This window comes from Chryseobacterium salviniae (genome assembly GCF_035819015.1).
Lineage (GTDB): Bacteria > Bacteroidota > Bacteroidia > Flavobacteriales > Weeksellaceae > Chryseobacterium > Chryseobacterium salviniae.
Genome location: NZ_JAYLAA010000057.1, coordinates 1 through 57,671, shown reverse-complemented (window position 1 = coordinate 57,671; position 57,671 = coordinate 1). Strand labels below are relative to the sequence as shown.

The following is a 57,671-nucleotide window of genomic DNA, read 5'->3' as shown; positions in this document are numbered from 1 at the left end:
AACCATTTCGGCTTTTTTCACGGCAGCTTTTAATTCGGTCACCAATTTCTTTTTGTCTGCAGAAACTTCGTAATCCGGGCTGAAGGTTGTCAAATCGATTCCCATCCCTTTTTTAGGAAGATCACGGATATGCCCAAAGCTGGATTTCACTTCAAAATCCTTCCCCAAATACTTCTGAATCGTTTTTGCTTTTGCCGGTGATTCGACGATTACTAAATTTTTCGACATTCTAAAAATTTTTGCAAAAGTAAAGTTTTTTTATTAGATAGGTTTTGTCCAGGGTTTTATTTTAACAATATAAGCTATTAAGACTTTCAATAGTCGTTAAGGGCATAATTATAATATCCAGTATATCATCATTTCTAATTTGTAGATTATTTCACTTCAGCTATGGCAATAAAAAGTTTTTATATAATTGTAAAGTAAATCTTCCTGCTGTAATATTGTTAAAAGTTGAGAAGAGAACAAAGTTGAATAGGACAAGAAAGATGATAAAGGCGTATATTAATCTTTTAGTATTCTGTGAAACTACATACATCGCATTAGGAATAATTATATAAGAAAAGCCAATAAATGCTCCTGCCATTCTGGATGAAAATATAGGATTATCCCTAAAGATAAAATACATGCAGATGCCGAAGACAGCAAAGACTTTATGATATTCATAATAGGGATATTTTTCTTCCATTGGTTTGTCAAACGTAAATAAGAAAAATGTAAGAATGGCCATTATTGCTTCCGGCACGCCAAGACCTCCGTTAAGTCTCTGTACCGATTCATCTACGTAACCATTAAAACCTTCAACAAGTGTGCTGTCGGAGGCCAGATTCTCCAAAAAGCTTCCAAAAACTCTGTAAATTTCAAAGGGAGACGCGAAAATTGATCCAATAATAAGACTCAACATTACAAACCGGTTTAAAGGAAGCTTTACCAGCCAGTACATGGGAAGGAAAAGGTAACAGACATTATGTATTCCTGTTGCTATAAAAACCCATAAAAGATATTTCCAGAGATTCCGTTCTTTTATATACCTTATGGCAAAGTAAATAACAAATGTTCCGAGATTTTGTCTAATTTGTCCGCTTTCCCCAATAAAAAAATTGGGAATAAACATGAAAAGTGTATAGGTAAAAGGATAGAATGTGTTATCTTCCGTGTATTCAATTTTAAAAAAGATAGCGAAAGTTGCAATTACCAGTGTTACCAGGTAAAACGGAGCATTAAATACATTCAGCAATATTTTATTGATAAGAGCATATAACCATTCAATTTCAACAACTTCCGCCCCTTCTATGTGTAATGCTTTCAGGATAATACTGGTGTAATCTTTTGTATCGGAATAGATATAAATGCCTTTATAACTTCCATAATCCGGCCCTACATTCTCCCGAAGTCCCGCTATGATGATGAGGTAAACACCCAAAAACCAAAACCATTTTTTATCAACTTTTTTTACAAAAACCTCCTGAATGCTGAAATAAAGCATATAGATTAATGCAATTAAATAATAAGGATGCAATAAACTCATGATTTATATTTTAGAGTTTTAAACTGGTAAAATGCTATAATTAAGAAAGTAAGAATTATCGGTAAGAAAAGCCTGATTTCCCAGAACAATCCCACGATGGTAATCATGAACAAATATGGTAGTGAGAAAAAAAGATATTTTTTTATTAATTCCTTATTTACATCCTCTGTACAAAATTTATAGATAAAATAAATAACAATACAAACAAACACCAACCCTGCCAGATTAAAAGGACTGGTAAAGTTCCTGTTGATATAAAATCCTTCCACAAATGTAACTTCAGAATTTACAACTATCTGTCTTAATCCCAAGTACGGAACAATAAAAGCAATAATCAAAGGAATTACGGCAAATATTGATCTAAACTGAAGCTGTTTTAATTTATTCCAATTGAAAAATAAAGCTGTAAAGAAAGCAATATTCAGACAGGCCGTCTCTCTTACAAACGTAGATACAGCAATAAGAATCACCAAATATAAATAGAATCTCATTTTCTGAGTGAGATAATATCTCAATGTAAGGTAAACCCCAGACAAATAACAGAATAAAGCAATAGTATCGCAATTTGTGGGAGCATATTGTGTGATTACGATAAAGAATACCGAAAGAAGATGAACTATTCGTCTTACCTTAATATCAATAATAAATTCTGATGGATTAAGTGTGAAAATCTTATTTAATATCAAAGAACATAAAATGAAAAAAAAGCTGTTTACTAAAAAAAGACCATGATAAAAAGGGGTCCCGTTTTTAGAAAGAAAATTTTTGAGAAAAGGGATTTTATATTGGATAAAATATTCCATAAAACCGGTCATTTTCACACTGATATAATTGGGAATTACCCGGTACGCATAGACGGAATTAAATAAAAATTCGGGAGGTCTTTCTGAAGTTTTCAGTCTCGTGTAAGAAGATTCAAATCCATAGTAGGACATGAAGTACAGCAGGAACGGCAGAATTATTACGAATAACAGTCCGTTTATTTTTTCATCATTTGTTGTAAACATAATAAATTCTAAGCAATGCTTAGTTTTTTTTATATTATTAATAGGAACTTCTGCAAATGTATATTTTTTTTCGTTACGATTAAATATTTTATTGATTTTCAGATAAACTTATTGTAAAACACTTTGAACTAATCCTGAAAAAATTAAATTTGCAAACTTGATTCTATCATGTGATGCATCGTTTTTTCATATTCTTATATTATTTTATTTCTAAAAACAAGCTTCTCTCTGTATTTTTTGCAGTCGGAATTGCTTTACTATGCGGCTTCTTTGCCTCAAAAATTAATTTTGAAGAAGACATCAGCCAGATCATCCCAAAAAATGAAAAATCAGACCTTACGGCAAAAGTGCTGCAGCAGCTTAATTTTTCAGATAAAATCATTGTTATCATTGAAAACCGCTCCAAAGAAGACAATTTCCAGCTGTCCGAAACGGCAGACGATTTCTTACAAAAGATTGAGCCTTTGCAAAAATACATTGGTTCCATTCAGGGAAAAGTAAACGACAATGAAATCTCAGAAACCTTTGAATTTGTCAACCAGAATCTTCCTTTATTTTTAGATGAAAACGATTACACTGAAATCGACAGAAAACTGAATAAAGACAGCATTGCAAAACAAGTAGAAAATAACTACATCTCGCTGGTTTCCCCTACAAGTCTGGTTACCAAAGAATTTATCAAAAAAGACCCGCTCGGAATTACTTTTTTAGGAATAAAAAAACTTAATGCCTTAAATATCAGTAAGGATTTCAAACTTGAAAACAGCTACATCGTCACCAAAGACGGGAAAAACCTTTTGTTGTTTATCGATCCCAAAAATAAAAGCAGCGACACCAAAAACAACGAATCATTCATCAATGATTTAAATCAAATAAAAGACAATCTGAATAAGCAGTTTAAAGGAAAAACAGAGATCAGCTATTTTGGTTCTCCCGTTATTGCGGTTGCCAATGCGCAGCAGATCAAAAAGGATATTCAAAATACGGTGATGATTTCAATGACCGTTCTTTTGATTTTACTCATCTATTATTTCCGGAATTTTTTTACGCCATTCATTGTATTCCTTCCAACGGTTTTTTCGGTTTTGCTCGCTTTACTGATCCTGTATTTCATTAAAGATAAAGTTTCCGCCATTTCATTAAGTGTAGGTGCTATTCTCATCGGGATCACAATAGATTATGCACTCCACATTCTTACCCACTACAAGCATAACAATAATATTGAAGAACTTTACAGGGAAATCACGCAGCCCATCATACTAAGCAGCGCCACGACAGCAATTTCCTTTCTCTGTCTTGTATTGGTGCGTTCCGAAGCATTAAAGGACCTTGGACTTTTTGCAGCCATTACGGTTATGCTATCCTCCGTTATGGCACTGATTATTATACCGCAATTATACCATCCTAAAAAACAAAAAAAAGCCAACAGCAACTTTATTGATGCAATAGGTTCTTATCCTTACGAAAAAAACAAACCTCTGATTATCGGCTGTTCGGTGATTATTATTGCCTGCCTTTTCGGGTTTCGGCATGTAGGGTTTAACGAAAATATCGGAGATTTAAATTACATCCCCAAAGATTTAAAAATAACGGAAGCAAAACTTGAAAAGCTTTCCGACATCACTTCAAAATCTATTTATACGATTTCTTACGGAAATTCGGCAGAAGAAGTGCTCACTAAAAATTCAGAACTGAATCGGTTTCTGGAAAAAGAAAAGCAGGAAGGAAAAATATTAAGCTACAATTCTCTGGGAAAAGTGGTTCTTTCTGAAAAAGACCAGCAGAAAAAAATTGAAAACTGGCATAAATTCTGGACATCGGATAAAAAATCACGCACCATTTCCGAGCTTATTCAAAACGGAAATCAATATGGTTTTAATGACGCTGCATTCAATCAGTTTAATGATAATTTAAATAAAAATTATACGCTGGTAAGCCTTAAAGACTACGAAAAAGTAAAAGCATTGCAGGTTTCCGAATTCCTGAGTGAGGAAAAAGGATTTTATACCGTATCGAATGTAGTAAAGGTTGATGAAAATAAAAGAGATGCATTCATCAAAGATGTTGAAAAAAAGCATGATGCTCTCGCCATCGACCGGCAGCAGATGAATGAAAACTTCCTCGGATTGCTGAAAAGAGATTTTAATACGCTGATTAACTATTCTCTTTTAGCTATTATTTTAACAATCATTCTATTTTTCAGGAATTTTGAGCTTACCCTTCTTACGATGTTCCCGATTGTCCTTACCGGAGTTGTCACAGCAGGAATGTTATATTTCCTCGGATTAGAGTTAAACATCTTCAGCACAGTCGTTTGCACACTGGTTTTCGGAGTTGGAGACGATTTCAGCATCTTCCTTACACAAGCTATGCAAAAAGAGCACACAACCGGAAAAAACGAACTTCCTACATACAGAACGTCAATTATTCTGGCGGTTTTTACGACTGTGCTGTCTATCGGTTCGCTTATCTTTGCCAAACATCCTGCGCTTCACTCTTTAGCATTGGTTGCTTTAATAGGAATGTTTTCGGTAATTGTAATTACCTCAACCTTATATCCATTCTGGTTTAGGCTGCTCATCACCAACAGGGCAAAAAAAGGGCTTTCTCCTATTACGTTAAGGCTTTTCATTCACTCCGTGCTGTCTTTCCTGTATTACGGCTTGGGAGGATTGTTTTTCTCATTGTTTATCAGCCCGTTTACAAAAAATTCCAAAGGCAAAACTTTAAACTTTTTTAAATTAATTTCTGCTAAATTTTTAACTTCCGTGCTATTTACCAATCCATGGGTAAGAAAAAAGATCATTAACATTTCGGGAGAAGATTTCAGCAAACCAGCTATTATTATTGCGAACCATACTTCATTCCTTGATACACTGGCAGTAGCAATGACTACCCACAAGTTTGTTTTCCTTGTTAATGACTGGGTATATCAATCTCCGGTTTTTGGGAAAATGGTGAGAGCATTAGGCTGCTATCCTGTTTCACAGGGTATAGAAAATGGAGTCAGTAAGCTGAAAGAAAAAGTTGAACAGGGGTATTCTCTTGTTGTTTTCCCCGAAGCAGAGCGTTCTTATACAAACAATATTAAAAGATTTCATAAAGGGGCATTTTATCTTGTGGAGCAATTCGGGCTGGATATTGTACCGGTTTATATTCACGGGAATTCCGAAGTGCTGCCGAAAGGAGATTTTATCATTTATGACGGAGCCATTACCGTAAAAGTGGGTGAAAGGATAAAAAATGAAGATGAAAGTTTCGGGGAAAATTATTCGGAACGTAGCAAAAAAATCAATGCCTATTTCAGGAAAGAATTTGCTGCGCTCAAAAATGAACTCGAAGACGAAAATTATTTTAAGGAAAAACTGTTTTTAAGCTTTTTATACAAAGATTCCGACATGGTAAATGAAGTTAAAAAAGATTTTGACAATAATAAATCAGTCTATTTTGAACTGGGTAAGCATATTCCTAAAGATGCCAATATCCTTCATATTGCAGACGATTTCGGACAGAAAGACATTTTGCTTACCCTGCAGCAGGCGGGAAGAAAAATATTCAGTTATATCAAAGATGATGAAAAAAGACAGATTGCCAAACAGAACTACCTGGTAAAAAGAAGGAAGATTAACTACATAAACGACTTTCAAGAAATCAATAAAAACATTGATATCCTCCTGATTTCGGATGAAAAATTCAACATCGGTTCCTTGGAAAAACTTCCCGGAACCATTATCTTTTGTGATATAGAAAATAATATATTAGATAATGCTGATTATTCATTAAAATTCAGTTATGGATCATTAAAAATATTTACTTCAAAATAATAAATATGAAAAGCATATTTTTGTAAACGGATAAAAAGAATTAATGAAAAAGAATATACTTGTTATATATTATACCCAATCCGGCCAGCTTGAAGATATTGTAAAAAATATCGCACGCCCGTTTGAAGATAAAAGCCAGGAGTATGATGTAACCTACTACAACATAAAGCTGAAGAAAGACTTTCCTTTTCCGTGGTCAGGAGATGTATTCTTCAACACTTTTCCCGAATCTTATCTGCAGATTCCCTGCGAAATTCTGACGCCCCCCGAAGAAGTGCTGAATAAAAAATTTGATCTGGTTATTTTCGGGTATCAGGTTTGGTATTTAACACCGTCTATTCCCACTATTTCTTTTCTGAAAAGCGGCTTTGCCGAAAATATTCTTAAAGACACTCCGGTCGTTACCGTTTCAGGCACAAGAAATATGTGGATGTTTTCACAGGAAAAACTTAAAGTTTATCTAAAACAAATGCAGGCGAAGCTTGTAGGAAACATTGCTTTGGTAGACCGACACGACAATTATACCAGCGTACTGACCATCCTTCGCTGGATGACCACCGGAAAAAAAGAAAAATCAGGGATGCTTCCCGCAGCAGGAGTTTCAGATGAAGAAATTAGCGGAGCCGGAAAATACGGAAGAATTATTGAAAAACATTTCTCCGCCAATACGATGGAAACGCTTCAGCCGGATCTCGTAAAAAACGGAGCCGTAGAAATCCGTGCCTTCTTGGTGAGAGTAGAAAAAGTAGGAAATAAAATTTTCAAAGTGTGGTCTAACCTCATCATCAGGAAAAAAGAAAAGCGACCATTGCTGATCAAATTCTTTAAGGTATATTTGATGGCTGCAATATGGATTGTATCACCAATAGTTCTGGTATTACATTTGCTCACAACACCTATCTTTTGGTTTAAAAGAAAAAAACAAAGAGAATATTTACAAGGAATTAATATAAAATAGAATGAACGACGTATTTATCACAAAAGCTTCAACATACCTGCCGAATGACCCGGTTTCTAATGATGAAATGGAAACGTATCTTGGCTATATCAATGAAAAACCGTCAAAAGCAAAAGCTTTAATTCTGAGGAACAACAAAATTACCACAAGGTACTACGCTTTAGACCAGGAAGGAAAACCTACCCATACCAATGCCCAGATCACCGCAAAAGCCGTTGAGGGCCTTTTCGATGAAAATTTTGGCAAAGAAGATATCGAGCTGCTTTCATGCGGAACTACTTCTGCAGACCAGATCCAGCCTTCTCATGCTTCTATGGTTCATGGAGAGCTTAATTTGAATAAATCAATCGAAATCAATACCTCAACGGGGCTTTGTAATTCCGGGATGAATGCCTTCAATTACGGATTTCTTTCCGTAAAAGCAGGGGTTAAGGAAAATGCAGTGTGTGTAGGCTCAGAAAGATTTTCAGCATGGATGACTGCCGATAAATTCAATCACGAAGCAGAAAATTTAAAACTGCTTGAAGAAAGACCGATTATTGCCTTTAAAAGAGAATTTTTAAGATGGATGCTTTCAGACGGTGCCGGTGCATTACTTTTGGAAAATAAGCCAAGGCCAAATAGCACTTCCCTGAAAGTGGAGTTCATCGATTTCTATTCTTATGCCCACGAAATTGAAGCCTGCATGTACGCAGGATGTGAAAAACAGGAAGACGGCAGCCTGAAATCATGGGCAGATTATCCTTCAGACGAATGGCTGAAACAATCTATTTTTGCTCTGAAGCAGGATACAAAAATTTTAGATCAGTATATTTTGGTAAAAGGTGCAGAAAGTTTAAGATCATCTTTCGACAAGCACAATCTTGATCCAAATACAATAGACCATGTATTGGCGCACATTTCGTCAGGATATTTTAAAGAAGGTTTAAAAGAAGAATTTGCCAATGTAGGATTGGATTTCCCTTGGGAAAAATGGTTCTACAACCTTTCGGAAGTAGGAAACATCGGTGCAGGTTCTATTTTCATTGCTCTTGAAGAATTAATGAATTCAGGAAAACTGAAAAAGGGAGAAAAAGTACTGCTTTGTGTACCGGAAAGCGGAAGATTCGCATATTCTTGTGCATTATTAACAGTGGTATAAATGGAAAACCGATTGCCCACATCCGATCAGGATTTTGTGGAAAGCTTAATTCCACAGCGGTTTCCTTTTGTGATGGTAAACAGCATTGCAGAATATTCAGAAAATCATCTGATTGCAGGATTTACGCCGTCGGAAGAAAATATTTTTATGCAGGACGGAACTTTCCAGGCATCAGGATTACTGGAGCATCAGGCACAGAGCGTAGCTTTGCACACTGGTTACAAATATTATTTATTAGGAAAAGAAGCGCCTACAGGATATATTGGTGCCGTTAAATCATTTGAAGTAAATAACCTTCCGGAAAAGGGAGATCAGCTAGTATCCGAAGTTTCCATTATTAATGAAATGATGGGGGTGACTTTGGTAAATGTCATTACGAAGGTTAATGATGAGGTTGTGGCGAAATCTCAGATGAAAACGGTTGTTATGTAATATTTGAATTAAAAATTTTGCGATCTTGCTTAAGTCAAACGGCTTTACGTTTAAAATATATATCATTTAATGGAAATAAAGGAAGAAAACATCATCAATATCCATAATTTTCTCCCGCATCGCGATCCGATGCTAATGGCAGACTATATCTTGGAGCTGACCAAAGAGAATGTGGTGACTTCCTTTGAGATCAGGCAAAACAACATTTTTGTACACGATAACGAATTTGCAGAAGCAGGTCTTATCGAAAATCTGGCCCAAACCTGTTCTTCGATATTCGGACAAAGCTTCTTCGAAAATCCGGATGCAGATACCAAAGTGATCGGTTTTATTACCTCCATCAAAAAAATAGAGATTTTTACCTTGCCGAAAGTTGGTGACAAAATTATTTCCAAAGCCTCACTTCTTTCGCAGTTCGGGAATATATGCAATATATTTTGTGAAACCTTTCATAATGATCAGCTTTTAATCAGAGCTGAAATCAATTTGTTTATTCAAGAAGTAAAAAACTGAAACGATGAAAAAGCAAGACCTTCCACAGGACGAAAGCAACCTTAAATCAGCAAACATGACTGAAGTGTTGTATGTGACGGATGAAAATGACAATTACACCACCGCCAACAGCATTGGCTGGGATGCCAAAAAAGCAGCGCTGGAAGAATCCATGGATCTTATACACGAAAGAATTGAAGAAGCAAAACAGAATGTTGCCAATAATGTGGTAAGTCCTATTGTTTATTTCATGGAACTGAATAAAATGGATCTGCAGGTTCTTGCAGCCTACGTCGGAATGTGGCAATGGCGCGTAAAAAGACACGGAAAACCAAAAATATTTAAAACACTCAGCGAGTCTACCCTTAAAAAATATGCAGATACATTCGGCATCACAGTAGACGAACTGAAAAACTTCAACGGAAAGTAAATTATCGTTGAAAAGTAATAAACCAAGCTAAGAATGAAAATTAATTTTGAACACCATCAGACTGCACATTGCGAGAACGGTGTTGCTTCCAATTTATTATTGAACAAAGGGCTGAAAATCAGCGAACCCATGATCTTCGGAATCGGTTCCGGGTTATTTTTTGTTTACCTCCCTTTTTTAAAAGTAAATTTTGCGCCTGGCTTCAGCTATCGCCCGATGCCCGGAGCTATTTTCAGCAAAGCCGCAAAAAGACTGGGAATTAAAATTAAAAGGCTTAAATTTTCCAATCCTCAGGAAGCTCAGAAAGCACTTGAAAAAAACCTCGAAAATAATATTCCTACCGGCCTTCAGGTAGGTGTTTTCAACCTTACCTATTTTCCGGAAGAATATAAATTCCATTTCAATGCGCACAATCTTGTAGTGTATGGAAAAGAAGACGGAAAATTCCTGATCAGTGATCCAGTAATGGATTATGTAACCACCCTCAGTGAAGCCGAGCTGGAAAAGGTAAGATACGCCAAAGGAGCACTTCCTCCGAAAGGCCACATGTACTACCCTACTTATATCCCGGAAAATATTCATCTGGAAGAAGCCATCAAAAAAGGAATTAAAGATACCTGCAAAAACATGCTTGCTCCTGTACCGATCATTGGGGTAAAAGCCATGAGATGGGTTGCCAAAAGCATCCCGAAATGGGCAGCTAAAAAAGGAACAAAAACAACCAATCATTATTTGGGACAGCTGATCCGTATGCAGGAAGAAATAGGAACGGGAGGAGGTGGGTTCAGGTTTATTTACGGCGCTTTCTTACAGGAAGCGGCTGTTATTCTTAAAAATGATGAATTAAAAGAACTGTCGAAAGAAATCACCATGATCGGTGATCTCTGGAGAGATTTTGCAGTGGATATTGCCCGGGTTTACAAAAACAGGAACTCTAAAAGCGATATCTATAACAACCTTTCAAAATCAATGCTTCACATTGCAGATCTGGAAGAAGCCTTCTATAAAAAACTGAGAAAAGCGATATAACGTGGAACATTTTATTGAAATAAAAAACCTCTACAAAAAATACAAAAATGCAGAAGACTTTTCTGTAAATGATATTTCGTTGAACATTGCCAAAAACGAAATTTACGGAATCCTTGGACCCAACGGAGCCGGGAAAACCACGCTTATATCCATACTTTCCGGATTGATTAAACCTACGTCGGGACAGTTTACCATCGACGGGCTTTCGCCCCAGAAACACGGCTTTAAACTAAGACAGATTATTGGCATTGTTCCCCAGGAATACGCATTGTATCCTACTTTAACCGCAAGAGAAAATTTAATGTTCTTCGGAAGCCTTTACGGTTTAAGCCACAAAAAACTAAAAACCGGAATTGATGAATCTCTGGAAATCATGGGACTTTCGAAATTCGCCGATAAAATGGTAGAACAATTTTCCGGAGGGATGAAGCGCCGCTGCAATCTCATTGCAGGAACTCTTCATAACCCGAAAGTTTTATTTCTGGACGAGCCCACTGTTGGTGTTGACGTACAATCTAAAAAAGCAATTATTAATCATCTTTTAGAACTGAATAAAAAAGGAACCTGTATTATTTATACCTCACATCACCTTTCGGAAGCGGAAGAATTCTGTACCAAAATTGCCATAATTGATCATGGAAAAATTCACGCCGTTGGAACCCCGGAAGAGCTGGTAAGCAAGGTATGCAGCGCGGAAAATTTAGAAGATGTCTTTATTTCATTAACCGGAAAAGAATTACGAGATGTTGTTGTATAAACTGTGGCGAAGCTTTATTAAAGAAATCCTTCTCCTGAAAAGAGATATCGGAGGAATCGTCATCATTTTCGTGATGCCCTTGCTTTTGATTGTTACCATTACTTTAATTCAGGATTCTACCTTTAAAAATATGGAAGGTTCAAAAATCCCGATTATTTTTATTGACAACGACCGATCTGAAATTTCAGAAAGCATAAAGAAACAGCTTGAAAATAGCAAAACATTTGAGCTGCTGACTGATTTCAATGAAAAATCTGCCGAGAAAGCTGTATTCGGAGGAGATTACCAGATGGCGATTGTTATCCCAAAAAATTTAACGAAAGATATCAACTCAAATATTGATTCTAAAGTTCAGTCCATTGTAAGCTCATTCGGATTGGAAACAGATTCTTCTGCAATAAAACAGAATACTTCAAAAGCAAAAGACATCCGGCTCTACTTTGATCCCGCAACCAATATCAGCTTCAAAAACAATGTCATGAATGCGGTGAACAAAATGGTTTTTGAGATTGAAAACAAAAAGATTTACAAAGCATTTCAGGATCAGTTGGGAACCACGGAAGATCTTAAAAACAGCAGCCTGATTGCCTTTAAAGAAATCACTCCCCAAAAAGAAAATATAGACGTGCTGCCAAATTCCGTTCAGCATAATGTTCCGGCCTGGGCTTTATTTGCGATATTTTTCATCGTTGTTCCGCTCTCAATCAATTTAGTTAAAGAAAAAAGCCAGGGAACAAGTGTAAGGGCAAGAATAAGCCCTACTCCGTATTTCATTCATATTTTAGGAAAAACATGTACCTATCTTATTATCTGCGTCATTCAGTTTTTGCTGATGGTTGCGGTGGGAATTTATCTTTTCCCTTATATGGATCTTCCACAATTTGACGTGACCGGAAAAATGCTTCCGTTAATCATTGTTACTATTTTTGCCGGATTAGCTGCAATAGGTTTTGGGGTTTTGCTGGGAACTGTTGCAGATACTCAGGAACAGTCGGCACCATTCGGAGCGACTTCAGTAGTCGTTTTAGCAGCCATTGGCGGAATATGGGTTCCTGTTTTCCTGATGCCGGAATTTATGCAGGTCATCGCCAAATTTTCCCCGATGAACTGGGGTCTAAATGCATATTATGATATCATTTTAAGAAACAGCGGGATCGGCGGCATTGCAGAAGAAATCATTTTCTTATTTTTATTCTATATAGCCATGGTTGCTGTTGCACTATTTTATGAAAGAAAACAAAATGCAGTGTAACTTTAACCACAAAGGTCACTAAGATTTTTCACAAAGAGCACAAATAAATGAACTATTTGAAAATTTAGAGATAATTTTTGTGTTCTTCGTGAAATACTTTGTGTTTCTTGTGGTAAAAACGGAAATCTAAAAAACACAAATAATATGAATGAAAATGAAGTTTCGAAAGTTATATTTGATGCAGGATTAAAAATTCATCGCCAACTCGGAGCTGGACTTTTAGAAAGCGCATACGAAGAATGTTTATACTATGAGTTACAGAAATCCGGTTTGCAAATAGAAAAACAGAAACCAATGCCATTAATTTATGATGATATAAAACTTGATATTGGCTATAGAATTGATTTATTGGTTGAGAGAAAAGTTGTTGTTGAAATAAAATCCGTAGAATCATTAAATGAAATCCATATTGCTCAAGTTTTAACGTATTTAAAATTAAGCAATTGCAAATTGGGTTTATTGATTAATTTTAACTCAGTTTTATTTAAAAATGGTGTTAAAAGATTAATTAACGGAACGATATAAATTTAGAATATTCATTGTGGATTGTGTATAACTTGTGAACTTAGAGATTTATTAACCACGAAGAACACAGGTGTTTAACACAAACAGAAAATGTGAAAATTTATTTTGTGAACCTTGTGAAAACCTTTGTGCCTTTGTGGTAAAGAAAAGAAAACAAAATGCAGTCTAAAGAAAATTTAACCTGTACGGAAGAAGTCCGTGTACGATTCAACGAAACAGATCCTCTGGGAATCGTTTGGCACGGCCATTACATTGTCTATTTTGAAGACGGAAGAGAAGCTTTCGGCAGACAGCACGGCTTAACCTATCTTGATATTCAGAAAGCAGGATTTGTAACACCAATCGTGAAAAGTACATGTGAACATTTTCTCCCGTTGAAATATGGAGAAACCTTTAAAATCGTAACGACTTTTGTAAATTCTACTTCAGCGAAATTAATTTATCAATACGAGCTTTTTAACGAAAATAATCAATTGGTTTGTTCAGGAGAAACCATTCAGGTTTTTCTTGATTCTGAAAATAACTTGTGCTTGTACAATCCTGAGTTTTTTCAGGCCTGGAAAGATAAAATGGGATTATCATGAAAGAGGTTTTCATCACAGATTACAACTACATTACTCCTTTAGGTTTTGATGTTTCTTCCAACTGGAATGCTCTTCTGGAAGGTAAATCCGGAGTAGCTTTACATAAGATTATCGAAAATCATGATCCTTTTTTCGTTTCCATGATTGATTCTGAAAAACTGGAAGAAGAATTTACCAAACATTTCGAATCCGAACAGAACAAAAGTTTTACAAGGCTGGAAAAAATGTTCTTGCTAAGCTTAAAACCATTGGTCGAAAGTCATCAGGTTACGGAAGAAACAGGTTTTATCTTATCAACCACAAAAGGAAATATCGGTTTATTAAAAAATAAAAATACATTGCCGGAAGGTGTTTATTTATCCAATTTAGCAAAAAAAATTGCTGATTTTTTCGGATTTAAAACCAAGCCAATTGTAGTTTCAAATGCCTGTGTTTCAGGGGTCGTAGGTATTGCTGTTGCAAAAAATATGATTTCGTCCGGAAAATACAAAGATGTTTTTGTTATTGCCGGAGACGAAGTTTCAGAATTTGTGATTTCAGGATTCAATTCTTTTCAGGCCATCGGAAACGGAATCTGTAAACCTTACGATAAAAACCGTGACGGGATCAATCTCGGTGAAGCAGCAGCAGCAGTGTATATCACATCTGAGCCAGTTAAAAACGAAAAATTTAGTTTTAAAATTTTAGGAGACTCGGCAGTCAACGATGCCAATCATATTTCCGGACCTTCACGAACGGGTGACGGTTTATATGCAAGCATCAAAAATGCGCTGACAGAAGCGCAGGTTTCAGCACAACAGATCGACTTTATTTCAGCACACGGAACCGCCACAATCTATAATGATGAGATGGAAGCCATCGCTTTCAACCGGGCAGAACTGCAGAATATTCCTTTGAATAGTTTAAAAGCGTATTATGGACATTGTTTAGGCGCTTCAGGATTACTGGAAACCATTATTTCTATGGAAAGTGCTTTAAATAAAACTTTAATTCCATCGAAAAATTTTGAAGAGATTGGAATTTCCCAATCTTTGAATATTATTAAAGAAACTCAGCCTGCAGAAATCAGATATATTCTGAAAACTGCTTCAGGCTTTGGCGGATGTAATGCGGCGGTTGTTTTGGAAAAGTATAAAGAATAATTTTGTAATTTTGATAGACTTAAAGCTTTTTAAATGGACTCCACTCTAGAAATCAGAAAAAGAATTCACGACTTCATTGATATTGCAGATGAAAGAATTTTAAGAATCATCAACAGCATTATTGATGCTGAAGAAGATTCAGAACTAAAATCTTCAGAATATCCACAAGTTCCGGATCATATTTATGACCGAATTGAAGAAGAACGTGGAAAATATTAAGTGGTGAACTTAAAACTTGTTCGTGGGAATAAGTAAAAGAAAGACTGATGAATAAATTATGATTTATCAAATTATAGAAAATAAAATTATTGTTTTTGCTGTTTTCAACACTCATCAAAATCCAACAAAAAAGCCTTAAAATTCTGAAAGTATTCATGAAGAAAACAGATATTTGCACCATAAACAATTCAAAAATTACTTTCAACAATGAGATTATTTTTGAAGCTAAAACTGAAAATTTCTCAGACTTTGCCAAGGAAGCTTACAAAAGTTTGGAACTTAATTATCCTAAATTTCATAAGATGGATAATCTGAGTAAACTTGCATTTCTCGCCTCTGAAATAATTCTAAAAGATGAAGATCACACGCAAACCGCTATTGTATTGGCTAATAAATCATCCAGTTTAGATACCGATTTTAAATACCAGGAAAGCATCAATTCACAAGAAAATTATTTTCCGAGTCCCGCTGTTTTTGTATACACTTTACCCAACATTTGCGTAGGAGAAATCAGCATCAGACATAAAATGCAGACCGAGAATGCCTTTTTTATACTGGATGAATTTGACGAAGAATTTTTAAACAACTACTCGGAACAGATTTTGCAGTCAGGAAAAGCCGAAAAAGTATTATGCGGCTGGGTGGAGTTATATCAGGAAAGTTATAATGCTTTTGTATATTTGCTCACATTATAAATTTGATGATTTGAAGATGGGCTAATTTGATAATTTAAATATCTAATTACTACATTTTCAAATTGTCTCATTAACATATTTTCAAATTAATTTTATGGAAAACTTAAGAGAAGAATTAAAACACAAAATTATCGAAGTTCTTAATTTAGAAGACGTTGCAGTAGAAGAAATCAAAGATACCGATCCTTTATTCGGCGGAGGCCTTGGTTTGGATTCTATCGACGCGCTGGAGCTGATTGTTCTTTTGGATAAAGAATACGGAATAAAATTAGCCGATCCGAAAAAAGGAAAGGAAATATTTACGTCCATCGATACTATGGCAAAATACATTGAAGAAAACAGAACAAAATAATTTAATCTAACAATGTATCAATTTAGCAATGTATCAATATTGTTATACTGTTAAACCGATACATTGGTACATTATTAAAAGATGGGTCAAAAAATTGCCATAACAGGAATGGGCATTATTTCTTCTATTGGAAACGATGTGGAAGAAAATCTTCAATCCTTACAATCCGGGAAGCACGGAATTTCAGATATTGAACTGTTTGAAACACGTCACAAAGGAATCATCAAAACAGGTGAAATCAAGCTTTCCAACGAAAAGCTGATAGAAAAACTCCAGCTGGAAGATGTAAAAAATGCTACCAGAACAGCCTTGTTAGGAATGATTGCTGCAAAAGAAGCGGTTGCAAATGCCGGAATTAGAGACATCAACGAATGTAAAACAGGCCTCATTTCCTCAACCAGCGTTGGCGGAATGGATATGACCGAAAAGTATTTCTATTCCTATGAAGATTTTCCTGAGCAGCAAAAATATATTGACTCTCACGATGCCGGAAATTCATCCCTGTTAATTGCCGATTACCTCGGACTTAAAGGCATGGTTTCAACCATCAGCACGGCCTGTTCTTCGGCGGCGAATGCGATTATGATGGGTGCAAAACTCATAAAAAACGGAGTTCTGGACCGCGTGATTGTCGGTGGAACAGATGCCCTTTCAAAATTTACCTTAAATGGTTTCAATACATTAATGATTTTAACGGATTCTTATAATACCCCTTTTGATAATGACAGAAAAGGACTGAATCTTGGCGAAGCCGCTGCATTCATCGTTTTAGAATCGGATGAAGTCGTTAAAAAAGAAAATAAAAAAATTATCGGATATCTTTCCGGATATGGAAACGCTAATGATGCGCATCACCAGACTGCTTCTTCTGAAAACGGACAAGGTGCCTATTTAGCGATGGAAAAGGCCCTGGAAATTTCAGGTTTAGATAAAGAACAAATTGATTATATCAACGTTCACGGAACGGCTACACCCAATAATGATCTTTCGGAAGGCATTGCAATGATCCGGATTTTCGGAGAAAATAAAGTTCCGGATTTCAGCTCTACCAAAGCATTTACAGGCCATACTCTTGCAGCGGCTGCCGGAATTGAAGCCGTGTATTCATTATTGGCCATTCAGAACAATATCATTTTCCCCAATCTGAATTTTAAAACAAAAATGGCAGAATTTGATCTGACTCCGGTTACGGAACTTAAAGAAAAAAATATCAACCATGTTCTTTCCAATTCATTTGGATTTGGCGGAAATTGTTCAACCTTAATTTTCTCAAAATCATGAGTGCGGTTTACATTAACAGTGCAGCCTGCATTTCTGTACAAGACACTTTAAATGAAAATTTTCTGCAACATTTAAAACCCGAAATCTCTGCTCAGGTTTTAAAAGCAATTGAACCGGCTTATAAAGAATTTATTCCTCCCGCAATGATCAGGAGAATGTCTAAAACGGTAAAAATGAGCTCCGTAGCCTCACACTATGCCTTGAAAGAAGCAGGTGTTGAAAATCCGGATGCAATCATTGTAGGAACCGGAATCGGCTGTTCGCAGGATTCTGAAAAATTTTTAAAAAATGTGCTGGATAACAATGAAGAGTTTCTTACTCCTACCTACTTCATCCAGTCGACGCACAATACAGTGGCGGGACAGATCGCTTTAGGCCTTCAATGCCACGCATACAACTTCACGTATGTAAATACGTCTTCGTCCCTGGAATTTTCGCTGCTTGATGTAAAACTACAGATTGCCGACGGTGATGCGAAAAATGTTTTGGTAGGTTCAACAGACGAGCAGACCGAACGAACAATGGAATTGTATACATTAAATAAAACCATTAAAAAAGAAGAAGATTTTCCCGTTGATCATCTGAACTCAAAAACCGATGGCGTTGCCTGGGGAGAAGGATCAAGCTTTTTTGTTTTGGGGAAAGAGAAATCTGAAAATTCTTATGCCCGACTGATTGATATTGAAATTATCAATACTTTAGAATTAAACGAAACCCAGCAATTCATTGAGAAATTTTTAGCTAAAAATAATTTTCTGCCGGAAGAAATTGATGCAGTGATTTTAGGTTTCAGCGGAGATGCAAAATCAGACGTTTATTATACAAAAGCGATGGAACTATTTACAGATTCTTCATTGCTGTATTTTAAACACTTAAGTGGCGAATTTAATACTGCGAGCGGATTTTCAACCTTTATGGCTTGTCATATCCTTAAGAATCAGGAAATTCCGGAAGTGATGATGATTAATGATTTGAAAGAAGGAGAAATCAGAAATATTTTGCTTTATAATCATTTGGGTGGAAATGACCACAGTTTGGTTTTGTTGGAAGGTCTTAAAGATTAAACCTAACAGGTTGAAACCTGTTAGGTTTTGGAACATAAAAAAGGATAATAAAAACATAATGTTTAATTTAAATAATAATTTGAGATTCTTCATTCCGCTTTGCTCCATTCAGAATGACACCGTGAATATAAATTATGGATAGTTAAAACCCTAAAATTATAAACAATAAAGATGAAACATTATCCGTTTATCCTGTTTTACATTTTCTGCAATCTTCTAATTTTTGCGCTTCAGGGAACGTTTTGGGTGTATCTCTTTTGTTTTCTGATGTTTTTGGCGGTTATTATCTGGGGATCTTTTGATATAAGGCTGAATTATTTTGTCAACAGCATTACTCATAAAAGAACAAAAATCAGGGAAGTGGCATTGACTTTCGATGACGGGCCGACGGAATTCACCCCGAAATTCCTGGATCTTCTTAAAGAAAACAATGTAAAAGCGACTTTCTTCTGTATCGGTAAACAAATCGAAAAATATCCCGAAACTTTCCAAAGGATTGTTGTAGAAGGCCATACTGTCGGAAATCATACTTTTTCACATGCAAATAATACCGGCTTTTTATCAACTTCAAAAATGGTTGAAGAAATTAAAAAGTGTGATGAAATAATCTTGCAAACCGGTAATGTAAAAACAAATTTATACCGCCCTCCTTTTGGAGTCACTAACCCGAATATTGCCAGAGCCATTAAAAAAACAGGCAAAAAAAGCATTGGCTGGAATGTTCGTTCTTTAGATACCGTCATTCAGGATGAGAAAAAAATTTACCATACCATTACCAAAAAATTAAAAAAAGGAAGCATTATCCTTCTTCATGACACTTCGGAAAAAACGTTTACCGTTTTGGCAGATTTATTGGTATTTTTGAAGGATAAGAAATATTCAACTTTTACAATTGATAAATTTGAAAACCACTAAGTCCACAAGGATTTTTCACCAAGAACACAAGGATTATTAATAATATTCTTTAATAGTGTCCTTTGTGAACCCTTGTCATCCTTGTGGTTAAATTTAAAGACGTTAAACAATGATTAAAAATATAGCTTTAAGCACTCTTTTATTAATTTCGACTTTTGTTTTTGCTCAAAACACAGCGATGTCGACAACAGAAGCCAAAGCATTTGTGGCCAAAGTTTCTTCGGAAACGAAAGCGATAAAAACGTTACAGGCTGATTTTTCCCAAACCAAGAAAATGGATTTCCTGGACAAAAACATTGTTACCTACGGAAAAATGTCTTTAAAAACGCCGAATATGCTGAGCTGGAAGTATACCAAACCGTATCAGTACAGCATTATTTTCAAGGATAATAAAATTTTCATTAATGACCAGGGGAAAAAATCTTCCGTGGATGCGAAAAGCAAAACCTTTGAAAAAATCAACAAACTGATTGTAGGAAGTTCGAACGGACAGATGTTCAGCGATCCTGAGTTTTCGGTAACTTACCTGAAAAACACCAATTTCAACATTGCAAAATTTACCCCGAAATCTGCCCAGCTTTTAAAATACATCAAACAAATCGAATTATATTTCCCTAAAAACCAATCAACGGTTGCTCAGGTAAACATGACGGAAGCTTCGGGAGACACCACCAATATTGTTTTCAAAAACACCAAAATCAATGCGCCGGTTGCAGCTTCGGAATTTAGCTTATAGCCTGATTTTCATTTCGTTTGTCTCCTGTAAAACATACAAGCTTAATGACGTAAAACCGATTTCGAATCATGTAAAAACCGTTGAAAATCTCTATTTTTCATCTAATGAAGATTACGTGTATAAATGCCAGATGGATATTTATAAAAACCACGTAAGCGGAATTCTGATCATAAAAAAAATTAATGCAGCTACACATCGTGTTGTTTTAACATCAGATTTCGGAAATAAATTAATCGACTTTGAAATTTCTGAACAAGATTTTAAGCTGAATTATGTTCTTCCTGATCTTGATAAAAAGATTGTGATTAATTTTCTACGGAATGATTTCCAGGAGCTCTTAAAGCAGAATTTTCCGGTTTTGGAAAGTTTTGAAAATACATCCGAATATATTTACCTTTCTAAATCCGGCAGGAAAGCGTATTATTTATTTTTTAACAAAGAGAATAAATTGCTGAAACAAATGGTTTACACCAAAAACAACAATGAAAAAATAGATTTTACATTCGACGCAAAAAAACCTATCTTCGCAGATAGCCTGAATCTCCGGCATAAAGATTTTAGAATCAATATAAAATTATTTCAAATTACTGAACTGAATAAATAATGCAGACTATTCTCACCGATTTTTACAGCTTGGAATCCTCCGAAAAAACAGAAAGCGGAAGCTTTACCGCCCACATTCTGCTTAACAAAGATCATGATATTTTCAAAGGCCATTTCCCTGGAAATCCTGTAACGCCGGGAGTTTGTATGATGCAGATTGTAAAGGAACTTTCTGAAAAATTTACAGGACAAAATCTTTTTCTGAAATCCGCATCCAATGTTAAATTTATGGCAATTATCAATCCCTTTGAAACACCGGAACTAAATTTGCAGCTGTATATAAACGAGTCTGAAGAAGAAGTTAAAGTAAAAAATACCACTTCTTTTGGCGAGACTATTGCATTAAAAATGTCAGTTACCTATAAAAAATTGAACAAATGAAATTAATTTTTTCGTTCATTACTGCATTTTTCCTTTTTTTTCAATCCGGGATTGAATCTCTTCGGGAAAGCTATGCCAAAGCAAGCGCATCCAATGCAGGCACCGAAGCATTTATCAATACCGCCGAAAAAACTTCAGGATCTGACGCTGCAATTCTGGGTTATAAAGCAGCAGCCAAAATAATGGAAGCTAAAATTGCCAAGAACAACAGAAAAGCACTGGTAAAATCGGGTGCTTCCAGTCTTGAAGCGGTCATAAAAAGCAATCCTAATAATGCCGAATTGAGACTGATCCGAATGAGCATACAGGAAAACATCCCAAAAATCGTGGGATACAGAGGAAGTCTTAAAGATGATAAAGTTTTCCTTATCAACAATTACAGCAAACAAAATTCAGCCTTAAAAAACTATATTAAAAAATTTGCGGCACAATCTAAAACAATGACAGCTGCCGAAAAAGCAAATTTCAAATAAAAACCATGACTCTCGCCGAAGTACAGCATGCAATTTCCGAAAAGAACATCTGTGTTTTAGTTCCTACCTACAACAATGAGAAAACGCTGAGAAGAGTTATCAACGGCGTTTTATGTTTTACCGGTCATATGATCATTGTGAATGACGGTTCTACGGATTCTACACCGGTTATTCTAAAGGATTATCCCGAAATCAGGGTAATTCATCTTCCGGAAAATAAAGGAAAAGGTAACGCTTTAAAAACAGGTTTCAGGGAAGCGGAAAAAATGGGTTATCGTTATGCGATTACTATTGATTCAGACGGGCAGCATTATCCGGATGACATTCCGGTTTTTGTGGAAGCTTTGTTAAAGGAAGGTAAGGATGTTCTTCTGATTGGGAACAGAAACATGGCCCAGGATGGAATACCTAAGAAAAGCAGCTTCGGGAACCGTTTCTCCAACTTTTGGTTTTGGTTTGAAACCGGGATTAAACTGGAAGATACCCAATCTGGCTACAGGTTGTATCCGCTCCAGAAAATCCCCAGAAAATATTTTACTCCTAAATTTGAATTTGAGATAGAAATCATTGTACGGACGGCCTGGAGGCGTGTTCCGGTGAAAAACGTTCCTGTAAAAGTTCTGTATGATCCCTCGGAAAGAGTATCCCATTTCAGGCCTTTTAAAGATTTCACAAGAATCAGTATTCTTAATACGATTTTGGTAGCCATCACTTTGGTTTACATCATTCCGAGAAACTTTATCCATAATTTTAAAAAGAAAAGTTTTAAGAGATTTATAAAAGAAGATGTTCTGGAAAGCGACGGAAGCAACCGAACCAAAGCATTTTCTGTTGCATTAGGTGTCTTTATCGGGTTTTCTCCGTTCTGGGGATTCCACACCCTGCTTACGATATCTTTAGCAGTGCTTTTCAAACTTAATAAAGTACTTGCTTTCGTAGCATCGAATGTAAGCATACCGCCGTTCATTCCGTTTATTATTATGGCCTCTCTGTTTCTGGGTGCCCCATTTGTGGGTGGAAACAGCAACATTTTCAGCCAGGAGCTTAATTTTGATCTCGTTAAAAATAATCTGCTGCAGTATCTTATCGGCAGCGCCATATTATCGGTTTCCATGTCTGCGATTTCCGGAATTGCGGTTTTTCTGTTACTGAATAAGGTAGATCCGGAAAATAATTAAGAGAGAAGCTTATTGTTCCTTAATTTTTTTATTTGTTTTCTTTAAAAAATGTTCAACATTCTTTCTGTCCGGAACAGTCGTTATTTCTTTTGTTAATGCTTTTTTAAACTCTGCCTGAGCTTTAACATATTCTTTTTGTCTGAAATAATATTTTCCCGTCTGATAGTAAACCAGCCAGAAATCCGGATTCAAAGATTGATAATGGGGCAGAAAATCGTCTGTTAACAGTACCTTGCCTTCAATTGCCTTTTCAGCTTCTTCACTCATCATTTTGTACTTTTTATAATTTTTAAATTCCTGAGAATCTATGAAAGGATCTTTTGCAATATTCAGCTCAGATTTGGCGAAGTCTCCACCTCTTAATCTTTCATCGGAAAATATTTCATTAAGATCATAACATACAAATTCTCCCAGCTGATACGGATTTGCCGAAATCCATACCAATTTTTTCTGTGGTGAAAAAATAACAGCATGATGTGCCAGAAGCTGATTGATTGCTTTTTCGTTTCCATACCCTATTTTTTCTCTTTTCAGTCCGGATTTATCCCGTAATATGGCAGCCATTTTTTCAGGATTCAGTTTTTTATTCTTTTCTAAAAGTTCCTGCAGCTTTTCATAGCGGTATTCAGAATGACTTTCTAAAATATGTTTCTGATTTCTTTTATCATTTTTATAAGCCTCCGACTGAAAATGATTGGTGCAAAAAATCCTGCTTGTGTTTTCAACCTTATACACTCCGAAATTATCCGGTGAAACTTCGATGATAATGGCATTTTTATCGTTTGCGCTTCCTACCAGGATTGATTCTGAGACAAAAACCTTTCTTTTTTTGGCAATTGCTATGGCTTCATCGATATTTTTAGCATATTGAAGAATTTCTCTCGTCACCAGAGAAATGGGCGTTTTTGCCGCTAACGGAATCTTAGACTTTCCGGCATTGATGGTTACGGTAATTCCTTCTTTATTCATTCCGGAAACTACCCCGATCATTCCCGGCCAGCTTACGGAAAGATACGGAATACCGTTTTCGGGTTCTACAAATTCAATGACTTTATTTTTAGCGAAATCTTCACTTACATAAAAATCAAAATTTCTCCCGATCAATAAATCACCCTCTTCCGTATTTTCATTCCAGACCGCGAGGGAAGTACATCCCACCATCATAAGATCCTGCATGGCATGGCCGATGTCGTGGGCGCCGTGAAGGTAAAGATTCCGCAAATATTTTGGCGCAATAAAATTGTATTCATCAGAAGAATATTGCGATAAACCGTATAGTTCTGCCTGAAAATCTTCCCTTACATTGAGATACATTTTCCGGTTGTACCATTTCAGAAAGCCTCGTAACACATTTTGTTTGAATTTCGAGGGAAGAAAATCTTCCACTTTTGAAAAGAAAATCTTTTCCTGCTTTTGCATCAAATCTTGTGTAAGAGCCCCATTATTATACCCCAGCTGCAAAGGGTTTCCCTCTATGTACAGCTCCCAAAGCTGCTGTTTGTTCTTGGTTAAATAATTTTTTTTAAAGCTGAAAGTGGAATCGTTAATGCGGTTAACTTTCGGAATTTCAAGAGTATATTGTTTTATATTAGGAATATGTTTGATCGATTTTCTTATCCCGCAAGATGTAAGGCTAAGAATACAGTTGAGGCTGATAAATAATATCATGAAATCCCTGCCATTACAACGCCTTTGAATTCTGTTCTGGAACCTTCTTACTCTGTTCAGAATGGCAAACCACATATTATTTTTCACTTTTATTTTTATTAATAAATTGTGTTAATCTATTATCTATCAGTTCTTTGCCGAGAATTTCAGCACAGGTATTGAATGCTCCAATCGTACAGCCTAAAATTCCGTGCATGTTAACAGACTGGCCTGTAAGGAAAAGGTTATCAATTTTTGTTCTTGGAGAAACCATTGTTTTTAATGGATTTTCGGAGCTTTTGCTGTAGCCGTACATATTTCCGTTAAAGCTTCCGATATAATCGCGGTAAGATAAAGGGGAAGAAGTGTAGACTTTTTTGATGTATTTCCTAAGATCTGGAAACTTTTTTTCCAGTGCATCAATCATTTTTTCAGCTTTTTCGAGCTTAAATTTTTCGTACTGCATTCCTCTCTCGTGTTCATCTGCAACGGTATTGAATGTATTTTCCCATTCTTCCACTTCTTCAAAATTCATATATGAAATTGCTGTAAGACTTTCTGCGAAACCGGGGTAATGTTTTGATTGTGTTGAAGAAAGCATATAGGTTTCAGGCCATGATTCCTTTTTGTAACGGTAGGCATTCCAGATCATTTCTTTATTGGAATAATGATACCTGTTATAATTAAAATTCTTAATTGTACACGGTTTCAACACCAAATATACACTGAAGCATGATGAAACAGGTTTCCAGCTCATGATTCTGTTTAAAAAAGATTTTTTAAGTCTTTCCTCGCCAACTAATTTAATCAAGGAACGGATTTCTATGTTTGAAATGAATTTTTTTGCAAAGTATTCGTTACCAACAGCAGTTTTTACACCGGCTATCTCGTTATTTTCATTAAAAATAAATTCTGCAACTTCAGTATGCTTATGAATTTCAGCACCGTACCCACGAAGCCTGCGGATGAGTAATTTCGAGATCTGGCTTCCCCCGTTTACACATTTGTAAGCGCTTTGAATATAAGAGTTTACCGTAAGCGCATGAACGTAAAACGGAACATTTTCCGAATCCCCTGCGTAGAAAAAATTTGAGCCTAACAGAACAGCCTGTAGCTTTTTATTCGTGGTTAAAGATTCTATAAATCTTTTGGTATTTAAGTGGAGAATTTCCTCATTATATTGATTATTCCCAACAAGATTATATCTCGGAAACTGACTGCAAATCCGCTGAATTTCTTCACAATAGTTCTGCAGATTTTCTTTTTCTGCGGGAAAATATTTTGACAGCTGTTCAACAAAATTTTCATAGCCCTGTGCATGAGGATACTCGGTTTCGTCTTCACCGAAAGTGATTTTATCGTAGCTGTTCTCATCCATTTTATGAAGCTGAAGTTCATCGATGATTTGCAGATACGAAAAATACTGATGAAGGTTCTGTCCTTTGGAAAGTCCGCCTACATAGTGAACTCCGGTATCGAAAATGAGCTTATCCCGGGAAAAGGTCTGCAGGTTTCCTCCATATTGGTTATTTTTCTCCAGGACACAAACTTTCAGGCCTTCTTTCGCCAGAATAAGTGCCGAAACAAGACCGCCCAATCCGCTGCCGATTACAAGTATGTCGAATTCTTTTTTCAAGGAGATTAATTTAATCAGTTTTTGAAAGCCTTGACAAAGCTTTATGCTGAGTTGTTTGCAGCCCGGCTTGAGCGGAAATCCTTTTTTTGCGAAAGCGAAAAAAGATTGGGAGCGGAAGACGGAAAAGCTGCCCTAAAAATATTGAAATTTAATCAATATCATCCCAAAAATCGAAATAATTGAACCATTGGAGCGGATATTTCCTGATCATGGATTCCAGATTTTGGGTATAGGAATTGAGAAGTCCCTGTGCATCGCGTTTTTTGACGTTTTCGGCAACTCTTGCGTACAAATGATAATGAAGGTTTTTTTCTTTCATCACATAAACATATACGACAGGAACGTCCAGCCTTGAAGCAATAAGAAACGGACCTGCGGGAAATTTCGCCATTTTCCCAAGCAATTCGCCTTCCAGGAATTTCGAGCCTTCGAAATAACGGTCGCCGGTAAAGCAAATGAGCTCGTTTTTAGATAATGCTTCATTGATCTCGAAAATATGGGACATATCTTCTTTTACGTAGATGAATTTAACCGTACTTTTTTTAACGGAAACACTTTCAAGGTATTCTTTAATAACGGTAACTTCCTGATCTGTTGTCACTAAATTGATCTGGCAGTCGAAATCGATATCAGCAAAGAAATATTCGGCAATTTCAAAATTTCCGATGTGCGCGCTGATGAGAACACCTCCTTTTTTTTCTGCCAAAAGGTTTCTGAGGTTTTCGATTCCGTCGAACTCGTAAGTAAATTTATTCCGTAATCCGGCTGAAATAGCTGTTTTATCGATAAGAACTTTTCCGAAAGTGAAATAGTTTTTAAATAAAGAAATGTTGGTCTTCCAATAACTGTAATGAAGCCTTTTCCTGAAATAATATCTGTAATACCTGTTGTTGTTTTTTTCGAATAAAAAATAGTAGAATGCAACAAAATAAAGTACAACGTATGAACTTCTGATCCCGATATTTCTAATGCACCAGACGAAAATTTTGTATCCCAGAATTGTGCCTTTAGATTTACCTTTCCATTTGTTCATATTTTTGTTCTTAACACAAAGTTCGCAAGGGCGTTTCACTCAGCAAAGGAGCTCAATCAATAATTATACGTTTTTCTCAGTAATTTTGTTTTCGATGGTAGAATAGAAATCATCAAAAGTTACAATATTTTTGAAATCAGCTTCACCCAATTTCACTCCGAAATTAGATTCTATTACTACCACAAGATCTATATAGTCTAAGCTGTCTAAGCCTAACGTTTTTTTAAAGTTTGCATCATTGCTGATTTCGTCGCCGTCTACTTCAAATTCGTTTATTAAAAAGTCGTTGGCAATCGCAACAATTTTTTCCCTTTCCATGTTTTTAATTAAATTTTTTAACAATTAATGCAGAGTTGGTACCCCCAAACCCGAAAGAATTCGACAAAAATACGTCAATTTTTTGACTTTTTGTCTGAGCGATCAAATTTATCCTTTTTGCCTCATCATCAGGATTTTCCAGGTTGATATTCGGGGCAATGAAATCGTTCTGCATCATCAGAATGGAATAAATAACTTCACTTGCACCTGCCATCCAGCATTCGTGGCCGGTCATGGATTTTGTAGAACTTACAGGAACTTTGTTTCCAAAAATCTCATAAATCGCTTTGGCTTCGTTGGCATCACCAATTGGAGTGGAAGTCGCATGCGCATTAATATAGTCGATATCTTTTGCTGCTAATCCGGATTGCTTCAAAGCCCTGTCCATTGCCAATGCGGGGCCGTCTACATTTGGGGTTGAAATATGTCCTCCGTTGGAAGAAAATCCGTAGCCTACAATTTCGGCAATGATATTGGCTCCTCTTTTTTGGGCAGATTCTAAACTTTCAACAATTAAAGTTGCCGCCCCACCGCTCGGAATTAAACCGTCTCTGTCTTTATCAAAAGGCCTTGATGCTTTTGTAGGTTCATTTTCCCTTACTGAGAAAACGCCCAATCCGTCAAAGCTCGCCATAGAATATTTGTTGGTTTCCTGTCCTCCTCCGCAAACAATCATTTCCTGAAACCCGTTTTTAATCATCATGAAAGCCAATCCCAGAGAATGAGAACCGCTTGCACAGGCAGCACTGATGGTAAGGTTAATTCCCCTCAATTTAAAAATGGTAGAAAGATTCATGGTAACGGTAGAGTTCATGGATTTAAAAATGGCTCCAGAACCCATTAAAGTCGTATCTTTTTTCTCTCTTGCAATGTCTATCGATTCTACCACTGCCTGAGAAACACTGTCGTTGCCATATAAAATTCCGACTTCGTTATTGTCTAAAAAATCCTGATCAATATTTGCCTGTTTCAGGGCATCAAGCGTTGCGACGTATGCATATTCGCTTTCTTCGCCCATACTTACGCGTTGCCGGCGGCTGAGAAGATTTTTGAGATCCGGCTTCGGAACGACGCCTGTTAATCCTGATCTGAACCCGAACTCCTTTCTTTCATTCACTAAAAAAATTCCGGATTTTCCTTGAAATAAAGATTCTTTCACCTCTTCCAAAGAAGTTCCGATGCAGGAATAAATTCCCATTCCGGTAATGACAACTCTATTTTCCATGTTAAAAAATGTAACAATTTCGCTGATAGCACTTTATCGCAAAGTTCGCAAAGATATTTTAAATTTAATTCTGCTTTTCGTTCGCAAAGGCGTTTCACTCAGCAAAGTTTAAAGACTGTAAATTTAGATTAATACTGTAAACTGACTATGAGTAAATTCCGCCGTTGATATTAATGACTTCACCTGTAATGTATGATGCTTTTTTAGACGCCAAAAATGCGACTAAATCTGCCACTTCTTCTGCTTCCCCGAATCGGTTTGCAGGAATCATGGCTTTTAATTCGTCTTCATTGAATTCCTGCGTCATGTCTGTTCTTATGAATCCCGGTGCCACCGCATTTACCGTGATATTTCTTTTTGCCACTTCCTGAGCCAGGGCTTTTGTAGCGCCTACCAAAGCTCCTTTTGCGGCAGAGTAATTGGTTTGTCCGGCCGTTCCTTTCACTCCGGAAACAGAAACCATATTGATGATTCTTCCGTATTTATTGCGCAACAGTTTCTGGATAAAGAAATTCGTTACATTGAAAAACCCATTTAAGCTTGTGTTAATCACGGCATTCCAATCCTCATTTGGCATCCACATGAAGAGGCCGTCTCTTGTAATTCCGGCATTATTTACAATCACTTCCACTACCGCACTGGAGTTGGAATCCTGCCATTCTGTTAAAACGGTCTTTGTTTCCTCTGCATTTCCTACATCGAATTTCAGAATTTCCCCTGTTGCCCCCAATTCTTCAATTTTGGCTAAGGTTTCCCTGGCTGCGGTTTCGTTAGAAGCATAGTTAATCAAAATATGATAATTTTTTTCTTCAGCCAATTTTATACAGATGGCTCTTCCAATTCCTCTGGAGCCTCCAGTGATGATTGCGCATTTCATGTGTTTATTTTTTTTAATGATTCGAGATCTTCCCGCTTATCCCAATTGAACCCTTCGGGTTCTATGTTTTTTAATTTTTGTTATATAGGCTTCGCTTACATCTATTCGTATTGAACCCTTCGGGTTCTTTGCTAATCTGATTATTATTTCTTCAGGTAATCTTTTACTTCTTTAAGATACGGATACATTACCATATCATCGGAAAACGCAGGAATGATCTTTCTTATTTCATCATATAATTCTTTAGTTGCAGAGGAAATTTTATCCTGAAAACCAAGATATTCTATTGCCTGAACAATGGTAATGGCTTCAATTGCCAATACCTCGAAAGCATTTTCAATCACCTTTCTGCAGATGACCGCAGCGTTAGTTCCCATGCTTACAACATCCTGGTTATCATTATTATTAGGGATACTGTGAACATACATCGGGTTGGACAGCATCTGGCTTTCTGCCGTTGTGGAGGTTGCCGTAAACTGAACGCCCTGCATCCCGAAATTGAATCCTAATTTTCCTAAATTTACAAACGGAGGTAAAATTTCATTGATTTTGGAATTGAGCAGATAATTCAGCTGTCTTTCTGCGAGCATCGTTAATTTGGCAACTACAATTTTAAGCTTATCCATCTCAAGGGAAATGTAATCACCATGGAAGTTTCCGCCGTGGTAAACATGCTGATCTTCAACATTAATAATCGGGTTATCGTTGGCGGAATTGATCTCGTTTTCCAATACTTTTTCCGTATATTCCAGCGTATCTAAAACAGGTCCTAAAATCTGCGGAACACATCGTAAAGAGTAATATTCCTGGACTTTTTCCTTAAATACTATTTCTTTTTCTTCAAAATGAGTGTATAAATGATCGGCTCTTTTTCTAATGAGTTTACTATCAGACAAATGTACACGCATTTTTTCTGCAATTTTCTGCTGGCCTGCGTGAAGCTTTGTTCCGTTTAATACTTCCGACAAATGGTCATCGTAAGCCTGAACAATTTCATTAATGGCACAAGACAACTTAAGAGAAATATCAGTTAATTTACTTACTTTATGAGCGTTAACCGCTCCAATTCCCGACATCACGGAAGTTCCGTTCATCAAGGCTAAGCCTTCACGGATTTCAACCTGAATCGGTTTTAAGCCTTCAGATTCAAAAACTTCTTTTGTTGATTTTCTTTCTCCTTTATAGAAAACTTCACCTTCACCGATTAGTACTAAAGCCAGATGTGCCAATTGTACGAGATCGCCGCTTGCCCCTACTCCTCCGTGTTCGAAAATTAATGGTATAACATCCCTGTTTATCAATTCTTTAAGTAAAATTACAACAGATTCATGAACACCGGATTTTCCGAGGGATAATGTATTTAATCTTGCCAGCATGCAGGCTTTTGCTTCCTCGGCAGGAAGCGGATTTCCCATACCGGAAGAATGGCTTCTGATCAGGTTATACTGAAGCTGATGCGTATCTTCATCACTGATCTTAAATTGTGCCATCGGTCCGAAACCCGTATTCACGCCATATATCACTTTATTCTTTGAAAACTCTTTTAAAAACCGAAAACTTTCATTCACTCTGGCAAGAAGCGCTTCATCCAGTTCTATTTCTTGATTTTCAACGATGATTTTCTTAAAGTTGTTCAGTCTTAAAAAGTTATTTATTTTCATTTATTGAAAGTAATAATATGATAATTTTTGTAGTTATTAATTAATTGTCATTAATTTGCGGCAAAGATAGAAGTTATTATTAAAATAAAAAATCAAAGATGAGCAAAGAATCTGTTGACGTTCTTGTAATCGGCGCCGGGCCCTCCGGATGCGTATCTTCTTCTTATTTAAAGAAGAACAACGTCAACGTAAAAGTTGTTGAAAAGACGAAATTTCCAAGACTGGTGGTAGGAGAAAGCCTTATTCCGCGGGTAATGGATCATTTTGATGAAGCCGGATTATTTCCGGCTCTTGATAAAATGGGTTTTGAAAAGAAACTGGGTGCCCGATTTTTAAGGGGAAAAGAAGTGTGCATTTTTGATTTTAGCAATAAGTTCGGCGAAGGCTGGGACTGGACGTGGCAGGTTCCGAGGGCGGATTTTGACAATGTTCTTGCACAGGAAGTCATCAATAAAGGAATCGACCTGGAATTCGAAACGGAAGTTATCGGGATTGAATTCAACGGTACGGATTCTGTAACCACCGTAAAAAATAAAAACGGAGAAATCAAAGAAATCTACGCCAAATTTGTTATTGATTCCAGCGGATACGGCAGGGTTTTACCAAGACTTCTGGATTTAGAAAAACCTTCAAAATTATCTCCTCACTCCGCTATTTTTTCTCACGTAAAAGACATCAACCGAGAAGAAGGAACGGAAGGAACATTGATTTCTTTTGACATTATCGAAACAGAAGTCTGGCTTTGGGTGATTCCTTTCTCCAATGGAAATACAAGTGTCGGAATTGTAGGTCCGACTGAATATATCGATCAGCTTTCTGAAAACGGCGATACTACAGAAGCTTTGAGAAAAGCCATTTCTCTTTCAGATTATTATGTAAAACGTTTTGGTGATGTAGAATTTTTATTTGAACCTAAACATTTGAAAGATTATTCCTGTTCGGTAAAAAAATTGTACGGAGATGGATTTGCGTTAACGGGCAATGCTTCGGAATTTCTGGATCCTGTATTTTCTTCAGGAATGGCTTTCGCGACAGAAGGAGGAATGACAGCCGCAAAATTAGCATTGAGACAGCTGAACGGCGAAAAAGTAGATTGGCAAAAGGAATTTGCAGATTATATTTTGTACGGTGTTGACGTTTTCACAACGTATGTGAAAGAATGGTACACCGGAAATCTCCAGGAATTATTTTTCCATCAGCCGGAAAACCCTGACGTAAAGAGAAAGATTTGCGCAGTTTTGGCAGGTTATGTCTGGAATAAGAAAAACTCCTTTGTAAGAATCCATGATACCGCTATTAAAAACCTTGCGGAATTCATCAAAAAAGAAAAAGAACAAGCATAAAAAAACGGTCTGAGAATTTCAGGCCGTTCTTCGTTTATCGCAAATCCGTAAATGTAATAGGTTTCCTACTGCTCGGATTGAAAACCGTTTTAGATAAAACATCAAATTCAACAAGCTCGATTTTCGGACTTACTCTTAATTTTGCCCTGAAATGATCCCTTACTTCATTTACAAAACCTTCAGAATCGTTGTCTGTACTTATTTTAATAAGAATTTCATCCAACCCGATTTCATTCGATTGAATAACAATCTGGTAACACAAAATATTCCCGAAATCATTTAAAATATCATTCATTGCAGGCGGATACAATGTGGTGCCTTTGTATTTAATCATCTGCTGTTTTCTTCCGATTACAGGACCCAACCTCATTGTATTTCTTCCACATTTACAAGGCTCATAATGCGCTTTTACAATATCTCCGGTTTTAAATCTCAATAAAGGAATTGCTTCAACTCCAAGTGTGGTAATCGTTAATTCTCCGCTTTCATCTTCTTTTACCGGATTTCCGTCTTCATCAAGAATTTCAGTGATGATTAATTCGGGATGATGATGACCGCCAATCTGTTCCTCACACTCCGTAAAAGCGGTGCTCATTTCTGTGGAAGCGTATGTTGAGAATAATTTAATATTCCACTTTTCCTTAATTTTCTGTGACAAAATATTATCCGTAAAATCCTGATTTTTGATGCTTTCCCCGATGCAAACAGCACCATAAACGCTTGAATTTTTATAATCTATGCCATGTTTTTCGGCATAATCGATCATTTTTAAAAGAAAAGACGGAACGGTAATTAAATATTTTGGCTTGTATCTGAAAATAGAATCCCACTGCAGTTCCGGAATTCCGGGTCCCATTCGTACGACGCTTGCTCCCATTTTTCTAAGTCCCAAAAAATAAGCGAGCCCGGCCATGAATCTTTTATCAATGGTCGTAATCATCTGTACAACATCTCCTTTCTGAATTCCTGCGCATGCAAAAGAAATCGCTTCGTTATAAGCTAATCTTTCAAGGTCATTATCTGATAATCCGAAGGTTACGGGATCACCCAATGTTCCTGATGTGGTGCTGTAATCCACAATTTTATCCGGAGTTACACAGAAAAAATCATCATTATGCTGCTGAATATTATTTTTTGTAGTGGTCGGGATTTTCTGCAGATCTTCCAAAGTCTGAATATCAGAAATGTTGATATTATTTTCTTTGAATAGTCTTTGATAAAAAGGTGAGTTCGTTTCAAGATAAGCCAAAAGCTCCTGAAGTTTCTGCTCCTGAAACTTTTTGATTTCCTGAATGGCTGCTCTTTCGATGGATGGATAAAAGTCCAATAGATTTATTTTTAAAGGACAAATTTATTTAATTAAAATTAATTCTATCGTGAAGATTTTTTTACCCACAGGTTTCACGGATTTTCACCGGTATATTCGTTAATATGTATGCTAAAAAATATTTTAACATAAATGTTTAATGCAAAGTATTATTCTTAATTATTTAAGTTTAGGTTAAAACCAATTTGAAACCTTGCTATTAAAGCGGGCTAAAGCCCGCCCCTATTGATACCCCATTAGAAATACGCAATTTTTTGTGGAATATTCGAGCTTATTTGTGTTTAAATCTTTTTTTTAATGTTGACAAACCATTATTGCCTGTTGACAAAAGCAATACTTCTATTTTATTTTTCTGAAACAGAACTTTTTAATGGCAAATATCAAAATAAAACATATATTATAAACCGGTAAATTTTAGTAAATTTGCCAACTTAATTAATCAACGATATTGATCTATTACAATGAGCCAATTTAAAGAATACAAAAACCTCAACCTTATTGACGTAGCCGAGAATATAGCGGAATTCTGGAAACAGAATAAAACTTTCAATAAGAGCGTTGAGATTCGTGAGGGACAGCCCGAGTTTGTTTTTTATGAAGGTCCGCCTTCCGCAAACGGTATGCCCGGAATTCACCACGTAATGGCCAGAGCATTAAAGGATATTTTCTGTCGTTACCAGACCCAGAACGGAAAGCAGGTTTTCCGTAAGGCGGGATGGGACACACATGGACTTCCGGTAGAGCTTGGCGTGGAAAAAGAATTAGGAATCACTAAAGAAGATATTGGCACTAAGATTTCAATTGAAGATTACAATAAAGCGTGTCGTGAAGCCGTAATGCGTTACACCGACGTCTGGAACAACCTTACCGAAAAAATCGGATACTGGGTTGATCTTGACGATCCGTATATCACGTACAAATCTAAATACATGGAAACCGTTTGGTGGTTGCTGAAACAATTGTATGATAAAGGATTATTGTACAAAGGCTACACCATTCAGCCGTACTCTCCGAAAGCGGGAACCGGACTTTCTTCCCACGAAGTAAACCAGCCGGGAGCTTACCGTGATGTTTCGGATACAACCGTGGTGGCGCAGTTTAAAACATTACCGGAAACATTGCCTCCATTTTTACAGGGATTTGGCGATGTCCATTTCTTAGCCTGGACGACCACCCCATGGACGCTGCCTTCCAATACAGCTTTGACAGTAGGTCCGAAAATCGATTATGTTTTGGTTAAAACTTTCAATCAATATACTTTTGAACCGGTAAATGTTGTTTTGGCTAAAGCTTTGGTGGGAAAACAGTTTGCAAAAAGATACAGTGAAGGTACAGAAGAGGATTTCGCAAATTACACTTCAGAAAGTAAAGTTATTCCTTACCAGATTTTAGCAGAATTCAAAGGTGCTGATTTGGTTGGAATTAAATATGAGCAACTTTTAGAGTACGCTAAACCTTACCAAAATCCTGAAAATGCATTCAGGGTAATTTCAGGAAACTTTGTAACGACGGAAGACGGAACCGGTATTGTTCATACCGCGCCAACTTTTGGTGCTGATGATGCGAAAGTAGCCAAAGAAGCCACTCCGGAAGTTCCGCCGATGCTTGTTTTGGATAAAAACGGAAATCCAGTGCCGTTGGTAGATTTACAGGGAAGATTTTTACCTCAGGTAAACGACGAAATCTACGGTTTTGCGAATGAATATGTAAAAGGGGAATACCTTAGCGAAGCAGAAAAAGAGACTGAATTTAAAATCCAAAAAGAAAACCTGAAACCTATTATTTCAGATTTAAAAGCGTATCTTTCTGTTGATGAGAGAATTGCTTTAAAATTAAGAAAAGAAAACAAGGCTTTCAAAGTAGAGAAATATGTTCACTCATATCCACACAGCTGGCGAACAGATGAACCATTGTTATATTACCCGCTGGATTCATGGTTTGTAAAAATGACCGCAGTGAAAGACAGGCTGGTAGATTTAAACAAAGAAATAAACTGGAAGCCGAAATCAACCGGAGAAGGACGTTTCGCCAACTGGCTGGAAAATGTAAACGACTGGAATCTTTCCCGTTCAAGATACTGGGGAATTCCATTGCCGATCTGGAGAACAGCTGATCTGAAGGAGGAGAAAATCATCGGATCTGTAGAAGAATTATATAATGAAATCGAAAAATCTGTTGAAGCAGGATTGATGAAAGAAAATCCGTTCAAAGGTTTTATCATCGGAAATATGTCCGAATCCAATTACGAATTGGTTGATCTTCACAAAAATGTGGTTGATAAGGTAATTCTCGTTTCAGATTCAGGAAATCCTATGAAGAGAGAAAGCGACCTGATCGACGTTTGGTTCGATTCGGGAGCCATGCCGTATGCGCAGCTGCATTATCCTTTTGAGAATAAAGAATTAATTGATACGAATAAAGCTTTCCCTGCAGATTTCATAGCGGAAGGTGTTGACCAGACACGAGGCTGGTTCTATACACTTCATGCGATAGGAACGGCAGTTTTTGATTCGGTGGCTTATAAAAATGTGATGAGTAACGGGCTTGTTTTGGATAAAAACGGCCAGAAAATGTCAAAACGTTTAGGAAACGCAGTAGATCCGTTTGAAACACTTGCAGTGTACGGTCCGGATGCAACACGCTGGTATATGATTTCAAACGCCAATCCGTGGGAAAACCTGAAATTTGATATCGAAGGTATTGATGAAGTGAGAAGAAAATTCTTCGGAACATTATACAATACGTATTCGTTCTTTGCTTTATATGCGAATGTTGACGGATTTAAATTCGCTGAACCCGCAGTTCAAAACAGGCCTGAAATCGACCGTTGGATTTTATCGGAATTAAACCTTCTTATCAAAGAAGTTAAAGCATTTTATGAAGATTACGAACCGACAAGAGTTGCCAGAGCCATCAGTACTTTTGTAAATGACAATTTATCCAACTGGTACGTAAGATTGTGCAGAAGACGTTTCTGGAAAGGAGATTATTCTGAAGATAAAATCTCGGCTTACCAGACTTTATACACCTGTCTTGAAACGGTTGCCAAATTATCCGCGCCGATTGCCCCATTCTTTATGGATCAATTGTACCAGGATCTTAACAACGCGACAGGAAAAGAAAATTTTGAATCTGTTCACTTAACAGACTTCCCGGTTGCCGATGAAAGTTTAATTGATCAGGATCTGGTTGAAAAAACGCATTTGGCGCAGAATATTACCAGTATGGTTTTCTCTTTGAGAAAGAAAGAAAATGTAAAAGTCCGACAGCCTTTGCAAAAAGTGTTAATTCCTGTTTTGGATTCTAAAACAGAGGAACAGATTTCAGCCGTTTCAGAGCTGATCAAGCAGGAAGTAAATGTTAAAGAAATTCAATTAATTAATGCGGAAGAAGCATCGCATCTTATTGTAAAACAGATCAAACCGAATTTTAAGGCATTAGGTCCTAAACTAGGAAAAGACATGAAAACCGTGGGAGGTGAGATCGCTAATTTCAATGCAGACCAAATTTCACAACTTGAAAAAGATGGGAAATTAGAAATTCAGGGATATGAAATTACCCTTGATGATGTTGAAATTTCCACAAAAGATATTCCGGGATGGACGGTAACTTCCGATGGAAAAACAACTGTGGCATTAGATTTGACGCTAACAGATGAATTAAAATCTGAAGGGATCGCAAGAGAATTCATCAATAGGATTCAAAACCTGCGAAAAGATAAAGATTTCGATTTGACGGACAGAATCTTGATCTCTGTGGAAGACACCTCTCCTTTCATTGATGACATCAGGAAAAACGAAGAATATATTTCTTCGGAAGTCTTGTCAGATAAAATAGAAATTGTATCTTCACTTTCAAATTTTAACGAAATTGAAATAGATGAAGTTAATTTTAAGATAAATGTTGAAAAAATTTAACATATAGTTATTGTTTTTCAAATTCCATTTCATAATTTTATTAAAAAAGAGAAAAGAACCATGTCAGACGAAAGAGTAAGATACAGTGATGCTGATTTACAAGAATTTAAAGCAATCATTAAGGAAAAAATAGAAAAAGCGGAAAATGATTTGAAACTGATCCGAGAAAGTTTCATCAACGACCAGAACAACGGCACGGATGATACTTCGCCCACGTTTAAAGCCTTTGAAGAAGGTGCTGAAACATTAAGCAAGGAGCAGAATTCTATTTTGGCCGGAAGACAGGAAAAATTTGTTCGGGATCTTAAAAACGCTCTGATAAGAATTGAAAACAAAACTTACGGCGTTTGCAGGGTAACCGGAAAACTCATTCCTAAAGAAAGATTGCTGGCCGTTCCTCATGCAACACTGAGCATTGAAGCGAAAAATATGCAAAAATAACCGGGAGGTTGATATTATAAATTTGGGTTTATATTGTATTTTTGACAAATACTTTATAAACCTAATTTTTAGTATATATTCATGAGTGATTTGTTCATTTTAATCCTAATCATCATAGTTATTCTGGGCTTTGTTTACAGAGACCGGATCAGGAATCGGTTTTTCCCGGAGAAACAGAAAAACTATACGATTGATGACCGGTTTAATTCTGACAAACGCGAGAGGGAAAAAGAAATTGACACGCTTTTAAGCAAAATGGGCAAAAACGGAATCAACGATCTTTCGCCTAAAGATAGAAAAAGGCTTGATGAGCTGTCCAAAAAATAATTTAAATTAAAAAAGTGGAATCCATAATTGTACATCCGAAAAATGCAATGGAACTCAGCGCGCTGAAAAGCGTTCTAAAAGAAATGAACATTAAGTTCGAAAAATTCCATACCAAAAATACGCATCACAACCAGAAAACGATCAAAAAAATCGTATACAGGAAAAACGAAAAAATAGCAAAACTGTCTAAACCTAAAGGATTATAATGAAAAAGATCGTATTGGTAACCTTACTTATTTTATTAATAGATCAGGCATCAAAAATCTATGTAAAAACCCATTTTAACCTTGATGACAGCGTTCCTGTTCTTCCGGGCTTCAAGCTTACTTTTGTGGAAAATCCGGGAATGGCGTACGGCCTTCACTTCGGAGGCGTTATCGGAAAATATTTCCTGGTTATCGTGAGGATTTTCCTGATAGGAGGCATGATTTATTTATTTAAAAAATGGTTACAGAGAGGAGAATCCAATTATCTTCTGATTCCGATGGCCATGATCTTTGCAGGAGCAATCGGCAATTTGATTGACGGAATGTTTTACGGTTTGATTTTCGACAGCGGAACCGTATACGATGCAAGTATCGACCGATGGATCGGCTATGGCGGAATTTCTAAATTCACCACTTTCGGTGAAGGATATTCTACCTTTATGAGAGGTTGTGTAGTGGATATGCTCCATTTCCCTTTGGTAGACTGGAATGTTCCTGAAAGCTGGCCGCTAATCGGAGGAAAACATATTGAATTTTTTAAGTATATTTTTAATGTGGCAGATTCTGCAATAACTGTTGGAGCCGCATTGCTATTGATTTTCAGAAAAAAAGCATTCCCGAACGGCTTGGAATTTTAAGGAATTTTATACACACGATGAAAATATTCAAGAACTTATTTAAGATTTTCCTGCTTCTTCTCGTCGCAGGAATTCTTTTTATAGCCTGGTCCAATTACAGCATCAAAAAAAACAGTGATCCATTTCTTTCTTATACAACGGCTGATCTTCCCCCAATGAAAACAGGTTTGCTGCTGGGTACAAGCAAAAGCTTAAATAACGGTTTTCCTAATGCTTATTTCTACAACCGGATTTATGCCGTTGTGGAATTGTATAAAACCGGGAAAATACAATACATCGTTGTAAGCGGCGACAATAGCAGGAAAGATTACAATGAACCTGAAGATATGCAGCTCGCCTTAATGGAACATGGCATTCCACAGGATAGAATTTTTCTTGATTTTGCAGGCTTCAGAACGCTTGATTCTGTGGTAAGGGCAAAAGAGATTTTCGGGCAGACAAAACTGATTATTATTTCCCAGAAGTTCCACAATGAAAGAGCCGTATTTCTGGCAAGACAAAACGGGATGGAAGCTTTCGGATTCAATGCTGAAGATGTGAATAAATATGCGGGCTTCAAAACCAATATGAGAGAATATCTTGCTAAAGCAAAAGCTTATTGGGATTTGATTTTTGGTGTAGAGCCTAAGTTTGGTGGTGATAAAGTTTTGATTCCTTAATGTTTGCATTTGTTGATTTTGCTAATTAAAAATGTTTATTTGATAATATTAAATTTTGGCTAAAGCGCAATTTGTATATTTTATGTAGGCGGACTAAAGTCCGCCCCTATTGATCTTCAAAAATCAACATATAAACATCTCTGTAATCATGGAATCTGCGGGAGAATTAATTAAATTTGCAATTCATTAATTTTAAATATAAATTTCAAACAATGTCAAGAATTCTTACCGGCATTCAAGCCACCGGAACTCCGCACCTGGGAAACCTTTTGGGTGCTATTATTCCTGCAATTGAGCTATCAAAGCAGGAAGGAAACGAATCATTTTTATTCATTGCGAATCTGCATTCTTTAACGCAGATCAAAGATGCAGAAGTGCTTAAACAAAACACCTACGAAATTGCTGCGGCTTGGCTTGCTTGTGGGCTGGATACCGAAAAAACCTATTTTTACAGGCAAAGTGACATTCCTGAAACCTGTGAACTTTCTTGGCATTTATCATGTTTTTTTCCGTACCAGAGATTAACGTTGGCACATTCTTTCAAGGACAAGGCTGACCGATTACAGGACGTGAATGCAGGCTTGTTTACTTATCCTATTTTAATGGCTGCCGATATTTTATTGTATGACGCAGAAATTGTTCCGGTAGGAAAAGATCAGCTTCAGCATCTGGAAATTGCCCGTGATGTGGCTTCACGATTTAATAATCAGATGGGTGAAGTGTTTGTGCTGCCTCAATCTGAACTCCAGGAAAATACCAAATATGTTCCCGGAATTGACGGCCATAAAATGTCTAAATCCAGAGGAAACATTATTAACATATTCCTTCCTGAAAAAGAGCTGAAAAAGCAGGTCATGAGCATTGAAACAGATTCTAAATCACTGGAAGAGCCTAAAGATCCTGAAACTGACAAGGTTTTTGCAATCTATCAGCTGATCGCAACTCCTGAACAAACAGAAGAATTAAGAGCAAAATATCTGGCCGGTAATTTCGGTTACGGTCATGCGAAAAAGGAACTTCTGGATTTGATTTTAACAAGATTTGAAAAAGAAAGAGCACTTTTCTCTTATTATATGAATAACCTTGAGGAGCTGGAAGCGAAACTTCAGGAAGGCGCTGCAAAAACAAGAGTAATTGCTACGGAAACGATTACCAGAGTGAGAAAAAGTTTGGGAATTTAAGTTTCTTAAACTGGATGATATAGTTTCGGGGGGACCTTTGGTGCCCCCGAAACTTTTAAAATTTATAAATATTCTTTAATCTGCAAAAGATGCTGTACAGCTTTTAGTCCTTTTTCCTGCTTGTTTTCCTTCAAAACATCGAAAAAAATTACATCCATTCCGAAATTTTGTGCGCCAACAACATCAGCGATCCAGTCGTCACCGATCAGAATACTTTCTTCTTTGGCTGCTCCGGCAAGCTTTAAGGAATATTCAAAAATCTCAGGACGCGGCTTTCTCACACCAACCGAATCTGCACTGGTAATAGTCTGAAAATAAGGAGCGATTCCTGATAAAATACATTTTCTTTCCGTTACTTCTTTAAATCCATTAGAGATAATGTGCAGCGAATATTGTTTCGTTTTAAGATATTCCAGAATATATTCTGTTCCTTCAACGAGCTCATTATAATTTAAAATTCTATCTAAAAAATGTTCTTCAAAATACATGGACAACTTTTCGTCATCAACATTGAAATGTTTAAAGGTATCATAAAAACGGTGCTTTCTTAAATATGCCTTATCAATAATTCCGTCACGGATATCTTCCCAAAGTTTTTCATTAATATCATGATAAACCGAATGAAACTCTTCAAAATCAATATTGTATTTTAAATTGATTTCTTCCTTTTCAAATAAATCTTTTATGGTAAGATAGGCATTTCTGCGGTGATCCCAGAGGGTATTGTCGAGATCAAAAAAAATGTGCTGAATTTTCATACAGCACAAAATTAATTTTAATTTTTGGAAATCGGATAATTCTTGCTCTTGGTTTTTACAACCTCAAGATTCTTCGAAAAATTGAGCAGAAACTCAATTGTTTGTTTTTTTGGTTTCAAAGTTTTCACTTTTAAGGAATCATTTTTTCTCATAGGCGGTTAAATGTTTTTCCTTAAAACGAGAATTTTCCGAAATTATTATCTATCGTGTCAAGACAATATTATTTTCTTCCATGATTTTTCTCAGGTTGATCAATGCATACCTTACACGGCCCAATGTGGTATTGATACTCATGTCGGTATGATCTGCAATTTCCTTGAAACTTAATCCGTCAAAAAATCTTAATTTAATTACTTCCTGCTGATTCTCGGGCAGGAATTGCAGCATTTTTAAAAGATCTTCCTGGATCTGGTTGGTTACCATCTGATCTTCAATATTCTCAGAAGGCTCTCTCAACAAGTCAAAAATAGAATACTCTTCGGTTTCAAAAGTTGTTTCCGACACTTTTATGTTCTTGGATTTTGCCCTGAAATGGTCGATAATAAGATTATGAGCAATTCTTTTTGCCCAAAGAATAAATTTTCCTTCTTCGTTATAACGTCCTTCCTTCAGCATAACAATGATTTTCATGAATGTATCCTGAAAAACATCATTCGCCAGATCTTCATCATTAATTTTGTAAAAAATGAATGTAAACAGTTCTCTCTGATGGCGGTGGATAAGGGTCGACAACGCCTCTTCGTCTCCTTTTTGATAAAGGGAAATAAGTAAACTATCCGATTTTGATTTCATAACTTCTTCTCAATACTTTTTTGCTGAAAAAACACTTTCCAGATTTTTCATCTGGTTTCAGCGGTAAATACAAAACAATTCTTCAGAGTAAAGTATAATCAATAGGCGGATACAATTTTTAATGATGTAAATATAATAAAATTTTAATAACTGTTAACCTATTATTAAATTTTTAAGAGAAAAATTTAAAAAAAATCACTTAAACATATCGTGAATGAATACAGTAGGGATATTTAGTGTAAAATTAATATTCAGTCCTTTTAATTCTTTGTTGTTTATTCCGCTGTTTCCTATCGGAAATGCATAGCCGCCTGTAAGATCCAGAATCCCGAACAGGGTAAAACCAACTTTGGGAGCAATGTATTTATTGGTTCCTTCCGCACCGATCAGAAAATAATATGAATGATAAAAATCTACATTTTTCTGAAAGTTTAATAAAACATCGGTAGAAACTTTCGGCATGATTGCAAACTGCGAATTGGCAGATCCCATCATGGCTGATGCCCCAAGACGATAAATTACATCATCATTCTTCAGAAAAAGCAACTTCCCTCCCACATCGCCAAAACTTTGATTCTGATAAGTATAGCCTACACTTATCATTTTATGTACGGTAAGCTGGGCTTTAGCAAATGGGCCAAGAAAAAATACGGTTAGAATGCTGATGACGATTCCTGCTTTATTCATGTTCTGTTCTATTTTATGTAAAATTAAAAAAAACTGCCTTACCTGAAAGATAAAGCAGCTGTTTGATGATTTATTTTTGAAGATTAAATTCCGAAAGCGGACTTAATTTCTTCTACTTTGTCTAATTTCTCCCACGTAAAGAACTCCAGGCCGGTAAGGGTTAGCTCGTTTTTCTGTCCCTTGTTAAAGGTTTTATCAGCAACATAATGCTCTTTCCCCATGTGTCCGTAAGAAGCTGTTTCCTGATAAATAGGATTTCTTAGTTTCAGATTCTGCTCAATAGCGTAAGGTCTAAGATCGAATATCTCAGAAACTTTTTTTGCAATAGCTCCATCGTGAAGGTCAACTTTCGCAGTACCATAGGTATTGATGTACAAGCCACAAGGCTCTGCAACACCAATTGCATAAGATACCTGAACCAAAACTTCATCTGCAACTCCCGCAGCAACAAGATTTTTAGCGATATGTCTTGTCGCATACGCAGCACTTCTGTCTACTTTTGATGGATCTTTTCCGGAGAAAGCTCCACCTCCGTGAGCGCCTTTACCTCCATAGGTATCAACAATAATCTTCCTTCCTGTAAGACCCGTATCTCCGTGAGGACCTCCAATTACAAACTTTCCTGTCGGGTTGATATGATATTTGATCTGATCATTAAATAGTGCTTTAATCTCATCAGACTGCAAAGCCACCACTCTTGGGATCAGAATATTTTTAATGTCTTCTCTGATTTTGTTCAGCATTTCTTCTTCAGTTCCGAAATCATCATGTTGTGTAGAAACAACAATAGAATCAATTCTGATTGGCTTATGATCATCAGAATACTCAATTGTAACCTGGCTTTTTGCATCGGGACGAAGATATGTGATTTCTGAATTTTCTCTTCTGATCGCAGAAAGTTCTTTAAGAATAGTATGCGCAAGATCCAGTGCCAAAGGCATGTAATTAGCCGTTTCATTGGTTGCATACCCGAACATCATTCCCTGGTCACCGGCTCCCTGAGCATTGGCTTTCGCTTCAAAAGATTCATCATCTACCGCTCTGTCGACACCCTGGTTAATATCCGGAGACTGCTCGTGGATTGCAGAAATCACACCGCACGAATCTCCGTTAAACATATATTCTCCCTTGGTATAGCCAATTCCGTTAATTACTTCTCTGGCAATCGTCTGTACATCAAGATATGCATCCGATTTTACTTCACCGGCAAGTACCACCTGGCCTGTTGTAACAAGGGTTTCACAAGCAACTTTTGAGTTTTTATCGTATGCTAAAAAATGATCGATCAATGCATCAGAAATCTGATCGGCAACTTTATCCGGATGTCCTTCTGAAACGGATTCAGACGTAAATAAATAAGACATATTACTCTATTTGTTTTAGATTAAAATTAACGAAGAAAAATAAGAATAATTGTCGGTATGGCTAAAAAGAAATACTGTTTTAGCATTTTTTTATAGAGGTTGCAATCAGGACAAATTTTTCCTCGTTCGTAAACGTGCGCAAATTTAAGTACTATTTTTTTAATACTCAAATTTTTGCAGGGTTATTGTAATTTTCTTGAAAATAGCAGCTTATCAGCTCTTTAACAATAAGAAATTATTGTGGTTTTATGCTTACGAATTCTTTTGGATTTTCGTGATAATTAAGCTTTTTCTCCAGTGAAGTTCTGATGGAATGCGACAATTCGTCAATAATCTTCTGCTTGAATGTCGGCTTATAATAAATGATGCTGATTTCTCTGTATGGAAAAGGTTTTTTAAATCTGAAAACATTTTCTTTCTGCTTGTCGGAAAGCTGGCTCAGCGCAAGCTCCGGTAAAATACTGATTCCTCCTACTTTATCTACCATATGAACCAACGTCTGAATATTGGAAGCTAAAAAATCGAGGTTTTTCGGTTTCAATGTATTTTCTTTCAGGTGGCAGATATTTTCAAATTGATTTCTCAGGCAATTTCCTTCTTCCAGCAGCCAAACTTTTTCCGCATTCAGTTCTTCCGGAACTACGTAAGAATTTTTCTTATTGGCTTCCGTATCGGAGCTGTAGATCATCAGTTCTTCATTAAAAAGGAAGTCCTGATAAAATTCATCTGCAGAATCATAAGGTGTGGAAATAATTCCGGCATCCAGTTCACCGGCTTTCAGTGCCTTGATGATGTTGTCTGTTGTCATTTCCTTTACATTCATCTGGATTTTCGGATTGTCTTCCAAAAATTTAAAAATTTCAGTAGGAAGGATAAAAGAAGAAACAGTAGGAATGATTCCTATATTAATGGTACCTCCTAAAATATTATTTAAAAGATTGGCTTTATTTTTCAGTTCATTGACAGATTCTATAATTACCTTCGCCTGATCGATGATCTGAAGCCCCACATCTGTGGTACGAATCGGGTGGGTGGTTCTGTCAAAAACCTTCACATCCAGTTCATCCTCAAATTTCTGTATCATTGCACTTAACGTAGGCTGAGTAATAAAGCATGCTTGAGCCGCTTTACCAAAATGTTTATACTTATCTACTGCGATAAGATACTCCAGTTGCTGAATGTTCATCTGATTAATATTATCTATGACAAAGATAAAATGTTTTTGCCATTTGTAATTAAAAATTAAAGTAAATTTGATATTTAATACGTCTATACAGACTGCTAATTATAAAAGACTGCTAAACAAATCATAAGTATATGGATTCTAAAAAATTAACGTTAAGCAATGGCGCTCCTTATTATGAGCATCAGGATTCGCAGACAGTAGGGCCAAGAGGTCCGGTTTTGTTGCAGGATTTCGTTTTACAGGAAAATCTGGCTCATTTTGTAAGAGAAAGAATCCCGGAAAGAATTGTTCATGCCAAAGGTACCGGTGCTTACGGAACTTTTACTGTAACACATGACATCAGCCAATATACAAAAGCAAAATTATTTTCTAAAATAGGAAACTCATGCAGGATGTTTGCCCGTTTCTCAACTGTGGGTGGAGAAAAAGGAAGCGCAGACACCGCAAGAGATCCGAGAGGCTTTGCTCTAAAATTTTATACCGAGGATGGAAACTGGGATCTCGTAGGAAATAACACACCGGTTTTCTTTATTAAAGATGCTAAAAAATTCCCCGATTTTATACATACCCAGAAAAGAGTTCCGAAAACCAATCTAAAAAGCGCTACCATGATGTGGGATTTCTGGAGCCTTAATCCCGAATCGCTGCATCAGGTATTAATCTTAATGTCAGACAGGGGAACACCGTACGGATACCGCCACATGCATGGTTTTGGATCTCATACTTTTTCGATGATTAATGATAAAAATGAGAGAGTATGGGTAAAATTCCATCTGAAAACAAAGCAGGGAATCAAAAATTTCACGGATGCTGAAGCCGTAAAAATGGCCGGTGAGAATCCCGATTTTGCCCAGGAGGATATGTGTAATGCCATTGAAGAAGGAAACTTCCCTAAATGGACAATGTACATCCAGGTAATGACAGAAGAGCAGTCCAGAGATTTCAGATGGAACCCTTTTGATATTACTAAAGTATGGTTTCAGGGAGATTTCCCTTTAATCGAGGTAGGGGAAATGGAATTAAACGAAATTCCGGTAAATTATTTTGCACACGTTGAGCAATCTACTTTCTCACCAAGCAATCTCATCAACGGAATCAGCTTTTCTCCGGATAAAATGCTTCAGGGAAGATTATTCTCTTATCCTGATGCTCACCGCTACAGAGTTGGCGTAAATGCCCATCATCTTGAAGTGAACAGATGCCCTTTTGCCGTAAACAATTACCAACGCGATGGTTTTATGGCAGACTCCAGCCATTATCAGGATAAGCCAAACTACCATCCGAACAGTTTTGATGACATTAAACCGGATTCATCCTATAAAAATTATGAATATGAACTGGACAGTGCTCATGTTGCCAACTACAGCAGAAATGAAAATGATGACGATCATTATACGCAGCCCGGATTATTATACTCCAAAGCGATGAGTCCTGAAGACAGACAAAATCTCGTAAGTAATATTGTAGGAAGCATGAAGGGAATTACAGGTCCTAAAAGAGATGAAATCATCAACCGTCAGCTTTGCCATTTTTTCAGAGCGAATATCGAGTTGGGAATGAAAGTGGCTACGCAGCTTAATGTTGTTATTGATGCCAATATGATGAATCATTCTAAATAATGATCTTGAACACAACAAATATAATGAAAGGAAAAAAAGATTGACTTTTTTTCCTTTTTTTTATAAAAAATTTATAATTTGCACAAAATAATATTTTATCAGTTGAAAAATGGGTTACGAAAACATATTATTAGATAAACAAAATAAAATATCTGTAATTACCATAAACCGTCCTGAAAGTTTAAATGCATTAAATGCCCAAACAATCAGTGAACTTGGCTCAGCGCTGGAAGAGCTGAACACAGATGCGGCATGCAGAGTGATCATTCTTACCGGAAGCGGCGAAAAGTCTTTCGTTGCTGGTGCCGACATTAAAGAGTTCAGCGATTTTGGACAGGAAAAAGCAGAAGAGCTTGCCAGAAACGGACAAAATTCATTATTCAATAAGATAGAAAACATGACCAAGCCTGTGATTGCAGCCGTAAACGGTTTTGCGCTGGGTGGCGGTCTCGAGCTTGCCATGGCTTGCCACATCAGATATGCATCGGAAAATGCCAAATTGGGATTACCTGAAGTAACACTGGGATTAATTCCCGGTTACGGAGGAACTCAAAGACTTCCGAAGCTTGTAGGAAAAGGTATTGCCAACGAAATAATCTTCTCTGCCAAGATGGTTCCTGCTCAGAGAGCGAAGGAAATCGGGCTGGTGAATGAAGTGTACCCTGTTGAAGAATTATTAACCAAAGCAAAAGAATTGGCCAACGTTATTGCTCACAATTCCCCAATGGCAATAGCTAAAGCAATTCATGCTGTAAACTTATCAGATACGGATAAAGGTTTTGAAACCGAGATTAAATATTTCGGAGAGCTTTTTGACTTAGATGATAAAAAAGAAGGAGTTTCTGCGTTTCTTGAAAAAAGAAAACCTAGCTTCTAAATCTTCCCTTAATAAAAATTATTTCGAAAAAACGATGTTGCTGTATGAATAAGTTTGATAAAGCTTATCTAAAAATGGCTCAGGAGTGGGCAAAACTTTCCTACTGTAAACGAAAGCAGGTAGGAGCTCTTATCGTAAAAGATAGGATGATTATTTCAGATGGTTACAATGGTACCCCATCAGGTTTTGAAAACTGCTGTGAGGACAAAGAAGGCAAAACACACTGGTATGTGCTTCATGCAGAAGCCAACGCCATTTTAAAGCTTGCCGCTTCAACTCAGTCTGCAAAAGGAGCTACGCTATATCTCACATTGTCTCCTTGCAAAGAATGCAGCAAACTCATTTTACAGGCCGGAATCACAAGGCTTGTATACATTAATGAGTATTCAGACGACGACGGAATATCATTTTTAAAAAACCACGGTATTGAAATAATGCAAATTTCGGAATATGAATTAAAAAAATAACACAACATGACTTGGGATGAAAAAATTAAGGACTTTGAAATTTTTCTTCGTTTCGAAAGAAATTTTTCAGAAAACACTCTTGATGCGTATATTAGGGATATTAAAAAATTAAAAGAATACGCAGAAGAAGATTTAGAAAATGTGGGGCCAGATATCATTCAATATGAAAACCTACAGGAATACATTTTTAATCTTTCCAAAAAAAAATTCAGCGAACGTTCGCAGGCAAGATGGATCTCGTCTATAAAGGCATTTTTCAAATATCTTGTTGAAGACGAATGTCGCAAAGACAACCCGGCCACTTTATTAGAAGGCCCAAAACTCGGTCTTTATCTACCGGACACTTTAACCCTTCCGGACATCAACAAAATTATCGGTGCCATCGAACTGGATTCTGATCTTGGAAAAAGGAACCAGTGCATCATCGAAGTGCTTTACGGATGCGGCCTGCGTGTTTCGGAGCTTATTGAACTGAAAATTTCGAACATCAATTTCCAAGAAAATTATATTAAAGTGCTTGGAAAAGGCAAGAAGATCCGTTTCGTTCCGCTTGCAGACTACACAGCGACTTTGCTGTTAAACTACATCTCGGAAGTCCGTTCTAAAATAAGAATCAGTAAAAGATATGAGGACACGCTGTTTCTGAACAGCAGAGGAACTTCCATGTCGAGAGTAATCGTATTTTTAATTATAAAAGAACTTACAGATAAGGCAGGCGTGAGCAAGAAAATTTCTCCGCACACCTTCAGGCATTCTTTTGCAACACATTTGCTTCAAAATGGTGCAGATCTCCGCTATATCCAGGAAATGCTGGGACATTCCAGCATCACCAGCACGGAAATTTATACCCACCTTAAAACCGAAGAACTCCGGGATGTTATTTTAAATTACCACCCGAGAAATATTAATATTGCCCAATGAAAATATTAAAATATTGCCCAAGCTGCGGCAAAGAATCTCTGAACTGGGACGACGAAAAAAAATGGAGCTGCCCCGAATGTAATTTCACCCTTTATAATAATGTAGCCGGAGCGGTTGCTGTGGTTATACGATTTGAAAATGAGATTTACCTTACCAGAAGGAACAGAGACCCGAAAAAAGGAAAGCTTGATCTCCCGGGAGGTTTTGTAGACCCCAGGGAAAGTGCAGAGGAAACCTGCAGGAGAGAGCTTTTTGAAGAGCTGCAGCTTGAGGTTGATATTTCAAATTTAAAATACCTTACGAGCCTTCCGAATGTATATCAGTATAAAGAAATAGATTATAACACAATCGATCTTTTTTACGAATATAAAGTTTCGGAAAAGTTTAAGGTGCAACTTGATATTTCTGAAATTTCAGATGCCGTTTGGATTCTTAAGGATGAATTGAATCTCGATGAAATTGCATTTGATTCACAGAAAAAATTTTTTGAAAACTACTTACAGTATTAATAGCATGTACAATTCCACAGATGAAATGAATGGTAATAATCTGTGGAATTTTTAGTATGTTTTTGTTTTCAGCATTTCTTCGAAATACTTAATAAGCAGCATCCTTTCTGCTTCGGATAAATTGGCTTCTTTGTGATACACCATATAGCCGGGCATAGGCATGGTTTTGTTTTGTATGGTTTGAGCAGACTTTTCCAGCATGCTTTTTTTTAAGTCCTGATTATACATTTCCCAAATCGAAAAGTTAAGATGCTCTCTGCCTTCATTGATATGGCTTTTCACAGACCAGGAAATTGGCGCGATATAAGCATAGCCGGGATATACCGTTTCATCCGAATGGCAGTCGTAACAGGCATCTTTAATAAGTCTCCTGATTTTTGGCGGTGTTTTTTTTGCATCTACAAAATTGACTTTACGGTCAACTGGCTTATTTACTTTATCTGTTGGAATAAACTGAATCAGGGCAAAGCCTACCAAACACCAAAAAAGTATTTTTTTAAATATTTTCATTATTACCTTGTCGGCTTCAATATATTTCTGTCGTTTTTCAGTTCGGGTCTTGTTCCGGTTGCGGGAATAACAGAATTAGAAGGAGGGGTTGGTGTGGTATTATTATCTGTTTTTTGAGTTCCGAGCTTGGATGTATCCAATGCTCTTGTATCTTTTAGATCCCAGGTTTCATTGCTGTCCCATAAAGGCCTTACAATTACCGTTTTATAATAAATATAGGAATCTTCTGCAAAAGTTTCATTCTGAAAATTTGCTTCATCCCAATACTTATTTTCATTATTATCGACAAGTATGCGCACGATATATTCTGCAGGTTTGAGGATATCAAATTTCACATCGCTGCCTTTGGTGTATTTTTGATAAAGGACATTTTCCGAGCTGTCCACCAGCTGAATCCAATAGCTGGATGAAGGTGCATTTTCAAGCTTAAAAGTAAGGCTTCCATAATTTTCAACTTTATCTGCTTCAAAATCAAAACGTTTTGACTGATAATTTTTAGCATAGAATGAAGAAACCGTTTCTTTAGGTACGGTAAGCTGATACTTTTTACCAGAAACGAAATCTGCATTTACGATTATCTGATAAGGATTAGTTTCAGAAATCCTTGCTGTAAAAGGAAGTGTATTAAGGCTGTCCCCTTCTGCCCTGAAGGCCCATTTATCTGTATTAATGCTTGTGATATAATAGTTTGAACTTATCTTAAAATTTTCTTTAGGAGGAAGCATTCCGCCACCGTTATCACTGTTTACATCCATTGCGTTTTTCGTGTTGTAACGGTAGAAAAGAGAAGCACTATAAAGTGTATCTTTTTTAGTTCCGGCATTATACCCGAACTTAAGGTTTTCAACGGTGGTTTGCCCGAGATTGCTTTTCACCGCATCAAACCAGATTCTTACGGAATCCGATTTGGGAGTGTGCGTAACTTTGTAATCCGTTAGCTTTTCGCTCTGCGACTGCACTCTTATACTATCCGGCCGGCCTTCAAATGTCATTAAAACACCTCCCGGAACTTCCTTCATTTCAAGATATTTTACCGGTTTTTTAGACGGATAGAGTTTTACATTTAATCCGGAAATTGATTTTTCTACATCAACAGATTCTTTCTGAAAGCCTATTTTTTCTTTTCCCGGATCGTATATGGAGTTCCCGTTTTCATCGTCAAATGCAACAATTCTGTATTTTCCGGGAGCAAGATAATTCAGCTCATAATAACCGTCATCATCCACTTTTGTGATGTAATAAGGTTTCTGTTTGTAATCAATAGTATCTTTTACCTGATAAATGCCTACAACAAATTTATTTTCGCCTGCCTTTTTGAGTGACAATGCATCTTTTACCTCTCCGCTGATAAAAAAATCATCCAGCTTATCACCAGTAGAAAATGCAAAATTGAAATATCTTAAAACATTACTCTCATTATTATCCGCAATAGCATTTCCGAAGTTGAAATTGTAGGTGGTATTGGTCCGCAGAGTATCTTTCCATTGGATAAGAACGAACTTATTGGCAATACTGGAAGGTATAATCCGGGTAATATTTTGTATCGGAGGTGATATGCTAAGGTTCTTATTAATATCTTTCAGCGTAACATATTCGTCGAAATCAAGGCGCAGCTCTTTGATATCTCTTGGCACATTGATTCTCGTGGTATCAATATTTGAACTTAGAAACTTTGGCGCTAATGAGTCTTTCAGGCCTCCTACAGGCGAACCTACCCTTGCACACGACTGCAAAAGAAAGCCAATGACAAATAATAAAAGAAATCTTTTCATGAAGAAATTTACACAAAAATAAACATTATTCTCCATAAACTTCAACATGTCCCTTTAATGAATCTTTATCATCGCTCATCACACTGTGGAGTTTATCTTTCTGTGAAGGGAAATCTTCAAATAATCCAGACAGGGCAAGTGCCGTATACACCTTTCCTGAATATTTGTTCCCGATTGCGATAATCGTTACTTTTGATTTCAGCAAATGTGCAAACACAGAATTTGTACCGTGCCACCACCCGTTGTGGTAGGTAAGTTTTTCGCCATTATCGAAAATTTTCATCCTGAAACCCAACCCGTAATTATTCATTCCTGCTTTTTCATTGCTGTACGGAGCAAAAATCTGTTCCATAAGCTCAGGCTTTAAAAAATCTTTTGAAAACATGGCTTTGGAGAAATTGTAAAGATCTCTTGGTGTAGTGTACACATTTTTATCCCCATAAATGAGATCCAGGCGGTCTAAGGGATAAAGCCTGTTTCCTCCATAATAAAATGATTGCGACGCCGTAGGAATATTTTCTTTCTGAAAAATAAATGTATTTTTCATTTTAAGAGGATCAAAAACCATTTCTTTCATGGCTTGTGGAAAAGGAGTATTGGTAACCTTTTCAATCAGCAGCGCAAGCATGGCAAAATTGGTATTGCAGTACATGAAACCTGTGTCCGTTTCCCTTGCAAGATCAGGCTTGTATCTAATCATCATATTCAGAATATCCTGGTTGGTAATGAAAGCTTTGGATAGCTCAGCAGGAGCCGGTTGTATTTTGGTGATAAAATATTCATATTTCGGGAGGCCGCTTCTTTGATCAAGTAATGTTTTAACCGTAACATCCGGATAAGGAAATCCAGGAAAAAACTTTGTAAGATGATCGTCCAGATTTATTTTTCCGGCTTCTACCAGCTTAAGCACTGCCATCGCAGTAAGTGTTTTTGATACGGAAGCAACGTGGAGCGGAGTATTTTTGTCAATAGGATTTTGATTTCCTTCTCTTGCAAAACCTCTGTAATTTTCATACAGAATATCATCCCCTTTAGCCACCAGAATTCCTCCGCTGAGATCGCTCTTTTCCCATACTCTTTTGTAATACTGATCGATATATCTTGAAAGCGATGCTTTATCAGCAATCTCGCTGTCTTCTTTCGTAAAAACCTTACTTAAATCTACATTTCCGTAATTCGGGAGATTGGTTGTGCTTTCAACGGTAGTTTCCTGATTTTCAGCTTTATTTTTACAGGCAAGAAGGGTTATACAGGCAGTGATAATAAGTACAAGATTACGCATCCTCATGAATTTCAAAATGAGCGGCAATTTAATAAAAACTGAAAATAATGAGTTACTATTGATTATATATTATGAATTATTTAACATAAAAATAAATCAGAAAATATACTTCAGAAATATGTTAATTAATGAATCGACGGAAAATGATCTGAAAACTTTGACAGAATCTTATCTACAATGACCTGCGCAAGCTTTTCCTTACTTTGGATTGTCCAGCCTGCGATATGGGGCGTTACAATTACTTTTTCGGATTCGAGCAAAAACTTCAGATCTTCGTTTTCAGTTTCCAGGTTTTCAAAAGAAGATTTTTCGTATTCAAGTACATCAAGACACGCTCCTTTTATTTTTCCTAATTTAATAGCTTCTACCAGGCTTTTGGTTTCCACATTTTTTCCTCTTGCAGTATTGACGAAATAAAAATCGTTTTTCATTTCTGAAATAAATAATCTGTCTATAAGGTAATGCGTCTCTTCTGTTAATGGAATGTGCAGACTAAGAATTTCTGCTTTTTCTTTAAGTTCATCCAGGGAAACCTGGGTAGCATATTCATCACCCAGACCAGGCAAAATATCATGAAAAATCACATTGCAGCCGAATCCGGAAAGTCTTTTGGCCGTTGCTTTACCCATATTTCCGTATCCGATAAGACCTATCATCTTTCCCAGAAGCTCATCACCCCTGTTTTCTTCCCGAAGCCAGATCCCGTTTTTCACTTCCTGCGAAGCGATGAAAAGCCGGTTCATCAGGATCAGCAGCATTCCCACCACATGCTCTGCTACAGAATCTCGGTTTCCTTCCGGGGAATTGATCAGCTGAATCCCCAGTTTTTGAGCGACAGGAATATCAATATTTTCCATTCCTGCGCCTACTCTTGCAATGAATTTCAGATTTTTGGCATGTTCAAGAAAGTTTTTATCTAAAGGGATTCTGCTTCGGATAATGATGCCTTCATAATTTTCGATCTTACGGCAAACCTCATCGTAAGAAGAGGTGAAATCTTCTTCCAGAATAAAGTTTTTTGCGAGAAGCTGTTCGGTGATTAAGGGATGATTTTTATCTAAGAGGAGTATTTTCATATTTTTCTAAACACTAATGACACAAATGGTTTTGCACAAATGACACAAGCATAACGTGCCATTGATAACTCTTTTTACTCCATCTTTAAATTGATGAGTATTAAAATTAATGAGCATTCCAAGCCTGGAATTACTTAATCGAAGATACGTAAGAATCTGAGCTAAATGTACATTGTTCAACAACTCTACTGATTTTATTTCCAATATAAATTTTTTCTCAATAAACAGATCCAGTCTATAACCAACATCCAATTTAACATTTTCATAAATCAACGGCATTGGTTTTTTTTTCTACAAAAAGACCTTGCTTCTGAAGTTCATAAAACATACATTCTTCATAAGCGCTTTCTAACAGTCCCGGGCCTAAAACTTTATGGATCAAATAACCTGATTCATACACGATTTTCGAGATTTCATTTTCAGAAATAATTTTTTTCATCATATGCTAAAACAAAAAATACACTTTTCACATTAATACAGTTTAAGTATTTTGTGGAATTAGTGTAAAGATTTGTGTTTTTTGTGTTTTAATTAGTTTGACTCCCCGAAAAGCTTTTTAAGTTCAATGGATTCAGATGGTTTCATTCTTCCGGAAAGGATGAGCGAAAGTTCTTTTCTTCTGAGTGCAGCAGCATATCTTTCTTTTTCCAAGTCAGTTTCGGGTTCCATTTCAGGAATCGGGATGGGCCTGTTGAATTCATCAACTGCTACAAAAGTATAAATTCCTTTATTGGTCTGAATTTTTTTGTGGTTAATAGGATCATCCAGCCACACATCCACATAAATTTCCATAGAGGTTGAAAATGCCCTTGAAACTTTGGATTCCATCACAACAATTCCTCCTTCGGGAATCGGATGATCAAATGAAACATGATTCACGGAAGCCGTTACCACTCTTCTTTCGCAATGTCTTGTTGCTGAAATTGAGGCACACCTGTCCATTCTTGCCAACAGCTCGCCCCCGAAAAGGTTTCTCAATTGGTTGGTATCATTGGGGAGTACGATATTCGTCATTACCGTCAGAGATTCTGACGCCTTTTTTATTTTTGCCATTTCTTCTTAGTGTTGTTTGTAGGAGCTGTATTGGTTACAGGTTTTTCCGCTGTAGGCTTGATATTCTGTTTTGCCACAGTATCCTTTTTCAGTGAATCTGATGATATTACCGGTGGAATATTTTTTTGTGCTTTCGCCGTATCTTTTTCAATCCGGTGGGTTTTGGTTTGGATGGAAGGAGTGGTTTTACTGAAGGATTTTTCACCGAAAAGCAGTTCCTGCTGCGTATACGCCAGATACAGAATTCCCAGAACAGGAATGATGATCAGGAAAATCCAAAGAATAGATTTGTTAAACCGGTAATCTTTTTCAGAATTTTTCGAACCTTTTTTTGGAGGCTCATTGTTATGGATATCTGCAAGCTTAATTTCTTCCAATCCATAAAAATCGGGATGATCCGACTGGAGCCTGTTTCCTTTGAAAAGTGTTTTGCCTTCTTCAATATAAATGATACCGAGCCCCTGAATTTCAAGCATCTGATCTGCCTGGAGTTTCTTTTTCCAGAAATCGGTCTGGATTTGGAGATCCGTTGTGGAAGCTTCTACAGTGATCTGCTTGTAACCGGCAATAAAAGCAGCCAGTTCGTCAGACTTTACCTTATAATCAGGGGTGTACACAATTTTACTCGCAGGAGGAAGAATGCTCCCATTTTCGGAATTGATAATGGCCTTGGAGTTTTCAAGGGAAAACACACCAAAATCCGGAACCGTAACGGTGCCGAATTGTTTCAAATATTCTAAAATGTAAGCTGAAATATTCATTTGGCAGCAAATTTATGACTTTTTCATGACTTTTTGTTATATAAGAACCTGTTGTGCATTTTGAATTATTATTTTTCGAAAATAAGTGAAACGGCTTTGTTTAGCTTTATAATCAGTATTTTTTATAATTCTTTGTATAACTTTGCGCTTTTTTATCGCTAAGAGAGACAATTTTTTTTTTTAATAAATCTTTATTTTTTTAAGGTAAACAATGGCATTTCATTTAATAAAGAAAGACAAAAATCTAATTATCATTCACTTGGCGGTATCTGCAAAATGCACAACGGATTATATAAGAATTGTTCAGTATTATGTTTGGAAATATGCATTTTCAATTTAGAAATCTTTCCTTGGTGGTGAGGCTTAAACATAAAATAAGCTTTGGCTAAAGCCAATTGATGGTTTACTTTTTCTAAAGCGGACTAAAGTCCGCTCCTATTGATAAGTTGTCAGGATTTCAGGCAATAAGTTTTTGTAGTTTGAAACCTACATTGATCTTTGTGACAAAATGTGAATTGATAACTGCTGCCCTAGCCGTGATTGAAGCAATTGTCTGAGCTCATTTCTTTGGATTTGGCGGGGGGGGGGGGGGGCSCCCCCCCA

58 protein-coding genes and 1 pseudogene (1 of these 59 running past the window's edge) are annotated in these 57,671 nt (G+C 36.6%); 36 read left to right on the top strand and 23 right to left on the bottom strand.

All coding sequences use genetic code 11. From position 1 onward, the window contains the following. The 3 genes from topA to SOP96_RS17420 form a co-directional block, all read right to left on the bottom strand. Positions 1-228: the 5' portion of a type I DNA topoisomerase gene (gene topA, locus SOP96_RS17430; RefSeq protein ID WP_326322168.1), read on the bottom strand. 2,331 nt of this gene lie to the left of the window's left edge; only the first 228 of its 2,559 coding nucleotides appear in the window; the start codon lies at positions 226-228; the stop codon falls past the left edge of the window. A 160-nt stretch (positions 229-388) separates the two neighbouring features. After that, positions 389-1,528 carry an EpsG family protein gene (locus tag SOP96_RS17425; protein ID WP_326322167.1) on the bottom strand — a complete coding sequence of 380 codons (1,140 nt, stop codon included), beginning with the start codon at positions 1,526-1,528 and terminating at the stop codon, positions 389-391. After that, positions 1,525-2,535 carry a hypothetical protein gene (locus SOP96_RS17420; protein ID WP_326322166.1) on the bottom strand — a complete coding sequence of 337 codons (1,011 nt, stop codon included), beginning with the start codon at positions 2,533-2,535 and terminating at the stop codon, positions 1,525-1,527. Before SOP96_RS17420 ends, SOP96_RS17425 begins: the two co-directional genes overlap by 4 nt. 173 nt (positions 2,536-2,708) lie before the next feature. Between SOP96_RS17420 and SOP96_RS17415 the strand changes: the two genes are divergently transcribed. The 23 genes from SOP96_RS17415 (at position 2,709) to SOP96_RS17305 (ending at position 22,998) form a co-directional block, all read left to right on the top strand. Next, the gene (locus SOP96_RS17415; RefSeq protein WP_326322165.1) at positions 2,709-6,359 is read left to right on the top strand and encodes an MMPL family transporter; all 3,651 of its coding nucleotides are present in this window, start codon (positions 2,709-2,711) and stop codon (positions 6,357-6,359) included. A gap of 43 nt (positions 6,360-6,402) precedes the next feature. Next, on the top strand, positions 6,403-7,317 hold the full coding sequence (locus SOP96_RS17410; protein ID WP_326322164.1) for a dialkylrecorsinol condensing enzyme DarA: 915 nt from the start codon (positions 6,403-6,405) through the stop codon (positions 7,315-7,317). A 1-nt stretch (position 7,318) separates the two neighbouring features. Continuing rightward, positions 7,319-8,458, top strand: coding sequence for a beta-ketoacyl-ACP synthase III (locus SOP96_RS17405; protein ID WP_326322163.1), 1,140 nt, complete (start codon positions 7,319-7,321; stop codon positions 8,456-8,458). Beyond that, positions 8,459-8,890 (top strand): hypothetical protein, encoded by a 432-nt coding sequence (locus tag SOP96_RS17400; RefSeq protein WP_326322162.1) that lies wholly within the window; start codon positions 8,459-8,461, stop codon positions 8,888-8,890. It begins immediately after the preceding gene. Between the two features lie 69 nt (positions 8,891-8,959). After that, positions 8,960-9,403 carry an ABC transporter permease gene (locus tag SOP96_RS17395; RefSeq protein ID WP_326322161.1) on the top strand — a complete coding sequence of 148 codons (444 nt, stop codon included), beginning with the start codon at positions 8,960-8,962 and terminating at the stop codon, positions 9,401-9,403. A gap of 4 nt (positions 9,404-9,407) precedes the next feature. Further along, positions 9,408-9,812 carry a hypothetical protein gene (locus SOP96_RS17390; protein ID WP_326322160.1) on the top strand — a complete coding sequence of 135 codons (405 nt, stop codon included), beginning with the start codon at positions 9,408-9,410 and terminating at the stop codon, positions 9,810-9,812. A gap of 33 nt (positions 9,813-9,845) precedes the next feature. Continuing rightward, complete coding sequence (locus tag SOP96_RS17385) at positions 9,846-10,841, top strand: BtrH N-terminal domain-containing protein (RefSeq protein WP_326322159.1); 996 nt, start codon at positions 9,846-9,848, stop codon at positions 10,839-10,841. A gap of 1 nt (position 10,842) precedes the next feature. Further along, positions 10,843-11,598 (top strand): ABC transporter ATP-binding protein, encoded by a 756-nt coding sequence (locus tag SOP96_RS17380; RefSeq protein WP_326322158.1) that lies wholly within the window; start codon positions 10,843-10,845, stop codon positions 11,596-11,598. Further along, positions 11,585-12,850 (top strand): ABC transporter permease, encoded by a 1,266-nt coding sequence (locus tag SOP96_RS17375; protein ID WP_326322157.1) that lies wholly within the window; start codon positions 11,585-11,587, stop codon positions 12,848-12,850. The genes SOP96_RS17380 and SOP96_RS17375 overlap by 14 nt, the downstream gene beginning before the upstream one ends. A gap of 144 nt (positions 12,851-12,994) precedes the next feature. Beyond that, positions 12,995-13,375 carry a GxxExxY protein gene (locus SOP96_RS17370; RefSeq protein ID WP_326322156.1) on the top strand — a complete coding sequence of 127 codons (381 nt, stop codon included), beginning with the start codon at positions 12,995-12,997 and terminating at the stop codon, positions 13,373-13,375. Positions 13,376-13,533: 158 nt separating this feature from the next. Continuing rightward, positions 13,534-13,959 carry an acyl-CoA thioesterase gene (locus SOP96_RS17365; RefSeq protein ID WP_326322155.1) on the top strand — a complete coding sequence of 142 codons (426 nt, stop codon included), beginning with the start codon at positions 13,534-13,536 and terminating at the stop codon, positions 13,957-13,959. Continuing rightward, entirely contained in the window at positions 13,956-15,101 is a 1,146-nt protein-coding gene (locus tag SOP96_RS17360) for a beta-ketoacyl synthase N-terminal-like domain-containing protein (protein WP_411911992.1), read from the top strand. The genes SOP96_RS17365 and SOP96_RS17360 overlap by 4 nt, the downstream gene beginning before the upstream one ends. A gap of 33 nt (positions 15,102-15,134) precedes the next feature. Then, positions 15,135-15,320 (top strand): hypothetical protein, encoded by a 186-nt coding sequence (locus tag SOP96_RS17355; RefSeq protein ID WP_326322154.1) that lies wholly within the window; start codon positions 15,135-15,137, stop codon positions 15,318-15,320. A 155-nt stretch (positions 15,321-15,475) separates the two neighbouring features. Further along, on the top strand, positions 15,476-16,015 hold the full coding sequence (locus SOP96_RS17350) for a 3-oxoacyl-ACP synthase (protein WP_326322185.1): 540 nt from the start codon (positions 15,476-15,478) through the stop codon (positions 16,013-16,015). Positions 16,016-16,109: 94 nt separating this feature from the next. Continuing rightward, the gene (locus SOP96_RS17345) at positions 16,110-16,367 is read left to right on the top strand and encodes a phosphopantetheine-binding protein (protein ID WP_066437770.1); all 258 of its coding nucleotides are present in this window, start codon (positions 16,110-16,112) and stop codon (positions 16,365-16,367) included. Between the two features lie 81 nt (positions 16,368-16,448). Further along, on the top strand, positions 16,449-17,648 hold the full coding sequence (locus SOP96_RS17340) for a beta-ketoacyl-[acyl-carrier-protein] synthase family protein (protein WP_326322153.1): 1,200 nt from the start codon (positions 16,449-16,451) through the stop codon (positions 17,646-17,648). Next, a complete protein-coding gene (locus SOP96_RS17335; RefSeq protein ID WP_326322152.1) occupies positions 17,645-18,712 on the top strand; it encodes a beta-ketoacyl synthase N-terminal-like domain-containing protein in 1,068 nt (355 codons plus the stop codon). Before SOP96_RS17340 ends, SOP96_RS17335 begins: the two co-directional genes overlap by 4 nt. A 171-nt stretch (positions 18,713-18,883) precedes the next feature. Continuing rightward, positions 18,884-19,627 (top strand): polysaccharide deacetylase family protein, encoded by a 744-nt coding sequence (locus SOP96_RS17330; protein ID WP_326322151.1) that lies wholly within the window; start codon positions 18,884-18,886, stop codon positions 19,625-19,627. Positions 19,628-19,805: 178 nt separating this feature from the next. Beyond that, positions 19,806-20,363, top strand: coding sequence for an outer membrane lipoprotein carrier protein LolA (locus SOP96_RS17325; RefSeq protein ID WP_326322150.1), 558 nt, complete (start codon positions 19,806-19,808; stop codon positions 20,361-20,363). 130 nt (positions 20,364-20,493) lie between these two features. Next, positions 20,494-20,967 (top strand): hypothetical protein, encoded by a 474-nt coding sequence (locus SOP96_RS17320; RefSeq protein ID WP_326322149.1) that lies wholly within the window; start codon positions 20,494-20,496, stop codon positions 20,965-20,967. Next, positions 20,967-21,347 (top strand): 3-hydroxyacyl-ACP dehydratase, encoded by a 381-nt coding sequence (locus tag SOP96_RS17315; protein ID WP_326322148.1) that lies wholly within the window; start codon positions 20,967-20,969, stop codon positions 21,345-21,347. The genes SOP96_RS17320 and SOP96_RS17315 overlap by 1 nt, the downstream gene beginning before the upstream one ends. Beyond that, positions 21,344-21,820 (top strand): hypothetical protein, encoded by a 477-nt coding sequence (locus SOP96_RS17310; RefSeq protein ID WP_326322147.1) that lies wholly within the window; start codon positions 21,344-21,346, stop codon positions 21,818-21,820. The genes SOP96_RS17315 and SOP96_RS17310 overlap by 4 nt, the downstream gene beginning before the upstream one ends. Before the next feature lie 5 nt (positions 21,821-21,825). After that, positions 21,826-22,998, top strand: coding sequence for a DUF2062 domain-containing protein (locus tag SOP96_RS17305; protein WP_326322146.1), 1,173 nt, complete (start codon positions 21,826-21,828; stop codon positions 22,996-22,998). Between the two features lie 9 nt (positions 22,999-23,007). On the opposite strand, the gene SOP96_RS17300 is transcribed toward SOP96_RS17305, so the two are convergent. From SOP96_RS17300 to SOP96_RS17270, 7 genes are all read right to left on the bottom strand, one after another. Beyond that, positions 23,008-24,666: a C45 family peptidase gene (locus SOP96_RS17300; RefSeq protein ID WP_326322184.1), complete on the bottom strand. Its 1,659-nt coding sequence runs from the start codon at positions 24,664-24,666 to the stop codon at positions 23,008-23,010. Between the two features lie 76 nt (positions 24,667-24,742). Then, positions 24,743-26,281, bottom strand: coding sequence for a phytoene desaturase family protein (locus SOP96_RS17295; RefSeq protein ID WP_326322145.1), 1,539 nt, complete (start codon positions 26,279-26,281; stop codon positions 24,743-24,745). Positions 26,282-26,429: 148 nt separating this feature from the next. Beyond that, positions 26,430-27,314, bottom strand: coding sequence for a lysophospholipid acyltransferase family protein (locus SOP96_RS17290; protein ID WP_326322144.1), 885 nt, complete (start codon positions 27,312-27,314; stop codon positions 26,430-26,432). A 63-nt stretch (positions 27,315-27,377) separates the two neighbouring features. Further along, positions 27,378-27,632, bottom strand: a complete 255-nt coding sequence (locus tag SOP96_RS17285) for an acyl carrier protein (RefSeq protein WP_326322143.1) — start codon at positions 27,630-27,632, stop codon at positions 27,378-27,380. 4 nt (positions 27,633-27,636) lie between these two features. Beyond that, positions 27,637-28,857, bottom strand: coding sequence for a beta-ketoacyl-[acyl-carrier-protein] synthase family protein (locus SOP96_RS17280; RefSeq protein WP_326322142.1), 1,221 nt, complete (start codon positions 28,855-28,857; stop codon positions 27,637-27,639). A 145-nt stretch (positions 28,858-29,002) separates the two neighbouring features. After that, positions 29,003-29,734, bottom strand: a complete 732-nt coding sequence (fabG, locus tag SOP96_RS17275; RefSeq protein ID WP_326322141.1) for a 3-oxoacyl-ACP reductase FabG — start codon at positions 29,732-29,734, stop codon at positions 29,003-29,005. Positions 29,735-29,877: 143 nt separating this feature from the next. Then, entirely contained in the window at positions 29,878-31,395 is a 1,518-nt protein-coding gene (locus SOP96_RS17270; RefSeq protein ID WP_326322140.1) for an HAL/PAL/TAL family ammonia-lyase, read from the bottom strand. Between the two features lie 98 nt (positions 31,396-31,493). Between SOP96_RS17270 and SOP96_RS17265 the strand changes: the two genes are divergently transcribed. Further along, entirely contained in the window at positions 31,494-32,738 is a 1,245-nt protein-coding gene (locus tag SOP96_RS17265; RefSeq protein WP_326322139.1) for an NAD(P)/FAD-dependent oxidoreductase, read from the top strand. Positions 32,739-32,772: 34 nt separating this feature from the next. On the opposite strand, the gene SOP96_RS17260 is transcribed toward SOP96_RS17265, so the two are convergent. Continuing rightward, positions 32,773-34,065 carry a phenylacetate--CoA ligase family protein gene (locus SOP96_RS17260; RefSeq protein ID WP_326322138.1) on the bottom strand — a complete coding sequence of 431 codons (1,293 nt, stop codon included), beginning with the start codon at positions 34,063-34,065 and terminating at the stop codon, positions 32,773-32,775. A gap of 461 nt (positions 34,066-34,526) precedes the next feature. Here SOP96_RS17260 and ileS point away from each other — a divergent pair, with 461 nt between their 5' ends. From ileS to trpS, 7 genes are all read left to right on the top strand, one after another. Next, positions 34,527-37,982: an isoleucine--tRNA ligase gene (gene ileS / locus SOP96_RS17255; protein WP_326322137.1), complete on the top strand. Its 3,456-nt coding sequence runs from the start codon at positions 34,527-34,529 to the stop codon at positions 37,980-37,982. 60 nt (positions 37,983-38,042) lie between these two features. Continuing rightward, positions 38,043-38,423, top strand: coding sequence for a TraR/DksA family transcriptional regulator (locus SOP96_RS17250; protein ID WP_027378898.1), 381 nt, complete (start codon positions 38,043-38,045; stop codon positions 38,421-38,423). 81 nt (positions 38,424-38,504) lie between these two features. Beyond that, complete coding sequence (locus SOP96_RS17245) at positions 38,505-38,750, top strand: DUF6576 domain-containing protein (RefSeq protein WP_326322136.1); 246 nt, start codon at positions 38,505-38,507, stop codon at positions 38,748-38,750. Positions 38,751-38,764: 14 nt separating this feature from the next. Next, a complete protein-coding gene (locus SOP96_RS17240) occupies positions 38,765-38,956 on the top strand; it encodes a DUF2683 family protein (RefSeq protein ID WP_326322135.1) in 192 nt (63 codons plus the stop codon). Then, a complete protein-coding gene (locus SOP96_RS17235) occupies positions 38,956-39,594 on the top strand; it encodes a lipoprotein signal peptidase (RefSeq protein WP_326322134.1) in 639 nt (212 codons plus the stop codon). The genes SOP96_RS17240 and SOP96_RS17235 overlap by 1 nt, the downstream gene beginning before the upstream one ends. A gap of 17 nt (positions 39,595-39,611) precedes the next feature. Continuing rightward, a complete protein-coding gene (locus SOP96_RS17230; RefSeq protein WP_326322133.1) occupies positions 39,612-40,253 on the top strand; it encodes a SanA/YdcF family protein in 642 nt (213 codons plus the stop codon). Positions 40,254-40,465: 212 nt separating this feature from the next. Further along, positions 40,466-41,434: a tryptophan--tRNA ligase gene (gene trpS, locus SOP96_RS17225; protein WP_326322132.1), complete on the top strand. Its 969-nt coding sequence runs from the start codon at positions 40,466-40,468 to the stop codon at positions 41,432-41,434. A gap of 62 nt (positions 41,435-41,496) precedes the next feature. On the opposite strand, the gene SOP96_RS17220 is transcribed toward trpS, so the two are convergent. The 5 genes from SOP96_RS17220 to SOP96_RS17200 form a co-directional block, all read right to left on the bottom strand. Then, a complete protein-coding gene (locus SOP96_RS17220; protein WP_326322131.1) occupies positions 41,497-42,192 on the bottom strand; it encodes a YjjG family noncanonical pyrimidine nucleotidase in 696 nt (231 codons plus the stop codon). 201 nt (positions 42,193-42,393) lie between these two features. Next, the gene (locus SOP96_RS17215) at positions 42,394-42,984 is read right to left on the bottom strand and encodes an RNA polymerase sigma factor (RefSeq protein WP_326322130.1); all 591 of its coding nucleotides are present in this window, start codon (positions 42,982-42,984) and stop codon (positions 42,394-42,396) included. Between the two features lie 195 nt (positions 42,985-43,179). After that, positions 43,180-43,671 carry a hypothetical protein gene (locus SOP96_RS17210; RefSeq protein ID WP_326322129.1) on the bottom strand — a complete coding sequence of 164 codons (492 nt, stop codon included), beginning with the start codon at positions 43,669-43,671 and terminating at the stop codon, positions 43,180-43,182. 83 nt (positions 43,672-43,754) lie between these two features. Continuing rightward, a complete protein-coding gene (gene metK, locus SOP96_RS17205) occupies positions 43,755-45,035 on the bottom strand; it encodes a methionine adenosyltransferase (RefSeq protein WP_326322128.1) in 1,281 nt (426 codons plus the stop codon). Between the two features lie 235 nt (positions 45,036-45,270). Continuing rightward, the gene (locus tag SOP96_RS17200) at positions 45,271-46,221 is read right to left on the bottom strand and encodes a LysR substrate-binding domain-containing protein (RefSeq protein WP_326322127.1); all 951 of its coding nucleotides are present in this window, start codon (positions 46,219-46,221) and stop codon (positions 45,271-45,273) included. Positions 46,222-46,352: 131 nt separating this feature from the next. Between SOP96_RS17200 and SOP96_RS17195 the strand changes: the two genes are divergently transcribed. The 5 genes from SOP96_RS17195 (at position 46,353) to SOP96_RS17175 (ending at position 50,614) form a co-directional block, all read left to right on the top strand. Beyond that, positions 46,353-47,840 carry a catalase gene (locus SOP96_RS17195; protein ID WP_326322126.1) on the top strand — a complete coding sequence of 496 codons (1,488 nt, stop codon included), beginning with the start codon at positions 46,353-46,355 and terminating at the stop codon, positions 47,838-47,840. 109 nt (positions 47,841-47,949) lie between these two features. Continuing rightward, a complete protein-coding gene (locus tag SOP96_RS17190) occupies positions 47,950-48,717 on the top strand; it encodes an enoyl-CoA hydratase/isomerase family protein (RefSeq protein ID WP_326322125.1) in 768 nt (255 codons plus the stop codon). 44 nt (positions 48,718-48,761) lie between these two features. Next, entirely contained in the window at positions 48,762-49,184 is a 423-nt protein-coding gene (locus SOP96_RS17185; RefSeq protein WP_326322124.1) for a deoxycytidylate deaminase, read from the top strand. Positions 49,185-49,190: 6 nt separating this feature from the next. After that, complete coding sequence (xerA, locus tag SOP96_RS17180) at positions 49,191-50,105, top strand: site-specific tyrosine recombinase/integron integrase (protein ID WP_326322123.1); 915 nt, start codon at positions 49,191-49,193, stop codon at positions 50,103-50,105. Continuing rightward, positions 50,102-50,614 carry an NUDIX hydrolase gene (locus SOP96_RS17175; RefSeq protein WP_326322122.1) on the top strand — a complete coding sequence of 171 codons (513 nt, stop codon included), beginning with the start codon at positions 50,102-50,104 and terminating at the stop codon, positions 50,612-50,614. Before xerA ends, SOP96_RS17175 begins: the two co-directional genes overlap by 4 nt. Positions 50,615-50,665: 51 nt before the next feature. Here SOP96_RS17175 and SOP96_RS17170 read toward each other — a convergent pair whose 3' ends face one another. The 7 genes and pseudogenes from SOP96_RS17170 to SOP96_RS17140 form a co-directional block, all read right to left on the bottom strand. Next, entirely contained in the window at positions 50,666-51,124 is a 459-nt protein-coding gene (locus SOP96_RS17170) for a heme-binding domain-containing protein (RefSeq protein WP_326322121.1), read from the bottom strand. Between the two features lie 2 nt (positions 51,125-51,126). After that, on the bottom strand, positions 51,127-52,896 hold the full coding sequence (locus SOP96_RS17165; protein ID WP_326322120.1) for an Ig-like domain-containing domain: 1,770 nt from the start codon (positions 52,894-52,896) through the stop codon (positions 51,127-51,129). Positions 52,897-52,921: 25 nt separating this feature from the next. Next, positions 52,922-54,184, bottom strand: a complete 1,263-nt coding sequence (locus SOP96_RS17160) for a serine hydrolase domain-containing protein (RefSeq protein ID WP_326322183.1) — start codon at positions 54,182-54,184, stop codon at positions 52,922-52,924. Between the two features lie 119 nt (positions 54,185-54,303). Continuing rightward, a complete protein-coding gene (locus SOP96_RS17155) occupies positions 54,304-55,254 on the bottom strand; it encodes a 2-hydroxyacid dehydrogenase (RefSeq protein WP_326322119.1) in 951 nt (316 codons plus the stop codon). Positions 55,255-55,260: 6 nt separating this feature from the next. Further along, positions 55,261-55,693, bottom strand: a pseudogene (locus SOP96_RS17150) (GxxExxY protein). A gap of 92 nt (positions 55,694-55,785) precedes the next feature. Beyond that, positions 55,786-56,307, bottom strand: a complete 522-nt coding sequence (locus SOP96_RS17145; protein WP_283420494.1) for an acyl-CoA thioesterase — start codon at positions 56,305-56,307, stop codon at positions 55,786-55,788. Next, positions 56,295-57,068, bottom strand: coding sequence for a hypothetical protein (locus tag SOP96_RS17140; protein WP_326322118.1), 774 nt, complete (start codon positions 57,066-57,068; stop codon positions 56,295-56,297). Before SOP96_RS17140 ends, SOP96_RS17145 begins: the two co-directional genes overlap by 13 nt. Positions 57,069-57,671: the final 603 nt, after the last annotated feature.

Excerpts from the sequence above, each read along its gene's own strand:
- SOP96_RS17425 (WP_326322167.1), bottom strand. The coding sequence starts at position 1,528 with ATGAGTTTATTGCATCCTTATTATTTAATTGCATTAATCTATATGCTT.
- SOP96_RS17420 (WP_326322166.1), bottom strand. The coding sequence starts at position 2,535 with ATGTTTACAACAAATGATGAAAAAATAAACGGACTGTTATTCGTAATA.
- SOP96_RS17415 (WP_326322165.1), top strand. The coding sequence starts at position 2,709 with ATGCATCGTTTTTTCATATTCTTATATTATTTTATTTCTAAAAACAAG.
- SOP96_RS17410 (WP_326322164.1), top strand. The coding sequence starts at position 6,403 with ATGAAAAAGAATATACTTGTTATATATTATACCCAATCCGGCCAGCTT.
- SOP96_RS17405 (WP_326322163.1), top strand. The coding sequence starts at position 7,319 with ATGAACGACGTATTTATCACAAAAGCTTCAACATACCTGCCGAATGAC.
- SOP96_RS17400 (WP_326322162.1), top strand. The coding sequence starts at position 8,459 with ATGGAAAACCGATTGCCCACATCCGATCAGGATTTTGTGGAAAGCTTA.
- SOP96_RS17395 (WP_326322161.1), top strand. The coding sequence starts at position 8,960 with ATGGAAATAAAGGAAGAAAACATCATCAATATCCATAATTTTCTCCCG.
- SOP96_RS17390 (WP_326322160.1), top strand. The coding sequence starts at position 9,408 with ATGAAAAAGCAAGACCTTCCACAGGACGAAAGCAACCTTAAATCAGCA.
- SOP96_RS17385 (WP_326322159.1), top strand. The coding sequence starts at position 9,846 with ATGAAAATTAATTTTGAACACCATCAGACTGCACATTGCGAGAACGGT.
- SOP96_RS17375 (WP_326322157.1), top strand. The coding sequence starts at position 11,585 with ATGTTGTTGTATAAACTGTGGCGAAGCTTTATTAAAGAAATCCTTCTC.
- SOP96_RS17370 (WP_326322156.1), top strand. The coding sequence starts at position 12,995 with ATGAATGAAAATGAAGTTTCGAAAGTTATATTTGATGCAGGATTAAAA.
- SOP96_RS17365 (WP_326322155.1), top strand. The coding sequence starts at position 13,534 with ATGCAGTCTAAAGAAAATTTAACCTGTACGGAAGAAGTCCGTGTACGA.
- SOP96_RS17360 (WP_411911992.1), top strand. The coding sequence starts at position 13,956 with ATGAAAGAGGTTTTCATCACAGATTACAACTACATTACTCCTTTAGGT.
- SOP96_RS17355 (WP_326322154.1), top strand. The coding sequence starts at position 15,135 with ATGGACTCCACTCTAGAAATCAGAAAAAGAATTCACGACTTCATTGAT.
- SOP96_RS17350 (WP_326322185.1), top strand. The coding sequence starts at position 15,476 with ATGAAGAAAACAGATATTTGCACCATAAACAATTCAAAAATTACTTTC.
- SOP96_RS17345 (WP_066437770.1), top strand. The coding sequence starts at position 16,110 with ATGGAAAACTTAAGAGAAGAATTAAAACACAAAATTATCGAAGTTCTT.
- SOP96_RS17340 (WP_326322153.1), top strand. The coding sequence starts at position 16,449 with ATGGGTCAAAAAATTGCCATAACAGGAATGGGCATTATTTCTTCTATT.
- SOP96_RS17335 (WP_326322152.1), top strand. The coding sequence starts at position 17,645 with ATGAGTGCGGTTTACATTAACAGTGCAGCCTGCATTTCTGTACAAGAC.
- SOP96_RS17330 (WP_326322151.1), top strand. The coding sequence starts at position 18,884 with ATGAAACATTATCCGTTTATCCTGTTTTACATTTTCTGCAATCTTCTA.
- SOP96_RS17325 (WP_326322150.1), top strand. The coding sequence starts at position 19,806 with ATGTCGACAACAGAAGCCAAAGCATTTGTGGCCAAAGTTTCTTCGGAA.
- SOP96_RS17320 (WP_326322149.1), top strand. The coding sequence starts at position 20,494 with ATGGATATTTATAAAAACCACGTAAGCGGAATTCTGATCATAAAAAAA.
- SOP96_RS17315 (WP_326322148.1), top strand. The coding sequence starts at position 20,967 with ATGCAGACTATTCTCACCGATTTTTACAGCTTGGAATCCTCCGAAAAA.
- SOP96_RS17310 (WP_326322147.1), top strand. The coding sequence starts at position 21,344 with ATGAAATTAATTTTTTCGTTCATTACTGCATTTTTCCTTTTTTTTCAA.
- SOP96_RS17305 (WP_326322146.1), top strand. The coding sequence starts at position 21,826 with ATGACTCTCGCCGAAGTACAGCATGCAATTTCCGAAAAGAACATCTGT.
- SOP96_RS17300 (WP_326322184.1), bottom strand. The coding sequence starts at position 24,666 with ATGATATTATTTATCAGCCTCAACTGTATTCTTAGCCTTACATCTTGC.
- SOP96_RS17290 (WP_326322144.1), bottom strand. The coding sequence starts at position 27,314 with ATGAACAAATGGAAAGGTAAATCTAAAGGCACAATTCTGGGATACAAA.
- SOP96_RS17285 (WP_326322143.1), bottom strand. The coding sequence starts at position 27,632 with ATGGAAAGGGAAAAAATTGTTGCGATTGCCAACGACTTTTTAATAAAC.
- SOP96_RS17280 (WP_326322142.1), bottom strand. The coding sequence starts at position 28,857 with ATGGAAAATAGAGTTGTCATTACCGGAATGGGAATTTATTCCTGCATC.
- fabG (WP_326322141.1), bottom strand. The coding sequence starts at position 29,734 with ATGAAATGCGCAATCATCACTGGAGGCTCCAGAGGAATTGGAAGAGCC.
- SOP96_RS17270 (WP_326322140.1), bottom strand. The coding sequence starts at position 31,395 with ATGAAAATAAATAACTTTTTAAGACTGAACAACTTTAAGAAAATCATC.
- SOP96_RS17265 (WP_326322139.1), top strand. The coding sequence starts at position 31,494 with ATGAGCAAAGAATCTGTTGACGTTCTTGTAATCGGCGCCGGGCCCTCC.
- ileS (WP_326322137.1), top strand. The coding sequence starts at position 34,527 with ATGAGCCAATTTAAAGAATACAAAAACCTCAACCTTATTGACGTAGCC.
- SOP96_RS17250 (WP_027378898.1), top strand. The coding sequence starts at position 38,043 with ATGTCAGACGAAAGAGTAAGATACAGTGATGCTGATTTACAAGAATTT.
- SOP96_RS17245 (WP_326322136.1), top strand. The coding sequence starts at position 38,505 with ATGAGTGATTTGTTCATTTTAATCCTAATCATCATAGTTATTCTGGGC.
- SOP96_RS17235 (WP_326322134.1), top strand. The coding sequence starts at position 38,956 with ATGAAAAAGATCGTATTGGTAACCTTACTTATTTTATTAATAGATCAG.
- SOP96_RS17230 (WP_326322133.1), top strand. The coding sequence starts at position 39,612 with ATGAAAATATTCAAGAACTTATTTAAGATTTTCCTGCTTCTTCTCGTC.
- trpS (WP_326322132.1), top strand. The coding sequence starts at position 40,466 with ATGTCAAGAATTCTTACCGGCATTCAAGCCACCGGAACTCCGCACCTG.
- SOP96_RS17220 (WP_326322131.1), bottom strand. The coding sequence starts at position 42,192 with ATGAAAATTCAGCACATTTTTTTTGATCTCGACAATACCCTCTGGGAT.
- SOP96_RS17215 (WP_326322130.1), bottom strand. The coding sequence starts at position 42,984 with ATGAAATCAAAATCGGATAGTTTACTTATTTCCCTTTATCAAAAAGGA.
- SOP96_RS17210 (WP_326322129.1), bottom strand. The coding sequence starts at position 43,671 with ATGAATAAAGCAGGAATCGTCATCAGCATTCTAACCGTATTTTTTCTT.
- metK (WP_326322128.1), bottom strand. The coding sequence starts at position 45,035 with ATGTCTTATTTATTTACGTCTGAATCCGTTTCAGAAGGACATCCGGAT.
- SOP96_RS17200 (WP_326322127.1), bottom strand. The coding sequence starts at position 46,221 with ATGAACATTCAGCAACTGGAGTATCTTATCGCAGTAGATAAGTATAAA.
- SOP96_RS17195 (WP_326322126.1), top strand. The coding sequence starts at position 46,353 with ATGGATTCTAAAAAATTAACGTTAAGCAATGGCGCTCCTTATTATGAG.
- SOP96_RS17190 (WP_326322125.1), top strand. The coding sequence starts at position 47,950 with ATGGGTTACGAAAACATATTATTAGATAAACAAAATAAAATATCTGTA.
- SOP96_RS17185 (WP_326322124.1), top strand. The coding sequence starts at position 48,762 with ATGAATAAGTTTGATAAAGCTTATCTAAAAATGGCTCAGGAGTGGGCA.
- xerA (WP_326322123.1), top strand. The coding sequence starts at position 49,191 with ATGACTTGGGATGAAAAAATTAAGGACTTTGAAATTTTTCTTCGTTTC.
- SOP96_RS17175 (WP_326322122.1), top strand. The coding sequence starts at position 50,102 with ATGAAAATATTAAAATATTGCCCAAGCTGCGGCAAAGAATCTCTGAAC.
- SOP96_RS17170 (WP_326322121.1), bottom strand. The coding sequence starts at position 51,124 with ATGAAAATATTTAAAAAAATACTTTTTTGGTGTTTGGTAGGCTTTGCC.
- SOP96_RS17165 (WP_326322120.1), bottom strand. The coding sequence starts at position 52,896 with ATGAAAAGATTTCTTTTATTATTTGTCATTGGCTTTCTTTTGCAGTCG.
- SOP96_RS17160 (WP_326322183.1), bottom strand. The coding sequence starts at position 54,184 with ATGAGGATGCGTAATCTTGTACTTATTATCACTGCCTGTATAACCCTT.
- SOP96_RS17155 (WP_326322119.1), bottom strand. The coding sequence starts at position 55,254 with ATGAAAATACTCCTCTTAGATAAAAATCATCCCTTAATCACCGAACAG.
- SOP96_RS17145 (WP_283420494.1), bottom strand. The coding sequence starts at position 56,307 with ATGGCAAAAATAAAAAAGGCGTCAGAATCTCTGACGGTAATGACGAAT.
- SOP96_RS17140 (WP_326322118.1), bottom strand. The coding sequence starts at position 57,068 with ATGAATATTTCAGCTTACATTTTAGAATATTTGAAACAATTCGGCACC.